At 64.0% G+C, this 54,537-nt stretch carries 57 protein-coding genes and 1 other RNA gene (2 of these 58 running past the window's edge); 39 read left to right on the plus strand and 19 right to left on the minus strand.

Annotation, left to right across the window (positions count from 1 at the left end; genetic code table 11):
* Nucleotides 1-606, minus strand: the 5' portion of a protein-coding gene (locus AC0L3U_RS03295; protein WP_473360670.1) for an isocitrate lyase/PEP mutase family protein. Its footprint begins 198 nt before the window's first position; the window shows 606 of its 804 coding nt (coding positions 1-606); the start codon lies at nt 604-606; its stop codon lies off the left edge, out of view.
* 57 nt (nt 607-663) lie between these two features.
* Nucleotides 664-1,842 (minus strand): alpha/beta fold hydrolase, encoded by a 1,179-nt coding sequence (locus AC0L3U_RS03300; protein WP_473360671.1) that lies wholly within the window; start codon nt 1,840-1,842, stop codon nt 664-666.
* On the opposite strand from AC0L3U_RS03300, the gene AC0L3U_RS03305 reads away from it, so the two are divergent.
* The 3 genes from AC0L3U_RS03305 to AC0L3U_RS03315 all read left to right on the plus strand — a co-directional run bounded on the left by AC0L3U_RS03305 (nt 1,801) and on the right by AC0L3U_RS03315 (nt 4,257).
* Nucleotides 1,801-2,172, plus strand: a complete 372-nt coding sequence (locus AC0L3U_RS03305) for a MarR family winged helix-turn-helix transcriptional regulator (protein ID WP_456768466.1) — start codon at nt 1,801-1,803, stop codon at nt 2,170-2,172. The genes AC0L3U_RS03300 and AC0L3U_RS03305 overlap by 42 nt on opposite strands.
* 120 nt (nt 2,173-2,292) lie before the next feature.
* Nucleotides 2,293-3,666 (plus strand): HD-GYP domain-containing protein, encoded by a 1,374-nt coding sequence (locus AC0L3U_RS03310; protein WP_473360672.1) that lies wholly within the window; start codon nt 2,293-2,295, stop codon nt 3,664-3,666.
* Nucleotides 3,667-3,801: 135 nt separating this feature from the next.
* Nucleotides 3,802-4,257 (plus strand): hypothetical protein, encoded by a 456-nt coding sequence (locus AC0L3U_RS03315; RefSeq protein ID WP_473360673.1) that lies wholly within the window; start codon nt 3,802-3,804, stop codon nt 4,255-4,257.
* A gap of 76 nt (nt 4,258-4,333) precedes the next feature.
* On the opposite strand, the gene AC0L3U_RS03320 is transcribed toward AC0L3U_RS03315, so the two are convergent.
* The 4 genes from AC0L3U_RS03320 to AC0L3U_RS03335 all read right to left on the minus strand — a co-directional run bounded on the left by AC0L3U_RS03320 (nt 4,334) and on the right by AC0L3U_RS03335 (nt 6,529).
* The gene (locus tag AC0L3U_RS03320) at nt 4,334-4,756 is read right to left on the minus strand and encodes a hypothetical protein (protein WP_018454312.1); all 423 of its coding nucleotides are present in this window, start codon (nt 4,754-4,756) and stop codon (nt 4,334-4,336) included.
* A 22-nt stretch (nt 4,757-4,778) separates the two neighbouring features.
* Nucleotides 4,779-5,132, minus strand: a complete 354-nt coding sequence (locus AC0L3U_RS03325; RefSeq protein WP_473347862.1) for a hypothetical protein — start codon at nt 5,130-5,132, stop codon at nt 4,779-4,781.
* 60 nt (nt 5,133-5,192) lie between these two features.
* Nucleotides 5,193-5,735, minus strand: a complete 543-nt coding sequence (locus tag AC0L3U_RS03330; protein ID WP_473347861.1) for a hypothetical protein — start codon at nt 5,733-5,735, stop codon at nt 5,193-5,195.
* A 182-nt stretch (nt 5,736-5,917) separates the two neighbouring features.
* Nucleotides 5,918-6,529 (minus strand): TetR/AcrR family transcriptional regulator, encoded by a 612-nt coding sequence (locus AC0L3U_RS03335; RefSeq protein ID WP_473360674.1) that lies wholly within the window; start codon nt 6,527-6,529, stop codon nt 5,918-5,920.
* 117 nt (nt 6,530-6,646) lie between these two features.
* On the opposite strand from AC0L3U_RS03335, the gene AC0L3U_RS03340 reads away from it, so the two are divergent.
* The 5 genes from AC0L3U_RS03340 to AC0L3U_RS03360 all read left to right on the plus strand — a co-directional run bounded on the left by AC0L3U_RS03340 (nt 6,647) and on the right by AC0L3U_RS03360 (nt 14,267).
* Nucleotides 6,647-7,876, plus strand: coding sequence for a cytochrome P450 (locus AC0L3U_RS03340; RefSeq protein ID WP_473360675.1), 1,230 nt, complete (start codon nt 6,647-6,649; stop codon nt 7,874-7,876).
* A gap of 139 nt (nt 7,877-8,015) precedes the next feature.
* Nucleotides 8,016-11,675 (plus strand): AsmA family protein, encoded by a 3,660-nt coding sequence (locus AC0L3U_RS03345; protein WP_473360676.1) that lies wholly within the window; start codon nt 8,016-8,018, stop codon nt 11,673-11,675.
* A gap of 325 nt (nt 11,676-12,000) precedes the next feature.
* Nucleotides 12,001-13,119: a DUF2336 domain-containing protein gene (locus AC0L3U_RS03350; RefSeq protein ID WP_473360677.1), complete on the plus strand. Its 1,119-nt coding sequence runs from the start codon at nt 12,001-12,003 to the stop codon at nt 13,117-13,119.
* Nucleotides 13,120-13,177: 58 nt separating this feature from the next.
* A complete protein-coding gene (locus AC0L3U_RS03355; protein WP_473360678.1) occupies nt 13,178-13,441 on the plus strand; it encodes a hypothetical protein in 264 nt (87 codons plus the stop codon).
* 340 nt (nt 13,442-13,781) lie between these two features.
* Nucleotides 13,782-14,267, plus strand: a complete 486-nt coding sequence (locus AC0L3U_RS03360; protein WP_247358779.1) for a YkgB family protein — start codon at nt 13,782-13,784, stop codon at nt 14,265-14,267.
* Between the two features lie 14 nt (nt 14,268-14,281).
* On the opposite strand, the gene AC0L3U_RS03365 is transcribed toward AC0L3U_RS03360, so the two are convergent.
* Nucleotides 14,282-14,779, minus strand: a complete 498-nt coding sequence (locus tag AC0L3U_RS03365; protein WP_473360679.1) for a GNAT family N-acetyltransferase — start codon at nt 14,777-14,779, stop codon at nt 14,282-14,284.
* 163 nt (nt 14,780-14,942) lie between these two features.
* Between AC0L3U_RS03365 and soxC the strand changes: the two genes are divergently transcribed.
* The 4 genes from soxC to AC0L3U_RS03385 are packed head-to-tail and all read left to right on the plus strand — an operon-like array spanning nt 14,943 to nt 17,622.
* Nucleotides 14,943-16,211, plus strand: coding sequence for a sulfite dehydrogenase (soxC, locus tag AC0L3U_RS03370; RefSeq protein ID WP_473360680.1), 1,269 nt, complete (start codon nt 14,943-14,945; stop codon nt 16,209-16,211).
* Nucleotides 16,198-16,746 (plus strand): c-type cytochrome, encoded by a 549-nt coding sequence (locus AC0L3U_RS03375; RefSeq protein ID WP_473360681.1) that lies wholly within the window; start codon nt 16,198-16,200, stop codon nt 16,744-16,746. Before soxC ends, AC0L3U_RS03375 begins: the two co-directional genes overlap by 14 nt.
* 10 nt (nt 16,747-16,756) lie before the next feature.
* Nucleotides 16,757-17,227 (plus strand): DUF302 domain-containing protein, encoded by a 471-nt coding sequence (locus AC0L3U_RS03380; RefSeq protein WP_473360682.1) that lies wholly within the window; start codon nt 16,757-16,759, stop codon nt 17,225-17,227.
* Between the two features lie 44 nt (nt 17,228-17,271).
* Nucleotides 17,272-17,622: a hypothetical protein gene (locus tag AC0L3U_RS03385; protein ID WP_473360683.1), complete on the plus strand. Its 351-nt coding sequence runs from the start codon at nt 17,272-17,274 to the stop codon at nt 17,620-17,622.
* 80 nt (nt 17,623-17,702) lie between these two features.
* Here the strand turns inward: AC0L3U_RS03385 and AC0L3U_RS03390 are convergent, their stop codons facing one another.
* Entirely contained in the window at nt 17,703-18,692 is a 990-nt protein-coding gene (locus AC0L3U_RS03390) for an alpha/beta fold hydrolase (protein WP_473360684.1), read from the minus strand.
* A 257-nt stretch (nt 18,693-18,949) separates the two neighbouring features.
* On the opposite strand from AC0L3U_RS03390, the gene AC0L3U_RS03395 reads away from it, so the two are divergent.
* Together AC0L3U_RS03395 and AC0L3U_RS03400 are read left to right on the plus strand one after the other, a co-directional pair.
* On the plus strand, nt 18,950-19,564 hold the full coding sequence (locus tag AC0L3U_RS03395; protein ID WP_473360685.1) for a TetR/AcrR family transcriptional regulator: 615 nt from the start codon (nt 18,950-18,952) through the stop codon (nt 19,562-19,564).
* Nucleotides 19,565-19,743: 179 nt separating this feature from the next.
* Nucleotides 19,744-20,919: a GAF domain-containing sensor histidine kinase gene (locus AC0L3U_RS03400; protein WP_473360686.1), complete on the plus strand. Its 1,176-nt coding sequence runs from the start codon at nt 19,744-19,746 to the stop codon at nt 20,917-20,919.
* Between the two features lie 227 nt (nt 20,920-21,146).
* On the opposite strand, the gene feoB is transcribed toward AC0L3U_RS03400, so the two are convergent.
* From feoB to ssrA, 7 genes are all read right to left on the minus strand, one after another.
* Nucleotides 21,147-23,018, minus strand: coding sequence for a ferrous iron transporter B (gene feoB / locus AC0L3U_RS03405; RefSeq protein WP_473360687.1), 1,872 nt, complete (start codon nt 23,016-23,018; stop codon nt 21,147-21,149).
* Nucleotides 23,019-23,038: 20 nt separating this feature from the next.
* A complete protein-coding gene (locus AC0L3U_RS03410; RefSeq protein WP_007600961.1) occupies nt 23,039-23,314 on the minus strand; it encodes a FeoA family protein in 276 nt (91 codons plus the stop codon).
* A gap of 128 nt (nt 23,315-23,442) precedes the next feature.
* Nucleotides 23,443-23,697: a ribbon-helix-helix domain-containing protein gene (locus AC0L3U_RS03415; RefSeq protein ID WP_007600962.1), complete on the minus strand. Its 255-nt coding sequence runs from the start codon at nt 23,695-23,697 to the stop codon at nt 23,443-23,445.
* Nucleotides 23,694-23,882 (minus strand): DUF4169 family protein, encoded by a 189-nt coding sequence (locus tag AC0L3U_RS03420; protein ID WP_027570789.1) that lies wholly within the window; start codon nt 23,880-23,882, stop codon nt 23,694-23,696. Before AC0L3U_RS03420 ends, AC0L3U_RS03415 begins: the two co-directional genes overlap by 4 nt.
* A 276-nt stretch (nt 23,883-24,158) precedes the next feature.
* Nucleotides 24,159-25,631: a class II fumarate hydratase gene (gene fumC / locus AC0L3U_RS03425; protein ID WP_473360825.1), complete on the minus strand. Its 1,473-nt coding sequence runs from the start codon at nt 25,629-25,631 to the stop codon at nt 24,159-24,161.
* An 87-nt stretch (nt 25,632-25,718) separates the two neighbouring features.
* Nucleotides 25,719-26,234 carry an SspB family protein gene (locus AC0L3U_RS03430; protein WP_456768479.1) on the minus strand — a complete coding sequence of 172 codons (516 nt, stop codon included), beginning with the start codon at nt 26,232-26,234 and terminating at the stop codon, nt 25,719-25,721.
* 114 nt (nt 26,235-26,348) lie between these two features.
* Nucleotides 26,349-26,714: a transfer-messenger RNA gene (gene ssrA / locus AC0L3U_RS03435) on the minus strand.
* 84 nt (nt 26,715-26,798) lie between these two features.
* On the opposite strand from ssrA, the gene AC0L3U_RS03440 reads away from it, so the two are divergent.
* The 11 genes from AC0L3U_RS03440 to AC0L3U_RS03490 all read left to right on the plus strand — a co-directional run bounded on the left by AC0L3U_RS03440 (nt 26,799) and on the right by AC0L3U_RS03490 (nt 36,503).
* Complete coding sequence (locus tag AC0L3U_RS03440) at nt 26,799-27,416, plus strand: chromate transporter (RefSeq protein ID WP_473360688.1); 618 nt, start codon at nt 26,799-26,801, stop codon at nt 27,414-27,416.
* On the plus strand, nt 27,413-27,943 hold the full coding sequence (locus tag AC0L3U_RS03445) for a chromate transporter (protein ID WP_027519544.1): 531 nt from the start codon (nt 27,413-27,415) through the stop codon (nt 27,941-27,943). The genes AC0L3U_RS03440 and AC0L3U_RS03445 overlap by 4 nt, the downstream gene beginning before the upstream one ends.
* Nucleotides 27,944-28,038: 95 nt before the next feature.
* Entirely contained in the window at nt 28,039-28,800 is a 762-nt protein-coding gene (locus tag AC0L3U_RS03450; RefSeq protein WP_456768481.1) for a tripartite tricarboxylate transporter TctB family protein, read from the plus strand.
* A 7-nt stretch (nt 28,801-28,807) separates the two neighbouring features.
* The gene (locus AC0L3U_RS03455) at nt 28,808-30,373 is read left to right on the plus strand and encodes a tripartite tricarboxylate transporter permease (protein WP_007600973.1); all 1,566 of its coding nucleotides are present in this window, start codon (nt 28,808-28,810) and stop codon (nt 30,371-30,373) included.
* Nucleotides 30,374-30,596: 223 nt separating this feature from the next.
* Nucleotides 30,597-31,391, plus strand: coding sequence for a thymidylate synthase (locus AC0L3U_RS03460; RefSeq protein ID WP_007613362.1), 795 nt, complete (start codon nt 30,597-30,599; stop codon nt 31,389-31,391).
* A 5-nt stretch (nt 31,392-31,396) separates the two neighbouring features.
* Entirely contained in the window at nt 31,397-31,882 is a 486-nt protein-coding gene (locus AC0L3U_RS03465; protein WP_473360689.1) for a GNAT family N-acetyltransferase, read from the plus strand.
* Nucleotides 31,882-32,391 carry a dihydrofolate reductase gene (locus AC0L3U_RS03470; protein ID WP_473288666.1) on the plus strand — a complete coding sequence of 170 codons (510 nt, stop codon included), beginning with the start codon at nt 31,882-31,884 and terminating at the stop codon, nt 32,389-32,391. Before AC0L3U_RS03465 ends, AC0L3U_RS03470 begins: the two co-directional genes overlap by 1 nt.
* Before the next feature lie 154 nt (nt 32,392-32,545).
* Nucleotides 32,546-33,682 (plus strand): FtsH protease activity modulator HflK, encoded by a 1,137-nt coding sequence (gene hflK, locus AC0L3U_RS03475; protein ID WP_007600977.1) that lies wholly within the window; start codon nt 32,546-32,548, stop codon nt 33,680-33,682.
* On the plus strand, nt 33,679-34,575 hold the full coding sequence (hflC, locus tag AC0L3U_RS03480) for a protease modulator HflC (RefSeq protein WP_456768483.1): 897 nt from the start codon (nt 33,679-33,681) through the stop codon (nt 34,573-34,575). The genes hflK and hflC overlap by 4 nt, the downstream gene beginning before the upstream one ends.
* A gap of 83 nt (nt 34,576-34,658) precedes the next feature.
* Nucleotides 34,659-34,865, plus strand: coding sequence for a DUF2065 domain-containing protein (locus AC0L3U_RS03485; RefSeq protein ID WP_007600979.1), 207 nt, complete (start codon nt 34,659-34,661; stop codon nt 34,863-34,865).
* A 144-nt stretch (nt 34,866-35,009) separates the two neighbouring features.
* Nucleotides 35,010-36,503 (plus strand): Do family serine endopeptidase, encoded by a 1,494-nt coding sequence (locus AC0L3U_RS03490; protein WP_473360690.1) that lies wholly within the window; start codon nt 35,010-35,012, stop codon nt 36,501-36,503.
* Between the two features lie 139 nt (nt 36,504-36,642).
* Here the strand turns inward: AC0L3U_RS03490 and serB are convergent, their stop codons facing one another.
* Nucleotides 36,643-37,548 carry a phosphoserine phosphatase SerB gene (serB, locus tag AC0L3U_RS03495; RefSeq protein WP_473360691.1) on the minus strand — a complete coding sequence of 302 codons (906 nt, stop codon included), beginning with the start codon at nt 37,546-37,548 and terminating at the stop codon, nt 36,643-36,645.
* 11 nt (nt 37,549-37,559) lie between these two features.
* Here serB and miaA point away from each other — a divergent pair, with 11 nt between their 5' ends.
* From miaA to AC0L3U_RS03550, 11 genes are all read left to right on the plus strand, one after another.
* Nucleotides 37,560-38,516 (plus strand): tRNA (adenosine(37)-N6)-dimethylallyltransferase MiaA, encoded by a 957-nt coding sequence (gene miaA, locus AC0L3U_RS03500; RefSeq protein ID WP_473360692.1) that lies wholly within the window; start codon nt 37,560-37,562, stop codon nt 38,514-38,516.
* A 330-nt stretch (nt 38,517-38,846) separates the two neighbouring features.
* The gene (locus tag AC0L3U_RS03505; RefSeq protein WP_007600983.1) at nt 38,847-40,622 is read left to right on the plus strand and encodes an acetolactate synthase 3 large subunit; all 1,776 of its coding nucleotides are present in this window, start codon (nt 38,847-38,849) and stop codon (nt 40,620-40,622) included.
* A 5-nt stretch (nt 40,623-40,627) separates the two neighbouring features.
* A complete protein-coding gene (locus AC0L3U_RS03510) occupies nt 40,628-41,611 on the plus strand; it encodes a threonine dehydratase (protein ID WP_473360693.1) in 984 nt (327 codons plus the stop codon).
* 23 nt (nt 41,612-41,634) lie between these two features.
* Nucleotides 41,635-42,177 carry an acetolactate synthase small subunit gene (gene ilvN / locus AC0L3U_RS03515; protein ID WP_027519532.1) on the plus strand — a complete coding sequence of 181 codons (543 nt, stop codon included), beginning with the start codon at nt 41,635-41,637 and terminating at the stop codon, nt 42,175-42,177.
* A gap of 3 nt (nt 42,178-42,180) precedes the next feature.
* The gene (locus tag AC0L3U_RS03520) at nt 42,181-42,870 is read left to right on the plus strand and encodes a class I SAM-dependent methyltransferase (protein WP_456768489.1); all 690 of its coding nucleotides are present in this window, start codon (nt 42,181-42,183) and stop codon (nt 42,868-42,870) included.
* Between the two features lie 69 nt (nt 42,871-42,939).
* The gene (locus AC0L3U_RS03525; RefSeq protein ID WP_473360694.1) at nt 42,940-43,815 is read left to right on the plus strand and encodes an EamA family transporter; all 876 of its coding nucleotides are present in this window, start codon (nt 42,940-42,942) and stop codon (nt 43,813-43,815) included.
* A 7-nt stretch (nt 43,816-43,822) separates the two neighbouring features.
* Nucleotides 43,823-44,425, plus strand: coding sequence for a LysE family translocator (locus AC0L3U_RS03530; RefSeq protein ID WP_456768491.1), 603 nt, complete (start codon nt 43,823-43,825; stop codon nt 44,423-44,425).
* 132 nt (nt 44,426-44,557) lie between these two features.
* Entirely contained in the window at nt 44,558-45,577 is a 1,020-nt protein-coding gene (gene ilvC, locus AC0L3U_RS03535; RefSeq protein ID WP_456768492.1) for a ketol-acid reductoisomerase, read from the plus strand.
* Between the two features lie 478 nt (nt 45,578-46,055).
* On the plus strand, nt 46,056-46,907 hold the full coding sequence (locus AC0L3U_RS03540; RefSeq protein WP_473360695.1) for an SDR family oxidoreductase: 852 nt from the start codon (nt 46,056-46,058) through the stop codon (nt 46,905-46,907).
* A gap of 59 nt (nt 46,908-46,966) precedes the next feature.
* Nucleotides 46,967-47,257, plus strand: a complete 291-nt coding sequence (locus tag AC0L3U_RS03545) for a DUF1330 domain-containing protein (RefSeq protein WP_473360696.1) — start codon at nt 46,967-46,969, stop codon at nt 47,255-47,257.
* 233 nt (nt 47,258-47,490) lie between these two features.
* Nucleotides 47,491-49,203, plus strand: a complete 1,713-nt coding sequence (locus AC0L3U_RS03550; RefSeq protein WP_473360697.1) for a sulfatase-like hydrolase/transferase — start codon at nt 47,491-47,493, stop codon at nt 49,201-49,203.
* A 5-nt stretch (nt 49,204-49,208) separates the two neighbouring features.
* Here the strand turns inward: AC0L3U_RS03550 and AC0L3U_RS03555 are convergent, their stop codons facing one another.
* Both AC0L3U_RS03555 and AC0L3U_RS03560 read right to left on the minus strand, forming a co-directional pair.
* The gene (locus AC0L3U_RS03555; RefSeq protein WP_473360698.1) at nt 49,209-50,768 is read right to left on the minus strand and encodes a glycine betaine ABC transporter substrate-binding protein; all 1,560 of its coding nucleotides are present in this window, start codon (nt 50,766-50,768) and stop codon (nt 49,209-49,211) included.
* Entirely contained in the window at nt 50,765-51,547 is a 783-nt protein-coding gene (locus AC0L3U_RS03560) for an ATP-binding cassette domain-containing protein (RefSeq protein ID WP_473360699.1), read from the minus strand. Before AC0L3U_RS03560 ends, AC0L3U_RS03555 begins: the two co-directional genes overlap by 4 nt.
* 146 nt (nt 51,548-51,693) lie before the next feature.
* Between AC0L3U_RS03560 and AC0L3U_RS03565 the strand changes: the two genes are divergently transcribed.
* Nucleotides 51,694-52,512: an ABC transporter ATP-binding protein gene (locus tag AC0L3U_RS03565; protein ID WP_473360700.1), complete on the plus strand. Its 819-nt coding sequence runs from the start codon at nt 51,694-51,696 to the stop codon at nt 52,510-52,512.
* Nucleotides 52,512-53,297: an ABC transporter permease gene (locus AC0L3U_RS03570; RefSeq protein WP_007613304.1), complete on the plus strand. Its 786-nt coding sequence runs from the start codon at nt 52,512-52,514 to the stop codon at nt 53,295-53,297. The genes AC0L3U_RS03565 and AC0L3U_RS03570 overlap by 1 nt, the downstream gene beginning before the upstream one ends.
* A 39-nt stretch (nt 53,298-53,336) precedes the next feature.
* Here the strand turns inward: AC0L3U_RS03570 and AC0L3U_RS03575 are convergent, their stop codons facing one another.
* Nucleotides 53,337-53,786 (minus strand): cupin domain-containing protein, encoded by a 450-nt coding sequence (locus tag AC0L3U_RS03575; RefSeq protein WP_247288096.1) that lies wholly within the window; start codon nt 53,784-53,786, stop codon nt 53,337-53,339.
* A 137-nt stretch (nt 53,787-53,923) separates the two neighbouring features.
* On the opposite strand from AC0L3U_RS03575, the gene AC0L3U_RS03580 reads away from it, so the two are divergent.
* Nucleotides 53,924-54,537 carry the 5' portion of an ABC transporter substrate-binding protein gene (locus AC0L3U_RS03580; protein WP_473349401.1) on the plus strand. Its footprint extends 412 nt past the window's final position, so the window shows 614 of its 1,026 coding nt (coding positions 1-614); it begins with the start codon at nt 53,924-53,926; its stop codon lies off the right edge, out of view.

Here is a 54,537-nt window from a genome sequence, read left to right on the forward strand (position 1 = left end):
GAACTTCTCAATGAGCGCGAGGTCGGTGAGGCCGGGCACGAAAATTCCGTCGGCCCCCGCCTCGGCATAGACCTTCGCCCGGCTTGCCGCTTCATTCATGCACTCGTCCGGCGATCCGAATTTGAGCAGAAACGGATCCGTTCTCGCATTGATGAACAGCTGAAGTCCCAGATCTTTCGCGGCATCCCGCACGGCCTTGATCTTGGCGGCATGGCGTTCGGGATTGACGAGCTGCCGCTTTCCCCCTGATAGCCCATCCTCGATATTGATGCCGACGGCGCCGGCTTTCAAAATCTCGGTGGCCGATCTGGCGGCGGCCTCCGGGGTGTCGCCATATCCGGCCTCCAGATCGATTGAGACTGGAACAGACACGGCCGCGCTCATCCGCGACACCAGGCCGGTCACAATGTCGAGCGGGACATTTTCTCCGTCGGCGTATCCAAGTGCAGAGGCGACCGCACCGCTGCTGGTCGCGATGGCCGGAGAGGTCTTCGCGATAGCTTTGGCAGTGGCGGCGTCCCAGGCGTTGAACAGGATGAGCGGATCGCCCTTCCTGTGAAGGGCATGAAACGTCTCGGAATATTGCTGTTGTGTCTTGGCGTCCATTGCGCGCACTCCGGATTAGAAAACTCAAAGGATGTTGTGGGCCACCGCCCCCTGCGTTCAGTCAGGCGCGTGCGTCTTGAACCAGTCCATGATCAGGCCGGTGACTTCTTCCTCACGCTCGAGGTGCGGGAAGTGCCCGACATCGGGCAGGACAATCCGCTTGTGCGGCCCCTTGAACAGCGGCTCCTCCTTGACCGAGTACCTCGCTGTCGGATCGTTGCTGCCATAGATCGTCAGCGTCGGCGTGTGCATGTCATTGATCGGCAGCCGGCGCGCGAGCCCCGCATCGGTCAGGCCTCCGTAATATTTAAGCGCCGCGGCCATCGTGCCGGGCGAGCTGAGCGTCTCCTTGATCGAACGGATGTGCTCGGCATTGTTGAATGTCGGCGACCACAGCTTCCAGAGATAGTCGACGAAGGGAAGTCCCTCGGTACTGACCGCGGATACGGCGCCGGGAAGCTGGAAGAAATAGACATGGAAGACGGCTCGAACGAGCTCCGGATCCCGTCTGATGCTCGAAATTGTAATCGGATGTGCGGTGTTCATGACCACGGCGGCCTTGATTGCAGATGGGGCCGTGGCCAGCGCCTGAAAGGTCGAGGTGCCGCCCCAATCCATGCCGACGACGCGCGCCTGTCCGTCGTCGCTCAGCGCCGCGATAAGGGCTTCAAGATCCTTGCCCAGTGCGATCGGATCGAAAACGCCGTCCGCCGGAATCTCGGTCGGCGCATAGCCGCGCAGGAAGGGCGCGACCGCACGATATCCTGCATCCGCGAAGACCTGCAGCTGCTTTCGATAGGACCAGGCATTATCGGGAAAGCCGTGCAGGAACATGACCAGGGGGCCGTCGCCCTGTTCGAGATAGGCGAAGCGCACGCCGTTGGCCTGCACGTATTTCAAGGCGGGTTCAATGCCTCTCGTATTCGCTAGTCGTGCCGCGCTCCCAGTATTCATCGTCATTCTCCATGTCATCGTAGCCTGCCAGTAGAAAATATGTGCGGAGCGCACATATTCGTCAAGTTGTTTTTTGTGCGCTACGCACATATTGTCCGGCGCATGGAAAACGGAATCGCAAATTTGCTGGGGGCGCTCTCGCTCGCCGTCATGGATCGGATCGAGCAGGGTGCGCGCGAGGTCATCGGCCGCGGCGGCGAGACGCCTGCTGCCCTGGTCGTCATCGGCTATGGCCAGGGCATGACCAACGACAAGCTGCGGCGGATCCTCGGCTTGTCGCATTCGGGAACGGTCCGGCTGGTGGACCGTCTGGTGTCGGATCGGCTGGTCGAACGTCGGCCCGGACAGGACGGCCGCGAGGTTGCTCTGCACCTGACGGCGAAGGGCGCCGCAACCCGCAACGATTTGATGAATTCGCGAATTTCGGCCGTCGCGTCGCTTCTGGATGTGCTGTCGCCGGCTGAAACGAAACGACTCGAAACGCTGCTCCATGAGTTGTTGGCCCGGCAGGATACGTCCGAGATGGATCGCTTCACGATCTGCCGCATGTGCGACGACAGCGTTTGCACGAATTGCCCGTTGCCCACGGACAAGGGCAAGCGCGCTCGCTAGCGGGCGGGCTCGCGATTCGCTCGCAAACAACCTCCTGTTAATGCTCTGGTGATCAGTTGATTGACTGGTGATGTGATCCGCCCTGTTCACTGGCCGCACCCAGCCCCGGAGCCCCCGTCAATGGACCCCATCCCGCACGCCCTCAAGCCGCTCGATCGGATCACGCTTTCCGAACTGCTGGGTGCGCTGAGCCACGCGCTCGATCTCTCGGAGGGGCAACCGGCCGGACATTGCGTGAGGTGCAGCCGCATCGGCGTCTTGATCGGCAGGGAGATCGGCCTCGGCGAGGACGAGATAGTCGAACTTTACTACGCACTGTTGCTGAAGGATCTTGGCTGCAGCAGCAACGCCGCGCGCATCTGCGAGCTGTATCTGACCGATGATCTCTCCTTCAAGCAGGACTTCAAGCTCATTGACGGCAGCCTGCCTCAGGCGCTGCGCTTCGTGCTGGGCCATACCGGGCTGAAAGCCGGCCTGGCCGAACGGTTTCGCGCCATCGTCAACATCTTCCAGAACGGCGGCGAGATCGCTCGCGAACTGATCGAGACGCGATGCCATCGCGGTGCCGACATCGCCCGCAAAATGCGCTTCTCCGAACCGGTCGCGGAGGGCATCAAGAATCTCGATGAGCATTGGGATGGCGGCGGCAAGCCGCTCGGTCTTCGCGGCGCGGCCATCCCGCTTTATTCTCGCCTCGCGTTGTTGGCCCAGGTGGTCGATGTGTTCTACATCGCGAACGGTCCCGAAGCCGCCCTTCGTGAGGCCCGGAATCGAGCCGGCACCTGGTTCGATCCAGACCTGGTCGCCGCATTTGAGCGCATCGCGTCGCAGCCTGGATTCTGGGACATGCTTGGCACTGAAGATGGGACCGAAACTGTGCCTCTGCAGCCGCAGCAGGCGAGCGTGCCGGTGGATGAGGATTATCTGGATGACATCGCAGCTGCCTTTGCCCAGGTGGTTGATTCCAAAAGCCCCTACACCAGCGGCCACAGCGAGCGCGTCACGCTCTTTACCGACATGATCGCGGAGCAGCTGGAGTTCGCTGCTGAGCGGCGACGCTGGCTCAAGCGTGCCGCGCTGTTGCACGACATTGGGAAGCTCGGCGTCAGCAACGCAATCCTGGACAAGCCGGGTAAGCTTGACGACCACGAATGGGAGATCATGCGCAAGCATTCAGCGCATTCGGAAGCGATCCTGTCGCGCATCGGCGCGTTTGGCGATCTCGCTCCGATCGCCGGGGCGCATCACGAGCGGCTGGACGGCAAAGGCTATCCTCGTGGGCTCGCGGGAGACCAGATCTGCCTGGACACCCGTATCATCACGACCGCGGATATCTTCGATGCGCTGACCGCGGAGCGGCCGTATCGGGCCGCGATGCCAGTGACGAAAGCCCTTGCGATCATGTCGGGGATGATCGGCACCCAGATCGACGCGGACTGCTTTGCGGCTCTTCGTCGGGCCCTTGGACGGGTCGACGAGACGCTGGCGGCGTGACGAGGGTCCGACGCCGTCATCCGGCTTGCAACGTCTGGTGCGCCGACACCGGGCGCAATGCGCGTTCGCGTTGCGGAAAGGAACGTCCGGCGTTTCTCCACGTTGTTGGTCGTTCAGCACAACCCGGGCCATACGATGAAGAAGATCGCCACCATCCTTGTGATGCTCTGTAGCTTGCCGGCTGCCGCCGGTGCGGAGAGCTGGAGTGGCTATCGTATTCCGGAGACCGGGACCAACGTCGACATTCCCTCGTCGATCTTCACCGAGCAAGCCGGTCGGCCCGACGGCTATGGCATGCAGTACCGGACCAGCGACGGCCGGGCGGATTTGACGGTGCAGGCCGTTCCCAACGACGGCAGCTCACCGGCCGCTTTCCTGGCGCGGAAGAATCCGCCGTCCGGCATCACCTACAAGCGCATCACGCCGCGCTTCTTCGTGGTCTCCAGCACCCGGGGCGGCAAGATCTGGTACGACCGCTGCAATTTTGGCCGCCGCTACGTGCATTGCGTGCTGATCAACTATCCGGCCGCCGAAAAGCGGCAGTGGGATGCAGTCGTGACCCGCGTCAGTCGCACACTGAGCGGCGGTTGATCCGTTCACAAGGAGAAACCTGCTCACAAAGAAAAAACTGCCCGCAAATCGCGGGCAGCAGTCTCGTGAGGATGGTTCAGCGAACGTTGGTCGATGTCGTCGACATGGTCGGCTTGGAGCCCGGCACGTGCGACATGGTCTTGGTGGTCGACCCGACCTCTTCGCCCGCCTTCACCTTGGTGCGGGTGTGGGAGCGGCTGAACGTGCCCCCCTCATGCGCCTGCGCGCGCGCATTGGAATTGAGCACCGGACCGTTGCCCTTGTTCATGCTGGTGCCGGACTGCGCCTTGCCGTTGGCGGACGCGGCGCTGCCGCCGGCTGCAATCGACGAGCCGGTCTGTCCGGAGCCCGACGTCGACGTGCCGCCGGTGCCGAGCGTGCTGGCCGAGGTGCCGCCGGCGGCAGCCGAGCCGCCGGTGCCACCGGTCATGCTGGTTTGCGCCGACAACGGCGAGGCGGCGGCGAGCAAGAGTGCGACCGACGAGGTCGCGATCAACATTCTCATCTGTGAAATCCTTTTGCTATGGCGACGATGTCGAGATGGTGCAGCCGTTCACCGTGACGGTGCTCGCGCTGGTCGAACCCGGGCCGCCGGCCGTCGAGGACGAGCTCGACACGTTGCCGCCACCGGCCTGGACGTGCACCGACGATCCGCCGGCCGAGCTCGAGCTCGACAGCGAGCCGCTCGACGAGGTCGAGCCGGTTGTCCCCGAACCCGATGACCCCAGCGCGGTGATGCTGCCGTCGGGATGTTTTTCGACCGTGACCCGGCAGGTTTCGCCGGATGCGGTCTTGCCGGTTTTCTGCATGGTTTCCCCCACAGCGGCGCTGCTCATCAAAGTCAAAACTGCGATCGCAACGATTGGTCTGTTCATGCCAGTCCTCCTCAGGAAGGACGAAGGAGCGGCATTGCTGCCGCTCCGCCGGCCGGGATGTCAGTCCTTGTCCTTCTTCATCTCGTCCTTGTGGTGGCCTTTGCCCTTTTCCATGCCCATGTCGCTGGAATGTCCCGCGGAGGAGCCGGCCGCTCCCACGGTCGAGCCGCTCTTGCCGCCGCCGGCCGACGAGCCGCCGGTGCCGAGCGTCGATGCCGAGTTGGAGCCGGAGCCGGAGCCTGCCGCAGATCCGCCGGTGCCGACGCTGGACGAGCTCTTGCCGCCGCCGGCCGACGAACCGCCGGTGCCGAGCGTCGAGGCCGAGCCTGAGCCGCTGCCGGAGCCCGCGGCGGAGCCGCCGGTGCCGATCGACGAACTGCTGGTCCCGCCGCCGGCCGACGAGCCGCCGGTGCCAAGCGTCGAGGCCGAACCCGAGCCGCTGCCCGAACCCGCCGATGAACCGCCGGTGCCGATCGTCGAGTTGCTGGTGCCACCGCCGGCTGACGAGCCGCCCGTGCCGACCGTCGAGCTCGACTGCGCCACGGCGAGCGCCGTACCGGCCAGCAGCGCAGCTGCGGCCGCAGTCAATTTCAGAATCCTCATCGTTGTCTCCTCCAATGATCAAATTGCCAAAACAGGCTCGGGATAAAGTGGTAAGCCGCACAAACGTTCCTTGGATGGGTGCGACGAAGTGGAAAATGCACGCGCATGATTGCGGCCAGGTTCCAGCTGCCAAGCGCAGCGAACCAATGTCGAGCGGGAACAGCGAGGTTCTGAAAAAAGCGCTAGTCCGACGACAATCCCGTCCTGCGCCGCAGATCCGTGATCGCGCGCAGAAAGCTGTCGGCCGGCGTCGTCTCCGGATCGATCAGGCGGTGCAGGCGAAAGCCGTCTTCCAGCGCCAGCACGACGGAGGCCATCCATGGCGGATTGAGCGTATCGCCCTTCGCGTTGCCCTTCAGCGTGGCCTCGACGATGTCGGCGACCAGCTTGCGCCGCGCGCGCAGGCGCTTTGCAAGCTCCGGGCGGCGCTTCTCGGCGCGCGCGACAAACAGGATCATCTCCATGTGCAGCAGCGGCGAGCGGCCGAGCGGATCCTGCCTTGTGCGATCCATCGCCTTCAGCGCCGCGATGAAGTCGTCGAGATTGTCGTGCTGCGCCAGGATGTCCATGTTGCGCCGGATCGACTGCGCGACATGATCCTCGATCATGGCGATGATCAGCTCGTCCTTGCTCTTGAAGTTGGAATAGAACGCACCGCGGCTGAACCCGGCCGCCGCCGCAATCGCCTCGATGCTGGCGCCGCCGATGCCGTCCTCCTCGAACACGCGCGCAGCCGCCTCGAACAGCTTGTCGCGCGTGTCGTCCCTGGTCGGCCTGGTTCTCACCCTTGACATCGGAGCAGGTTAGGGCAGAATGCAATTCGATACAACAATGTATCGAGTTGATAATTCAGGATGGTTACGCTGCGCAACAGGGGCTGCGATTCATGCGGCAACCGACATGAGGTCACCATGAACGAGCATGTGCAAGGCGCCGGCGCTCCGCTGTTCAACCCGCTGTCGCCGGACTTCATCCGCGATCCCTATCCGCATTATGACCGGCTCCGCGCGATCTATCCGATTCACGTGACGCCGTTCGGCCAGTTCGTCACGAGCCGCCATGCCGATGTCAGCCTCGTGATGCGCGACAAGCGCTTCGGCAAGGATTTCGTCGAGCGTTCCAAGCGCCGCTATAGCGAGAAGATCATGGAGGAGCCGGTCTTCCGCAGCATGAGTCATTGGATGCTGCAGGCCGATCCGCCCGACCACAGCCGCCTGCGCGGCCTCGTCGTGAAGGCCTTCACCGCCCGCCGCGTCGAGGACATGCGGCCGCGGATCCAGGAGATCGTCGACCAGACCATCGATGCCGTGATCGACCGCGGCCACATGGACCTGATCGAGGATTTCGCCTTCCGCCTGCCTGTGACCATCATCTGCGACATGCTCGGCATCCCCGAGGACCACCGCGAGACATTCTATAACAGCTCGCGCGACGGCGGACGGCTGCTCGACCCCGTGCCGCTCTCGCCGGAGGAGATCGCCAAGGGCAACGCCGGCAACATGATGGCGCAGATGTATTTCCAGCAGCTGTTTGAGCTGCGTCGCAAAAATCCCGGCGACGATCTCATCACTCAGCTGGTGCAGGCCGAGGAAGACGGCAACAAGCTGACCAACGAGGAGCTGACTGCCAACATCATCCTGTTGTTCGGCGCCGGCCACGAGACCACGGTCAATCTGATCGGCAACGGCCTGCTTGCGCTGCATCGCAATCCGGACCAGCTCGCGCTTCTGAAGGCACGGCCGGAGCTGATGGTGGGCGCGATCGAGGAATTTCTGCGCTACGATTCCTCGGTGCAGATGACCGGGCGGGTCGCGCTGGAGGATATCGACGATCTCGGCGGCGCCAAGATCCCGAAGGGCGAGACCGTGCTCTGCCTGCTGGGGTCGGCCAACCGCGACCCGGCGGTCTATCCTGACCGCCCCGACCGGCTCGACGTCACCCGCCAGAATGTGAGGCCACTGTCGTTCGGCGGCGGCATCCATTTCTGCCTGGGGGCCCAATTGGCCCGCCTCGAGGCCGAGATCGCCATCGCCACGCTGTTGCGGCGGTTGCCCGATCTGCGCATCGACGACCTCGAAAACCCGGAATGGCGGCCGACCTTCGTGCTGCGCGGCCTGAAGCGGCTGCCGGCGAGCTGGTGATGGCTCGCCGGCGTTAACCTCCGCGCGCAACAGTCGCTGTGACTTCGCCACACTTCCCCCTATATAAGGGGCTGTTCCGGTACGTCTGAGGCCCTGCGGCTCAGGCAGGCCCGCATCCGGTTTGGCCGAGGGGAGACCCGTGCAGACGACGCTGCTCGGATTGGCGATTGCCTTTATCTTAGCGCTGCTGGCCGCTCTGATCGGGCCTTACTTCGTCGACTGGAACCAGTTCAGGCCCCAGTTCGAAGCGGAGGCCGGCAGGATCATCGGCGTGCCGGTGCGGGTGGCGGGCGAGCTCGACGCGCGGCTGTTGCCGGCGCCGACGCTGCGGCTGCGCGGGGTCACCTTCGGCGGCAACAACGATCTCGGCCGCCTGCGCGCCGACAAGCTCGACGTCGAGTTCAGCCTGAGCTCGCTGATGCGCGGCGAATGGCGGGCCACCGAGCTTTCGGTCAACGGCATGGCGGTCGATCTCGGCCTCGACGCGCGCGGGCGGGTCGATCTGCCGTCCACCGCGAGCGGCAGCTTCAATCTGGCATCGCTGGCGATCGAGCGGCTGAACCTCACCGGCCGCATCGCCCTGCACGATGCCGCCAGCCGATCGACACTGGAGCTCAACGACATCGCCTTCTCCGGCGACGTGCGCTCGCTGGCCGGCTCGGTCCGGGGCGACGGCAGTTTCACCGCCAGCGGCGTGCGCTATCCGTTCCGCGTCTCCTCCGGCCCGAGCGCCGACGGCAACGCCACCCGCCTCCACCTCAACATCGACCCCGGCGAGCGCGCCATCCTGGCCGATCTCGAAGGCGTGCTCGCCTTCGACAACCGCCTGCCGAAATTCGAGGGCGCGCTGACGCTCGCGGTGCCGGCGCCGAAGAAGGCCGGCGAGGCGGGGCCGATGCCCTGGAAGCTCACCACGAAACTCAAGGCCGATCCGGCCGGCGCCAAGTTCGAGCAGGTCGATGCCAGCTTCGGGCCCGAAGACTCCGCGCTGAAGCTCGGCGGAGTCGGCGATATCAGGTTCGGCGCTTCGCCGCTGCTGCGCGCGGTGCTGTCGGCGCGCCAGGTCGATGCCGACAAGCTGACGGCCAAGAACGATGCCGAGCCGCAGCGCATCCTGCCGTCGCTCCGCGCGGGCCTGGCCGCAATCCCGCAGGCGCCGATCCCGGCGCAGATCGAGTTCAACTCCGACCAGATCATGCTCGGCGGCCGGCCGCTCCAGAACATCACGGCCGAGCTTGCGACCGACGGACGATCCTGGACCTTTCAGCGGCTCGAGCTGCGCGCGCCAGGCCAGACGCAGCTCTCGCTCAACGGCGCGACGCCCGGCGCCGATAGCTTCAGCGGCCGTCTCAGCGTCGATTCCTCCGATCCCGATACGCTGGTGGCCTGGCTCCAGGGCCGCAGCGAGGTCAACCGCCGCAGCACGCGGCCGCTGCGCCTTGCCGGCGACGTGACCATCGCCGCCAACCATTTCGCCATCGATAGGCTGAAGGCCGAGATCGAGGGCGGCGCGGTCGAAGGCCGCATCGCTTTCGTCCAGACCGGCGCGAGCAAGGGCTCGCGGATCGACGCCGAGCTCAAGGCCGACCGCCTGGACCTCGATGCCGCCGCAAGTTTTGTCCGGGCGCTTTCGGGGCCGCAGGGCGAATGGCCGGAGGAAGCGAAGCTGTCGCTCGATATCGGCCGCGCGATCTCGGCGGGCCAAGAGCTGCGGCCGTTCACCGCGAAACTCGGCTACGGCCCGGTGTCGCTCTCGCTGGAGCAATTGCGGTTCGGCCAGGCCAGTGGCGTGACCACGGAAGCGAGCGGCAGCTTCGACCGCGCCAAGGCAACGGGCAAGCTCGCGCTGAAATCCTCCGCCAATTCGCTGCGCGATCTCACCGCGCTGCTCGAGCCGTTTGCGCCGTCGGTGCGCGCGCGCTTCGACGCCATCCCGTCGCTGCCGGGTGCGACCCGCCTCAAGCTCGACCTCAGCCTCGACAAGAACGCCGAGCACGCCGATCGCAACGACGCGCGCGCGGTGATCGAGCTCGACGCGCCGCAGCTCAAGGCGACCGCGACGCTGGCCGCGCAGACGCCGGTGGCCGCCATCAACGGCATCGACATCGACCGGGTGCGCAACAACGACTTCACACTGGATTCGAAAGTCTCGACACCACAGGGAAGTGCGCTGCTGGCGTTGCTCGGGCTCGATCGCGTGGTGGCTGCAGGCGAGGGCGCTTCACAGTTCGAAGGCCATCTGAGCGGCGCGTGGCGCCATCAACTGCAATTGACTGCAAAGCTTAGCGGCGGCGGGCTGGACGCGGACGCACAAGGCACCGTCGAACTGCCGGAGCCGAAAGGCAGCGTGAATTTGCGCGTGCGCAACGCCAATCTGGCCCCCCTGTTCGGGACCAGCCCGGCCGATAAATCGGTACAGAGCGTCAATCTGTCCTCGCGCGTCAGCCTTTCCGGCAACCGCCTGACCTTCAACGATCTCGACAGCACCCTGGCCGGCTCGCATCTGCGCGGTCATCTGGCGGTGACGCTCGATCAGGAGAAGACCGTCGACGGCGAAGTCGGCCTCGATTCGCTCGACCTCGTGCCGGCGCTCGCGATGGCCATCGGAGCGGCCGGACACGATGCCAATGCGCCGTTGAGTGTCGGGCTTCTCGGTGGCTGGCGCGGCCGCGTCGCCTTTCAGGCATTGCACGGCACCTTGCCCGGCGGCATCGAGCTGCGCCCCTTCGGCGGCACGATCCGGAGCGACGGTCAGTCGCTCGCGCTCGACGCAATGAAGGGCGGCGTCGGCGGCGGCGAGATGTCGGCGAGCCTCGATGCGCGCAATGGCGCCAATGGCCTGACGCTCAACGCGCGTATCGAGCTCGGCAATGTCGACGCGGCGGCGCTGCGCTATCGCGACCTCGCGCTGCCGAAGGGACGCGCCTCGGCGCAGATGGCGCTGACCAGCCAGGGCCGCAGCGTCGCGGCGCTCACCGGCGCGCTCGCCGGCAACGGCACGGTGACGCTTGATTCCGCTGAAATCTCCGGCCTCAATCCGCGCGCCTTCGAGATCGCCATCCGCGCCAGTGACGGCGGCCAAATTGCCGACGACAACCGGCTGCGGCAACTGGTCGAGCCCGCGCTGTCGGCGGGTCCGATTGCAGTGGCCTCGGCGCAGATCCCGTTCACGATCCGCGACGGGCGCCTGCGCGTCGGCGCAACGTCGTTGGAGGCGAAGAACGCGCGCGCCATCGTCTCCGGCGGCTACGACATCCCCGCCGACCAGGCTGACATCCGCGCCAGCCTGACGCCGATCATGACCGGGCTCTCCGGCGCACCGCCGGAGATCCAGCTGTTCGCGGCCGGTCCCCCCGACAGGCTCAACCGCACCGTCGATCTGGGGCCGCTGTCGTCCTGGCTTGCAGTGCGCACGATTGATCGCGAGACGCGCCGGCTGGACGCCATCGAGCGCGGCGAGCCGCCGCCGGCGACCGCCGCGTTACCGACTCTGGTCTCGCCCGAACCGACGCTGGAGCCGTCGCTCACGGATGTGCCGATGCCCGGCCGCGATCCGCGCCGTGCGCCGCCGCCGAAGCCCAAGGCCGATATCAGGGTCGCGCCGACGCCGAAGGCGCCGCAAGCCGCTCCCGCAGCGCCAAGCCCGCCACTTACAAGCCCTCAACTCACAAGCCCGCCGCTTGCGAGCCACCAGATCGCGCCGCTGCCTCCGCCGATCGACGTGAGGCCGGCCCCCGGCCCGCCGCCCGCAAAGCCCAAGCCAAAGCCGCCGCTGGTGCTGACACCGCAGAATCCGTAGGCGATAGTCCGTCATGCCCGGGCTTGTCCCGGGCATCCACGTTCTTCGTCCCAGGCGGTGAGACGTGGATGGCCGGGACAAGCCCGGCCATGACGCCGGAGAGACACCCTCTCCCCAACCCTCTCCCGCAAGCGGGAGAGGGAGCGCAGCTTCCTCGTGACGCACCGGTAAACCCATTCCCACGCATTTTAACGAATTTTGCCCGGCAAAACTGATCTGCCGACTTTACCGGATTCTCGCGTTTGTTCCCTAGTCTCTGTTCCCAGAGGAACTCGGCGTCCTGCGGCACAAGCAGGATGGCTAGCCAAGAACTGGGGTCATCGGGATGAACGGCGCGACAACACTTCTGCAGGATCTGGACGACGCCATCGCACGCGGCACCGACGAAAGCCGGAACAAGGCGTTGTGGCACGCGACCGACATTCTGATCACCGGCCGCTACAGCGACGACGAGATCAGCACGTTCGGCGAAGTCATCGGCCGGCTCGCCGACGAGATCGAGGTTGCCGCGCGCGTGCAGCTCTCCGAGGTCATGGCGGCCTGCGATCACGCTCCGCTCAATGTCATTGCGCAACTCGCGGTCGCCGACGAAATCGAGGTCGCCGGTCCCGTGCTGCGCGACTCCAATCGTATCGACGAGAGGCTGCTGGTCGAAAGCGCCATGACCAAGAGCCAGTCGCATCTGCTCGCGATCGCCCAGCGCAAGTCGATCGGCGAGGCCGTCACCGACGTGCTCGTCAAGCGCGGCGACCAGGAGGTCGTGACGTCGGTTGCCCGGAACGAGGGCGCACGCTTCTCCGGCTCGGGCCTTTTGCACATGGTCCGCCGCGCCGAGGGTGACTCGATTCTTGCCGAACAGCTTGGCCTGCGCAAGGACGTGCCGCGTCACATCTTCCAGCAGCTGATCTCGAAGGCGTCGGAGGACGTCCGCCGCCGGCTCGAGCACGAGCGCCCGGAAATGATGGCGCAGATCCAGAGCTCGGTCAGCGACGTCACCGGCGACCTGCAGTCCAAGTTTGGCCCGTCTTCGCGCAGCTATTTCGTCGCCAAGCGCGTGGTGACGACGCAGTACCGGCAGGGCAATCTCAACCAGGACTCGATCTCGAACTATGCGCGCCAGCACCGCTTCGACGAGGTGCAGATCGGCCTGTCGCTGTTGTCGTCGCTGCCGGTCGACGTGATCGAGCGTGCGATGATGGACCGCAATCGCGAGATGATCCTGGTGTTGTGCAAGGCGCTCGACTTCTCCTGGGACACCACGATGTCGCTGCTGTTCCTCGGCGCCAAGGATCATCTGATCACGGCGCGCGAGCTCCACGACAACGAACGCGATTTCGGCAAGCTCAAGATCGAGACCTCGCGCAGCGTCTTGAAGTTCTACCAGTCGCGCAAGACCGGCTCCGATCCCGTCACGGGTCGTCAGCCCGAGCTGCAGGTGCACTGAGCGGTACACCGAACAGGTACACCGAGCATCATCCGGGAATTGACAGGGAGTATTTGCAATGTTGCCTCAATTCGGCACCGCCGTTCGCAAGAATCCAAACAAGAATCGAAACAAGAACCTCGACAAGGCCGCAGCCGGCGAGATCGGCGGCGGAGCAGCGGACCAGGCCTCGGTCGATGCCGCCTGGCTCGTGCTGGAAGCCGCCAACGATCTCGGTGACCATGCCGCGATCGAGGCTTGCCGCCGCGTCATCGACGCCGAGCTGAACGGCACGGTAGCCGGCAGCGCGGATGTCGATCTCGTGCTGGGGTATTTCAGATAGGGCACCTGAGGCGTCCGCTCTATCCGCGTTACGTGGCTGTTTCCACATCGTCATTGCGAGCGCAGCGAAGCAATCCAGAATTTTCCCGCGGCGGCAGTCTGGATTGCTTCGCTGCGCTCGCAATGACGCAGCGCAGGGCACCGTCGTCGCTCCTTCAATGGCACATTAACGCGCCGACAGCCCCAGACCGCGCGGCGATGACGTGGACACGCGCATCGCACGCAGCTGTGATCTCCGGAACCTGCTGACGCGGGTAACGACGGAAGCTCCTCTTCGTACAGCCTTCAGCGAGCGTAGTCTCGCAGAGCTGATGGATGTGAAACCGGGGAGACATGGTCGGATGAAAGAGTTCAACGTCGCTGAGGTCGGGGGCGGTTCCTATCGTCCTCTCGCCATTCTGCGCTGGGTCATGGTGATCATATTCGTATCGTTTGGAATGCAGAAATTCACGCCGCAATCCGCGCAGGGCATCGCGCAGTTCATCAGCAACAGCCCGTTCATCTCCTGGCTGTCAGTATTCGGCCTGAGGGGAGAGGCCTATGTCCTCGGTGTCGCTGAATTCGTGATCGCGGCGCTGCTCGCGGCAGGCAGCTTCAGCCCGGTTTCGTCCGCCCTCGGTTCATTCATGGGCATGGTGACCTTTGCGATCACCTGGTCGTTCTTCTTCACGACGCCCGGCGTGGTCAAATGGAGCCTTTCATCCGATCCGATGGCCTGGAATCTGACCGGCGAATTTCTGTTCAAGGACATCGTCCTACTCTGCGTTTGCGCGGTGTTGTTTCTGGCCTCGCTGCCGCAATCGGTTGTTCGCCTGCGCACCGAGTGATCGCCAGCCGTCTCTCACCGCTGGCTGCGGTAGATGACGACGTCTTCGCCATGACGGATCGTGCGTCGCTCGAGGAGATAGTTGGACTTCTCCAGCACGCGGCGCGATGCGCTATTGTCGACATAGACCAGGCCGATCAGAGACGGCAGCTCGTGGTGTAACAGTCCGATATCCGTCAGCGCCGTGGCGATCTCGCTTGCAAGTCCCTGGCCCCAGACGTCGCGCTTGAACGCGTAGGCAATCTCGATCTCGTCGATATCGTCCACCAGAATGTGCCGGATGCCCGCTCGCCCCGCGAATGCCCCGTCTTTCGTTCGCAGCACCCACAGCCCGAAGCCATGCTGGTCCCAATGCGCTATATTGGCGTCGAGATAGGTCTTCGTCCTCTCCGCCGAACGGACGCCGCCGAGATAGCGCGACACCTCCGCATCGAGATGCAACGCGACGAGGTCGGCGAGATGATTTTCGTTCAGCCTCTCGGCGGTCAGGTTCTCGGTGCTGAAATGATCCATGGACCCGGATAGCCGCTTTCGGAGCAGGGCAAGATGACGCGCCTTCGCCGCCCCTCATGATTTCTAACACATCCTAACGGGCAATTTCGGCGGCATCCGGCCAATGTTCCGATCGAAAAGCGGGCGGCACTACCAAATCAGCACGGTTATCGACGGAGATCGCATGACGTCCAAATTGCAAATCGAATCACCGCCACGGCCCGCGAGCGTCTCGCGCCGTGGTTTTGTGGGAGGCCTGTCGGCGGGCGTTCTGGGGGTTGCGACCGAAGCGGCGGCCGCGCAAACGCTGGCCGAAATCCCTGATCGCGGACCCGGCGCCGATCTCGGTGCGCACAGCGAACGATCGCGCTTCGTCAAGATCGATCGCATTCCCGAGGCAGGACCAGGCAAGCGCAACGTCGACACCGGTGATGCCATCAACTCCAAGACGCCGCATCAGAAGCTGGTGGGCAACATCACGCCCACCGATCTGCACTACGAGCGCAGCCATTCCGGGGTGCCGGACATCGATCCCGCGCAGCACCGTCTGCTCATCCATGGCCTGGTTCAGAAGCCGCTGGTGTTCAGCGTCGACGATCTCAAGCGGATGCCCTCCGTAACGCGCGTGGTCTTCATGGAATGCACGGGAAACGGTTGGGAAAACTGGAAGAAGGCAGACCCTGACCTGACGGTGCAGAATACGCACGGCCTCGTCAGCACCAATGAGTGGACCGGCGTTCCGCTGAAGTTCCTGATTGGTCTCGCGGGCAAGGAAAAGAACTCGAACTGGATGCTCGCTGAAGGAGGCGACGGCGCCGGCGTCGACCGCAGCATTCCGCTAACCGACGAAATCGTGAACGAGGCCTTTGTCGCCTACGGTCAGAACGGCGAACCACTGCGCCCCGCGCACGGTTTTCCAATGCGGCTGGTGATGCCGGGCTTCGAGGGCAACCTCAACATCAAATGGCTGCGCCGTCTCAAGTTCGGCACGGAGCCCTGGATGACCCGCTGGGAAACTGCGCGTTACACGCAACTGCTTGCCAACGGCAAGGCCCGCCAATTCCAACTGAGGATGGAAACCAACTCCGTCATTACGCAGCCCTCGGGCACGATGCAAATTCAGCCCGGCTACAACATTATCTCCGGTCTCGCCTGGAGCGGCCATGGCAAGATCGCCAAGGTCGAGATATCGACCGACGGCGCGAAAACCTGGAAACAGGCGCGACTGAATCAGCCGGTGCTGTCCAAGGCGCAGATTCGATTCCAGATGGATTGGGTCTGGGACGGCAAGCCGACACGAATCGTGAGCCGCTCGACCGACGAGCAAGGCAATGTTCAGCCGGACCGGCAGTCCTTCATCGCCGCGATGGGGAGGAATGCGCTGTTTCACTACAACGCCCAGCAGACCTGGAGCATCGACGAAGCCGGAAGGGTCCGCAATGTCCTCGCATAACAATCGGCTTGTCGCAGCGGCTCTCACACTCGGCCTGCTCGCGGCGCCCGCATTTGCATTCGATTTCGGCCGTCCCGCGACTCCGGAGGAGATCAAGCTGTGGGACATCGACGTCACACCCGATGGCAAGGGGCTGCCTGTCGGCGGCGGCACGGTTGCGCAGGGGAAGCAGGTCTTCGCCGTCAATTGCGCGGCCTGTCATGGCGACAACGGCCAGGGCGGGATCAAGGATCGTCTGGCCGGTGGGCAGGGCACACTCGCCTCCAGCGCGCCAGTCAAGACCGTCGGCAGCTTCTGGCCCTATGCGACGACCTTGTACGACTACATTCACCGCGCGATGCCATATCCCACACCGGGCTCGCTCAGTACCGACGACACCTATGCCGTCACCGCCTACATCCTGAGTCTGAACGGCATCGTTCCCCCCGACGGCAAGGTCGACAAGGACAGCTTGCCGAAGATCAAGATGCCCAATCGCGACGGCTTCATTCCGGAGCCGGAATTCGATCCGGCAAAACTGTTCCACAAGAAATGAGCGTGTGACCATGAGGGTTTCCGCGCTGGTCAAGATCCTCGCTTTGGTTGCTGCGACATGTTTATGGGAGACCCATGCAATGGCCGTCGACGGACTTATCACGATGAGGAGCAGTTTAGGACCTGAAGAGACGATGAAGCGGCTGGAAGCGGAAGTGACGGCCAAGGGCCTCACAATATTCGCCCAGGTCGATCATGCCGCGGGCGCCGCTGCTGCCGGCCTGCCGCTGCGCCCGACCAATCTCATCATCTTCGGGAACGCCAGGGGTGGTACGCCATTGATGCAGCAGGCGCAGACCAGCGGCATCGATCTGCCGCTGAAGGCGCTGGTCTGGCAGGACGAGCAAGGCGCGACCTGGTTGTCCTACAACGATCCGGCGTATGTTGCCGGGCGTCACGGCATCGGCGAGCCGGCCAAGGCCGCAATTGTCGCCATGACGGCGGCTCTGCAGGCGATTGCGACCAAGGTCACCGCACCCTAGCGCATGGGGCGGCCGTGCGACGTGTGCGCCATGAGGAGAGATCCATGAACAGCACAGACGGGCAACCGGAATCACCCGCTCCCGGTGACGGCAAGATCGCCAGATGGGCGGTCATTGCGGTGTTATGCGCCTTCCTCGTCGGTGCCGGCGCGCTCGGCTATCTCGGCTGGTTCAGCACGACGACGGAGGTGCCAGCATCGGGTTATGTCGCACTGGTGCTCGGGGTCGTGTTCTCACTGGTCGTCGGCATCGGCTTGATGGCGCTGGTGTTCTACAGCAGCCGCAAGGGTTACGACGAACCGGCGGTGCTGATCCAGCCCGAGAGCGATTCAGACGAAAACGGCGCCAACTCGGGCTCCGGTACATCGACCGAGCCCACCGAGAGAGTACGCTGAACCGGATACTCTGCATCGAGATGCAATCCGACCGGGTCGACGGGGCGACGCCTCTCGGCGCCTGACCTCGCAAGATCGGCTCAGCTTCCTGAATCTTTCAACCAGGAGGCAATCGTCTGATTAAGGTAATCCGGCACTTCATGCTGAATGAAGTGGCCAACGCCAGGCACGATTTTGACCGTGAGATTGTCGGGATTTTCAATCCATGACTTTTCCAGATCAAGAGTGCTTAGCAAGGCGTGGCTCTCCTCGATTCCGTGCACGTGCAAGACCGGGCATTTGATCACGGCACCGGTGAGTTGCTTCATGGTTGGATCGAAAAGATCGAGCACAAGCTGAGAAAACGCATAGTTGGCTTTGTAATAATTCATCATGGACGAGATGGAAGATTTCGCAAAAGCCTGGATGTATCGACTCTTCACCTGTGGATCGACGACCCAGTATGCCAGATCCTGCGCAGTCAAATTGTCGCCTTTGCCTTGAGCGAAGAACCGTGTGGCGTAGGCGCTGGCCTTGGCCTGCGCGATAGGATGATTCCAAGGGAACAATTCTTTCGTGATGGCGCCGGGATGAGGAACGCTGAGGACGACAAGTCTTTCGATCAGATCCGGATTTTGCCCGGTGAATAGCCACGATAAAGCGGCGCCCCAGTCGTGCCCGATCAGGATGGCCTTGCGACCGTTTCTCTCTGCATTGATCACGGCACGGATGTCGTCAAGGAGAACCGGAAACTTGTAGTTCTCGACACCTTCCGGCCGATCGCTCAAATCGTACCCGCGCAGATCGAGAGCGACCACCTGATAATTTGCCGAAAATACCTGGATCTGATTGCGCCAGGAATACCAAAAATCGGGAAATCCGTGCACGAACACCATCAGCGGTTTTTGACTGGATCCCATCGTGACATAGTGGATCCTCGTTCCCGCATTCTCCGTATATTTGTGCAGAAGGCTCGGATCCTTATCGATATCAGCGGCAGGCTCACTCAAGCCGGCAGGGATTTTATTGTGCCAGATGGCATCGCTTGAAGTCTCTCCGGAAACGACGCGAGTGGACATCGCAGTGAACATGGCAGCTCCTAAAAGCATCATCGCGCAGGATCTAGAGGCCATCTCAGTGATCCCGTTCGCTGGAACAGTTGCCGAAGTCGAACTTGCTTGAGCTCATTTGAGTATTTCCTGCGCAGCAATCTTTGAGTGTAATTCACGTTCTAGCAACTTCTGAGAGTGAATTTGATTGCGGGTCATACGGCGGGTGTATACTATGGTGATCGCCATAGTATGGCGATCACCATAGCCGTGTCAAGCCGGGCGTGTTATGCTGACGGATGCCCCGTAAGACTGACGCCCGCGATCGCGCGATTGCCACTGCCGAGCGACTGTTTCGCATCCAAGGCTACACTGCGACGGGATTGAACCAGATCATCGAAGAAAGCGGCTCGCCCAAAGGATCGTTCTATTTTCATTTTCCGCGCGGCAAGGCACAGCTCGCAGAAGAAGCAATCGATCGTTACGTTGCGAGTAGAATTGCTGTGTTGCGGGCTATCTCCGCGAATACGACCGGTGATGCCCTGAGTTTTTCTCGTCAGATTTTCAGCGCGTTCGCGGCCGAAATGGTTGCCTCTGATTTCCAGTATGGATGTCTCATGCAAAATCTTGCGAACGAGCTTCCTGCACTCGACGCTGATCTGACCAAACGGGTCGCGCGCGGATTTGCTGATTCAACCGAGATCGTTGTGGAGCATTTCAGGGGGTGCGGTTTCACGTCCGCGCGCGCTTCCTCGACCGCTTCCGCATTGGTCGCGGCCGTCGAAGGCGCACGTACGATCGCCCGCCTTGAACGCACAACGGCTATATTCGACGCGCTGGCGGATGTGAGTGTCCAGGGTTGGGCGGCCTCCGAGGGGAGATCCGAGGTTAGCTCTCGGCGGCGCCGAGGGTAGCTGCAACGGCGGATTTCCTTGCCGTTGCTATTAGCATGAAACCGTGTTCACCGCGCCGTCCCCCACGAGAGGCGTCGAATGACATTGACGCGGAATAACTGGCAGTGCTTTTTACCATTGCAGGGACGCGCTTTCGTGGGGGTGACGGTCGTCCAGCGTAGTTCCGACGCGGAGTGGCAATGGATTTCGAGCGCGACATAGCCAAGGTCAGCGGAATCGCTGCGGTGTCGACCATCCTGGACGTGGTCAGCCGGACCACCGGCATGGGGTTTACCGCCGTTGCCCGCGTCACCGAGGACAGGTGGATCACCTGTGCCTCGCGTGACGAACTTGCGTTCGGGCTGAAGCCCGGTGACGAGCTCAAGGTCGAGACCACGATCTGCCATGAGATCCGGCAGAGCCGCGAGGCGGTCGTCATCGAGAATGTCAGTGAAGACGCCGCGTACTGCACGCATCACACGCCTGCGCAATATGGCCTCCAAAGCTACATCTCCGTGCCGATCATTCTTCCCGACGGTTCATTCTTTGGAACTCTTTGCGCGATCGATCCGAAGCCGCGCAAGCTTCGGACCCCCGAGATCATCGGCATGTTCAAGCTGTTTGCGGAGCTGATCGCGTCTCACCTCGACGCGGCCGACCGTGTCGAACTGATCGAGAACAGGCTCGCGCTGGAACAACGCAATGCTGAACTGCGCGAGCAGTTCATTGCCGTGCTCGGTCACGACCTCAGAAACCCTCTCGCCTCGATCCAGGGCGGGCTGCGGCTTCTGAACAAGAAGGTCGATGACGAGGGCAAGAACTGGATCAACCTGCTGCAGGGAAGCGTGGCCCGGATGGCGGGCCTGATCGACAATGTCATGGACTTCGCCCGCGCGCGGCTCGGCGCCGGCATGCAGCTCAAGCTGAAAGAACAGCCGCTCGAGCCTGTCATCAAGCAGATTGTCGCGGAGTTCGAGAACGTGCATCCGGATCGCGTCATCGAAACGGTCGTCAACGTTCCTGGACCTGTGAGAATCGACGCCGGCCGCATAGGTCAGATGCTGTCCAATCTTCTCGGCAACGCGATTTCCTATGGCGCCGCCGACAAGCCGATCAGGGTGCTGGCGCAGACGACCGGCGCTGGCTTTGATCTCAGCGTTGCCAACAAAGGCGCGCCAATTCCGGCTGATACGATCCCGCGCCTTTTCACGGCGTTCGATCGCGGCGACGTTCTGCCGAACCAGAAAGGGCTTGGGCTCGGACTGTACATCGCCCAGGAGATCGCGCGCGCCCATGGCGGGCTGATCGTCGCGTCGTCGATGCGGGATGAAACGGTGTTCACTGCGTCGTTCCCGGCAACACAGGCCAGCGGCTGAGAAGGCGTGCCAGGCTCCGGTATCTTGCCGTCACCGAGCGTCTCGCCGATTCTCTGACACTACCATCATGCGCCTGTTTTGCCCGACGGCGCAACCGGCCTTGTGTGCCGGCGTTGGTTCTGGCCAGCGACGGTCAGCTGATTTTAGCACACGCGTAAGCCATTGATTTCACAACCCCCGTCTACTGTGCATGGGGTTGTTTTCGCGCTTTTTAATTTTTAGAGGGGCTACCCCGCCCCGAACGCGAGCGCGACATTGTAGGTTAGAAGGCTCGCGGCATAGGCCAGCACCAGCATGTAGAAGAAGGTGACCGCCATCCAGGTCCAGCTTCCGGTCTCGCGCCGGATCACGGCCAGCGTGGACGCGCATTGCGGGGCGAAGATGTACCAGGCCAGCATCGACAGCGCGGTCGCGAGCGACCATTTCGTCGCCAGCACCTGGCCGATCTGCTCGGCCGCTTCCTTGCCGCCTTCGATCGCATAGACGGTGCCGAGTGCTGCGACCGCGACCTCGCGCGCCGCCATGCCCGGGATCAGCGCGACCGCGATCTGCCAGTTGAAGCCGACCGGCGCCAGCAGCGGCTCGAGCGCCTTGCCGATGATCGCGGCCAGGCTGAAATCGATCGCCGGTTCGGTTGCGCCCGCGGGCGGCTGCGGGAACGAGGCCAGGAACCAGATCAGCACCATCATCGAGAAGATCGTGGTGCCGGCGCGGTGCAGGAACATCTTGGCCCGCGTATAGACGCCGATCGCGATCGATTTCAGCCGCGGCATCTTGTAGTCCGGCAGCTCCAGCATGAACGGCGCCGGCGCATAGTCGCGCAGCATGAAGAATTTGATCAGGAACGAGACGGCAAGCGCGCTGATGATGCCGGCCGCGTAGAGGCCGAACATCACGAGGCCCTGAAGGTTGATGAAGCCCCAGACGTCCTTTGCCGGAATGAAGGCGGAGATGATCAGCGTGTAGACGGGAATGCGCGCCGAGCAGGTCATCAGTGGCGCGATCAGGATCGTGGTCAGCCGGTCGCGCTTGTTGTCGATCACGCGCGTCGCCATGATGCCGGGGATGGCGCAGGCAAAGCTCGAGAGCAGCGGGATGAAGGCGCGGCCGTGCAGGCCGGCGCCGCCCATGATGCGGTCCATCAGGAACGCGGCGCGCGCCATGTAGCCGAAATCTTCCAGCAGCAGGATGAACAGGAAGATGATGATGATCTGCGGCAGGAACACGATGACGCTGCCGACGCCTGAGATCACGCCGTTCTGAAGGAAGCTCTGCAGCAAGCCGGCGGGCAGGGTGGCGTGCACGAACTCGCCGAGCGAGTCGAAGCCCGAGTTGAGCAGCTCCATCAGCGGCTGCGCCCAGGCGAACACCGCCTGGAACATCACGAACAGAATAGCCGCGAGCACGATCAGCCCGCCGACGGGATGCAGCACGATCGCGTCGATCCGCGCGGTCCAGGTGTCGGGCCGGCTGGGCAGGCTGACGCAATCGGCGATGATGCGGTCGGCCTCGCGCTGGGTGGCGCGCAGATCGGCCACGCTGAGCGCCCGCCAATTGTTCTCGCCCGGCTCGGCGGCGAGCTTTGCCGAAATCTCGTCGGTCAGCGACAGCAGGTCGGCCGTGCCGCCCTTGCGCACCGCGATCGAGGTGACCACGGGCACGCCGAGCTCCTTGGCGAGCCGCGCGACGTCGACAGTGATGCCGCGGCGGGTCGCGATGTCGAACATGTTGAGCACGAGGATCATCGGCCGGCCGGTGCGCTTGAGCTCCAGCAGCAGGCGGATGGTCAGGCGCAGATTGGTGGAATCGGCCACGCATAGCACGAGGTCGGGCAGGGTCTCGCCGGAAGCCTTGCCGAGCACGAAGTCGCGGGTGATTTCCTCGTCCGGGCTGCGGCCGCGCAGGGAATAGGTGCCGGGCAGGTCGACCACGGAGACCTGGCGGCCCATGGGCGTGACGAAGAATCCTTCCTTGCGCTCGACGGTGACGCCGGGATAGTTCGCGACCTTCTGCCGGCTGCCGGTCAGCGCATTGAACAGCGAGGTCTTGCCGCTGTTTGGCGTGCCCACCAGGGCCAGATGAAGTAGGGGCAATTCCATGGAGTTGGGGTCCGGTCGCTTCAGGCGACGATGATGGCCATGGCTTCGCGACGGCGGACCGCGATGGTGATGCTGTCGACCCGCACGGCGATCGGGTCGCGGCCGACCAGTCCCTCGTGCAGGACCTCGACCCGGGCGCCCTCGACGAAGCCGAGCTCGATCAGCCGGCTCTCGAGCTCGATGTCCGAGAGCGCCGAGCCTGCGTCCTTGGGGGAAAGATGCTGGATGACGCCGGTATAGCCGCGCTGGGCCAGGCCCAGCGGCATCTGCGGACGCGTATCATGGATGTCGGTCATGCCCTGTATTTTCAACGCAGGGCATCGAGGTCAAGCGCGCTCGGTCGCTGAAACTGCACCTTAGAGTGATTTTAAAGTACCAGCTTCGTGACGGAGGTGATTGGCGCCAAGATCGGGCACCAAGACGGCTACTGGGCCGGGACCTTTTCCGCCTGGATGGCGGCCATGGCGCGGCTCTTGAAGTAGTCGAGCACGAACAGACGGATCGCCGAGGACAGATTGCCCTGCTGGCGGTTGCCGTCGATCTCGCCGACCAGCTCGGACAGCGTCATGTTGCGCAGGCCCGAGATCTCCTTCATGCCGTTCCAGAACGCCTCTTCCAGGCTGACGCTGGTCTTGTGACCGGCGACGACGATCGACCGTTTCACGACGGGCGACTTCATGGCTGCTCCTCGCGATCGATCTGGTGCTGGTCCAGGTGCGCCTTCGCCTGGTCCGCGCGCGTCTCCTCCGCCGACCGCTCCGCCTTCGTGCGGCCGAACTTCGTTCGGTTGGCGTCCGCCTGCTTCGCCGTGGCTTGCCGCTCGGCGCGCTTCCGGAAACGATTCAGGTTGATGACGTTCCCCATGTCGCGTCTCCATCATCCGATCCTCCGTGGGCAGGATGAAACATTCAGAAACTGTGCGCCGCACTGCGCCCAATGAGATTTGATCGCCATTCGCTTGTCCTCGTCAATCGACCCTTGGGCCATCAAACGATGAATTCCGCCCCGTGGGGACGGAGGGGCTGCGTAACACGCAATCCCGCCGCGACATTGACGGTAATCAAATCCCGTCCGTTAAGCCCTACATTTAATGGAGCTTGGGGCTCCGTATCATTACGGATGGCTATCGGAATTCGGAATTTATCCCGGGCTGGTCATCTTCTCGGGGCGCACCAGACGGTCGAACTCGTCCGCCGAGACGAAGCCGAGCCGGAGCGCCTCTTCCTTCAGGGTGGTGCCGTTGGCATGCGCCGTCTTAGCCACCTTGGCCGCGTTGTCGTAGCCGATCTTGGGGGCGAGCGCCGTCACCAGCATCAGCGAACGCTGCATCAGTTCCTTGATGCGCTTCTCGTCGGCGCGGATGCCGCTGACGCAATGCTCGGTGAAGGAGCGCGCGGCGTCCGCCATCAGCCGGATCGAGTGCAGCATGTTGTAGGCCAGCACGGGCTTGTAGACGTTGAGCTCGAAATGGCCCTGGCTGCCGGCAAGCGTGATCGCGGTGTGATTGCCGAACACCTGGCAGCACACCATGGTCATCGCCTCGCACTGTGTCGGATTGACCTTGCCGGGCATGATCGAGGAGCCCGGCTCGTTCTCCGGCAGCATCAGTTCGCCGAGGCCCGACCGCGGACCCGATCCGAGCAGGCGGATGTCGTTGGCGATCTTGAACAGGCCTGTCGCGACCGAGTTGATGGCGCCGTGCGCCAGCACATAGGCGTCGTTCGAGGCCAGCGCCTCGAATTTGTTGGCCGCGCTGGTGAAGGGCAGCTTGGTAATCCCGGCAACGTGCTTTGCGAACAGTTTTGCAAAGCGCGGCTTCGAATTGAGGCCGGTGCCGACGGCGGTGCCGCCCTGCGCCAGCGGATAGAGCTCCTTCACCGCGACCTTGAGCCGGGCGATGCCGCTCTCGACCTGGGCGGCATAGCCGGAGAATTCCTGGCCGAGCGTCAGCGGCGTCGCGTCCTGGGTGTGGGTGCGGCCGATCTTGACGATCTTTGCGAACTCCTTCTCCTTCTTGCGCAGTGCACGCAGCAATTCGCCGAGGGCAGGGACGAGATCGGCGGTGATGCGGCTTGCCGCCGCGATATGCATCGCGGTCGGGAACGAGTCATTCGACGACTGGCTCATGTTGACGTGATCGTTGGGATGCACCGGCTTCTTGGCGCCGAGCTCGCCGCCGAGCATCTCATTGGCGCGGTTGGCGATGACCTCGTTGAGATTCATGTTGCTCTGCGTGCCCGAGCCGGTCTGCCACACCACCAGCGGGAAATGATCGTCCAGCTTGCCCTCGATCACCTCGCGGGCGGCGCGGATGATGGCGTTGGCGCGGCGCTGGTCGAGCAGGCCGAGCTCCTGGTTGGATTGCGCCGCGGCGAGCTTGACGATGCCGAGCGCATGCACGAGCGCGATCGGCATGCGATCGATGCCGATGCGAAAATTCTGCCGAGAGCGTTCGGTCTGCGCGCCCCAATAGCGGTCGGCGAGGACCTCGATGGGGCCGAAGCTGTCGGTCTCGGTGCGGGTCGCCGGGCGCGAGGAACGGTCGGTCTTCGCGCGGGCAGCCGTCGAGCGGGAAGTCTTCGAGAGGGAAGTTTTGGCCATGAGCACATCCATTCCGCCGCGCGAAATGCCACGCGGCCTCTTCATGTGCCTCTATATAGGGAGTTTGGCCGCCTGCGACGGGCGCCAGTCCGATCTAGATCATTTCTTGCGGAAACGATCCAATCGCACGACTTCGGCGCCGCCCTGGTTCGGAGCCGCCGGCTCCTCAGTGCCTTCCGCCGGTTCAGTGGCAGGGGGCACCGCGACCGCGGATGGGGCGGGAGCGGCCGGCAATGTCTCGGCCGAAACGTCGGCGACATCGGAGGTGTCGAACTGGAGGCCGAATTTCACGGACGGATCGAGGAAGCTCTTGATGGCGCTGAACGGCACGATCAGCCGCTCCGGAATGCCCCCGAAGGACAGGCCGACCTCGAAGCGGTCCTCGAGCACGGTCAGATCCCAGAACTGGTGCTGCAGGATGATCGTCATCTCTTCCGGATACTGGGCCAGCAGCCGCGACGACAATTTCACGCCGTCGGCCTTCGACACGAAGGTGATGAAGAAATGATGCTCGCCGGGCAGTCCCTGGGACGCGGCGTCGGTCAGCACCTTGCGCAACACGCCGCGCAGCGCGTCGCGGGCCAGCACATCGTATCGGATATGATCGGTCGCCATGGTCGTCCTGTTGCATTCCAGGAGCTGGGCCCTGCCGGCCCGACTCGCCAAGCCGCAATAGTACCGCGCCTGACGGGTCAACAGGAGTCCCCGCGGGGTAGGAAATAAGAGGTAAGTGGAGGCTTCTGTTGCCAGGTGCCTCCGAACCCCGCCTAACGGAGCTTAACCCGTTAGGACTTCAGAATGGTCTTTCAAACTGCGTTACGCAGCCTGAGCAACCGGAGCAAAGTTGTCGTTGGCAACTATTGCATAGCCCGATAACGGCGGAACAATACCGAGAAAAAGAACGCCCTTTACGCCCTCGTCGATCCTATTTCGCCCCCGCCAAAGCCCGCCTCAGGGCTAGCCCACTGGTGGGCTTTGGTGGAGGCGCCGGGTACCGCCCCCGGGTCCGAATGGTTTATTGCGACGACCGTTTATTTCCATAGCCGGCGAACCGGCACTCCCAATATAGGGGGCAAAGGTTTCAAATAACAGGTGTTTCGAGCGACCATTCCGAGGTTCCCTTTGGATAGGTTCCCGGCAGGCTTGGCCGCGCGCCGGCCGGCGTTCTAAGCTCCTGACATGTCCGAGGATTCCGCACCGGCCGCCCAACAACCAGTTCAAGAGCCGGACCGTCCCGCCACCAGCGCCGTTCCGCCGGGCTTGCTCGCGCTGTTCCTGGCCTTCGCCCGGATGTCGCTGGCGGGCTTCGGCGGGGTTTTGGTGTTCGCCCGGCAGGCCATCGTCGAGCGGCACCGCTGGATGACGGCGGACGAGTTCAACGAGACATTTGCGCTCTGCCATTTCCTGCCCGGGCCCAACATCGTCAATCTGTCGATGGTGTTCGGCGCGCGGCTGCGCGGGATCGCCGGCGGCATTGCCGCGTTTGCGGGGCTGTTGCTGCCGCCCACGCTGATCATGACGGTGCTCGCGATCGTCTATGCCCGGTTCGGCGATGTGGAGGTGTTGCGCCGCATTCTCGCGGGCATCTCCTGTGCGGCCGTCGGCCTCTTGATCGCGGTGGTCTTTCGGATGATGACGCCGCTGCTCAAGCGGCTGGACGCCGTCGCGCTCATCCTGATGCTGGCTGTCTTCCTTGCCATCGGCGTCCTTCGCCTGCCGCTCCAGGCGGTGCTCTTGGTCGCGATCCCCGTCAGTATCGGCGCCACCTCCCTGATGCGGCGGAAGGTAGCAGCATGAACGCGGAGAACCCGATCTGGGCGCTGATCTCGACCTTCGGTCTGATGTCGCTGTTCGCAGTCGGCGGCGCCGCGGCGGCCGTGCCCGAGATGCACCGCATCGCGGTCGATGTGCATCACTGGATGACCGACAAGCAGTTCGCCGACGCCTATGCGATCGCGCAGCTCTCACCAGGTCCGAACGTACTTATCGTCACGTTAATCGGCTATGCCGTCGCCGGCATCCCCGGCGCTCTGGCGGCGACCTTGGCCATGTGCCTGCCCACCGCGCTGCTTGCCTATTATGTCAGCCGGCTCCTCAATCGGCCGAGCCAATCGCGCTGGCCCGGGCTGATCCAGGCTGCACTGGTTCCGCTCTCGATCGGCTTGATGGCGGCGAGCGCCCTGATCCTCGCCGAGTCGACCGATCGCACGCTTGCTGCGCTGCTCCTGACCGCGACGGTTGCAGTGGTCGCATCCGTCTCGCGCATCAATCCACTATGGATTTTGCTGGTCGGGGGCTTGTTGGGTTTTGCTGGCATTGTGTAATGAAAATGGCTAGGCAGGGATCCGGGCGGGGGCATCGATTTCCAGCCGATTAGAACAACATTGCTCGTGGCTTACGGGTCGCGGAGGAGACATGCATGGCCGATACGATGGGCCACTCGGCGACAGCCAACCGAAACACCTCGGTGGTGATCAGCTTTTGTCTGCTGGCCATAGCGCCGCAGATTTTCGAATTCATCTGGTCGTTCGGGACGATCTTTGGCTGGGGCGCCGGACGCGGGCCGGCCGCCGTGGTGATCAGCCATGCTACGGCGCTGCTCGCGGGGGCGCCCGGCGCGTTGCTCGGGGCGGTCGGCGGTGACACCAAGAAGGCGTCATCCGATGTGCTGCTGGCGCTGATCTATTCCTATCCGGTCTTTGCGGTGGCGATTCTCACGTTCTTCATGACGATCAGGTCGGCGCAGGACTATGTCGGCGGAATTGTGCTGATGGCGCTCGCCTTGTTCGCACTGTGGGCCTCCAGCGATTTGCAGGGCATGCGGGGCTTCTCCTTCGGCGCCGGCACGGCGCCGCGGATGTTTGGCGGGCTCCTGGTTGCACTTGGCGCCGGCATTGCGTTGACGGGACTGCTGACCGACGGGCCGGCGATGGCGCACTATGCCTGGCGCGGGCCGCTCTTCGTGATGATCTCGATCGTCTTCTTCGCCCTGGCGATTCGTCCGCTTGGCGTGGTGGTGACGGCGTTCACGAGCTTCCTGATCTCGGCGATGGGCACGCATGAAACGCGCTGGGTCGAAGCGATCATCGTCGGCGCCTGCCTGACGCTCGGTTGCGCGCTGCTCTTCCCCTATGTGCTGGGGCTGCCGATGCCGATGTTCCCGCGCTTCCTGGTTCAGTGAGGGTGTGATGTTCGATCTCTTCCACAATCTGGGCCTTGGTTTCGGTGTGGTGTTTCAGATCTCCTGGTGGTCACCCTGGTGGCTCTACGGTCTGTCGCTGCCGATCTCGATCAACATTCTCATGTGCCTGATTGGCGCATTGGTCGGCACGCTGGTTGGCGTGCTGCCCGGTATCGGCACCGTCGCAACCGTGGCGATGCTCCTGCCGATCACGTTCGGATTGCCGCCGGTCGGCGCGCTGATCATGCTCGCCGGCATCTATTACGGCGCCCAGTATGGCGGCTCGACCACCTCGATCCTGGTCAACATTCCCGGTGAGGCGACGTCGGTCGTCACCGCCATCGATGGTCACCAGATGGCGAAGCAGGGCCGTGCCGGCCCGGCGCTGGCGATCGCGGCGATCGGCTCGTTCTTCGCCGGCTGCGTCGCGACCGTGCTCATCGCCGTGCTCGGCGCGCCGCTGACCAAGCTCGCGCTGGCGTTCGGTCCGGCCGAATATTTCTCGCTGATGGTGCTCGGCCTGATCTTCGCGGTGGTGCTGGCCAAGGGCTCGGTGCTGAAGGCGATCGCGATGATCGTGTTCGGCCTGATGCTGTCGATGGTCGGCTCCGACATCGAGACCGGCGCCTCGCGCATGGCTTTCAACATTCCGGAGCTTGCCGACGGTCTCGGCTTCGCGACGGTGGCGATGGGCGTGTTCGGCTTCGCCGAGATCATCCGTAATCTCGACGCCGGCGCCGAGATGAATCGCGACCTGGTGCAGCAGAAGATCACAGGCCTGATGCCGACCAGGAAAGACCTGATCGACTCGGCGCCTGCGATCCTGCGCGGCACTGTGCTCGGCTCGATCCTCGGCATCCTGCCGGGCGGCGGCGCGGTCATCGCGTCCTTTGCGTCCTACACGCTCGAGAAGAAGATCGCCAAGAACCCGTCGCGGTTCGGCCGCGGTGCGATCGAGGGTGTGGCGGCGCCGGAAAGCGCCAACAATGCTGCGGCGCAGACCTCCTTCATCCCGCTGCTGACACTCGGCATCCCGCCCAACGCCGTGATGGCGCTGATGGTGGGCGCGATGACCATCCACGGCATCGTGCCGGGTCCGCAAGTGATGCAGAAGCAGCCGGAGCTGGTCTGGGGCATGATCGCCTCGATGTGGATCGGCAATCTGATGCTGATCATCATCAACCTGCCGCTGGTCGGAATCTGGGTGCGACTGTTGCGCGTTCCCTACCGGCTGATGTTCCCCTCGATCGTGATCTTCTGCGCGATCGGCATCTACTCGGTGAACAACGCGCCGGTCGACGTCATCCTGGCAGGCGTGTTCGGTCTGGTCGGCTACTGGCTGATCAAGCACGATTTCGAGCCGGCGCCGTTGCTGCTCGGCATGGTGCTCGGACCGCTGATGGAAGAGAATCTGCGCCGCGCGCTGCTGATCTCGCGCGGCGACTGGAGCGTGTTCCTGACGCGTCCGCTGTCGGCCGTGCTGCTCGCGATCGCCGCTTTCCTGCTGGTGCTCACGGTGCTGCCCGCGTTGCGTGCCAAGCGCGACGAGGTGTTCACGGAATCCGAAAACTAAGGGCGCCGCGCCAGCGTCGGCGCGCCGTGGCTCGAACCCAAGCCGGCAAGTTGGCCAGCAGGATCAATCTGATAGACGAGGGGCGGGACGCTAAGTTCCGCCCCTTGTCGTTTGCCCCGGGAACGCTCACTTTTCCGGGTATAATGCCAATGGATGGCGAATCGCCGCTGTCGCAGCGTGGGGGCGGCCGCTAAATTCGCCGCCTCCCCAAAGGCTCACGCACATGCACCAGTATCAGGACCTGCTCGAGCGGATTCTTTCAGACGGCGCCGAAAAGACCGACCGGACCGGCACCGGCACGCTGTCGGTGTTCGGCCATCAGATGCGCTTCAACCTGTCGGCCGGCTTCCCGATGCTGACCACCAAGCGCCTGCCGCTGAAGGCGATCGTGCACGAGCTGTTGTGGTTCCTGAAGGGCGATACCAACATCAAATATCTGCGCGACAACGGCGTCACCATCTGGGACGAGTGGGCCGACGCCAATGGCGATCTCGGCCCCGTCTACGGCCATCAGTGGCGCTCCTGGCCCGCGCCGGACGGACGCAGTATCGATCAGATCGCGAACGTCATCGACATGATCAAGCGCAACCCGGACTCGCGCCGCCTGATCGTCTCGGCCTGGAATCCGGCCGAGGTCGACAAGATGGCGCTGCCGCCGTGCCACTGCCTGTTCCAGTTCTACGTCGCCAACGGCAAGCTGTCGTGCCAGCTCTATCAGCGCTCGGCTGACGTGTTCCTCGGCGTGCCCTTCAACATCGCCTCCTACGCGCTGCTCACCATGATGGTGGCGCAGGTCACGGGCTTGAAGCCGGGCGACTTCGTGCACTCGTTCGGTGACACCCATCTCTATTCCAACCATCTGGAGCAGGCGAAGCTCCAGCTCACGCGCGCGCCGCGCGCGCTGCCGGTGATGCGGATCAACCCCGACGTGAAGGACATCTTCTCCTTCCGTTACGAGGACTTTGAGCTCGTCGGCTACGACCCGCATCCGCACATCAAGGCCGCGGTCGCGGTCTGAAGTCGATGTCGCTCAACATCCGCCGTGTGCGTCCCGGCGAAGCCGGGCTTGTTCTCGCGTTTATCCGCGAGCTCGCCGAGTACGAAAAGCTCTCGCACGAGGTCGAGGCGACCGAGGCTGACATCGCCGACGCACTGTTCGGCGAGCGACCGCAAGTCCATTGCGCCCTCGCCGAGTGGAACGGCGAGCCGGTCGGCTTCGCGGTGTGGTTTGCGAATTTCTCGACGTTCAGCGGCCGCCACGGCATCTATCTCGAAGATTTGTATGTGCGGCCGTCGCATCGCGGCAGGGGCCTCGGAAAGGCTCTGCTCGTGCACCTTGCCAGGGAATGCGTCGAGAACGGCTGGTCGCGGCTGCAATGGGCGGTGCTCGACTGGAACGCGCCGTCGATCGCCTTCTACAAATCGCTCGGTGCCGTCATGCTGGAGGACTGGACGCTGTGCCGCGTCACCGGGCCTGCGCTGACGCGGCTTGCCGGGAGCGCGACCTGATGGAGATCGTCTTCGTGGTGGCGATCGCGGAGAACGGCGTCATCGGCGCCGGCAACGCGATGCCGTGGCGAATGAAATCCGACATGGCGCGCTTCAAGGCGCTCACGATCGGCAAGCCCGTGATCATGGGCCGCAGGACCTTCGAATCCCTGCCCCGGCCGCTTCCGGGCCGCACCAACATCGTCGTCACGCGCGATGCGGATTATCGCGCCATCGGCGCCATTGTCACGACATCGACCGCCGCCGCAGACGCCATCGCGCGCGGCGATGCCCTGCGGCGTTCGGTCACCGAGATCGCCGTGATTGGCGGCGCCGAAATCTTCCGGCAATGGCTCGATCGCGCCGATCGCCTCGAAATCACGGAAGTGCATGCCCGCCCCGAGGGCGACACGCATTTCGGCATCGACAGGGCCGAGTGGGATGAGGTTGAACGCATCCGTCATCCTGCCGGTCCCAACGACAGCGCCGACTACTCCTATGTGACATATCGTCGGCGGGCGGGCCATTAACCGCATTTGCCAATGTTAACATTGACTTTTCTGCCCCCGAGCTTAGCTCGGAGGGCGGCGATGGCTGCGTTGTAAGGGACCTGCCTGTCCCCTATAAAGCCGGACCGGACAAAGCGGGCGGGGGGCAATTTCACCCTGCCGAGGAGAGCGTCGAATGCCGTGGAAGAATCAGGGCGGTGGCCCATGGGGCTCGGGTCCGAAGGGACCATGGGGCAACGGCCCGCAACCGGTCGGGCCAAGGCCGCCGGATCTGGAAGACCTTCTGCGGCGCGGCCAGGATCGCCTCCAGCAGATCATGCCGGGTGGCTATTTCTCCGGCATCGGCATCACGCTGATCGTGCTGCTCATCGTCGCGTTCTGGCTGCTGTCGGGCTTCTTCCGGGTGCAGTCCGAAGAGCTCGGCGTCGTGCTGCGCTTCGGCAAGCATGTCCGCACGGTAGAGCCCGGCCTGAACTACCATCTGCCCTATCCGATCGAGACCGTGCTGCTGCCAAAGGCATTGCGCGTGTCCACCATCTCCATCGGAATGACGCTGATCGACGATCCGGCGCGGCGCGGCCGCTCCATTCGTGACGTGCCGGAAGAGAGCCTGATGCTGACCGGCGACGAGAACATCGTCGACGTCGATTTCACCGTGCTCTGGCGCATCAAGCCCAACGGCGTCGGCGATTTCCTCTTCAACATCCAGAATCCCGAAGGCACCGTGAAGGCGGTCGCCGAGAGCGCGATGCGCGAGGTGATCGGCCGCTCGCAGATCCAGCCGATCCTGACCGGTGCGCGCAACGTCACCGAACAGGGCGTGCAGGAACTGATCCAGAAGACCCTGGACAGCTACGGCGCCGGCATTCAGATCAGCCAGGTGCAGATGCAGAAGGTCGACCCGCCGGCGCAGGTGATCGACGCCTTCCGCGACGTCCAGGCGGCGCGCGCCAATCTCGAGCAGCTGCAGAACGAGGCGCAGACCTATGCCAACCAGGTCGTGCCGCAGGCACGCGGACGTGCAGCGCAGATCATGCAGGCCGCCGAAGGCTATAGGGAGCAGACGGTCGCCGAGGCCAAGGGCCAGAGCTCGCGCTTCCTGAAGGTTTACGAGGAATACAAGAAGGCGCCCGACGTGACGCGTGAACGGATTTATCTGGAGACGATGGAGCGCGTGCTCGGCGGCTCGGAAAAGCTGATCTATGACGGCGGCCAGTCGGGCCAGGGCGTCGTGCCCTATCTGCCGCTCAGCGAATTGACAGCCAAGCGGCCGCCTGCAACCGGCCAGCAGACGACCGGAGGCAACCGATGAGATCTCCGGTCACAGGCATCGTCACGCTGCTCGGCCTCCTGCTCGTCGTGATCGTGGGCTACATGTCCCTGTTCACGGTGGCGCAGACCGAGCAGACCATCGTGCTGCAATTCGGCAAGCCCGTCGACGTCGTCACCGCTCCCGGCCTGCACTTCAAGGCGCCGTGGAATTCGGTGATCAACATCGACAAGCGCATCCTCGATCTGGAGAACCCGTCGCAGGAAGCGATCGCGTCCGACCAGAAGCGACTCGTGGTCGACGCCTTCGCGCGTTACCGCATCAAGGACGCGCTCCGCTTCTATCAGAGCATCGGCTCGATCCAGGCCGCCAATATCCAGCTCACCACGCTCTTGAACGCGGCGCTGCGCCGCGTGCTCGGCGAGGTGACCTTCATCAACGTGGTCCGGGACGACCGCGAGAAGCTGATGCAGCGCATCCGCGATCAGCTCGACCACGAGGCGGACGGCTACGGCATCCAGGTCGTCGACGTCCGGATCCGCCGTGCCGATCTGCCCGAGCAGAACAGCCAGGCGGTCTATCAGCGCATGAAGACGGAACGCGAGCGCGAAGCCGCCGAGTTCCGCGCGCAGGGCGGCCAGAAGGCACAGGAGATCCGCTCCAAGGCCGACCGCGAGGCGACCGTGATCGAGGCGGATGCAAGGTCGCTGGCCGAGCAGACGCGCGGCGTCGGCGATGCCGAGCGCAACCGTCTGTTCGCCGAAGCCTACGGCAAGGATGCGGATTTCTTCGCCTTCTACCGCTCGATGGCGGCCTATGAAACCGGGCTGCGCGCGAACGACACCCGCTTCCTGCTGCGGCCGGACTCGGATTTCTTCCGGTTCTTTGGTAACCCGTCCGGCAAGACGGCGACCACGACGCCAGCGAAGCCGTAAGTGAGACAAGGGCGGCAAGTCGGGCGGCAAGTCTGGCCGCTCTTCGTCCAGACAAGAACAGCACAACGGGAGGTTCCAATCCGATGAGGTCCATTGCGTTCACCGACTTCCTCATCGGTTTGGGCATCCTGTTCGTGCTGGAAGGCTTGATGTTCGCGGCAAGCCCGGCCTGGATGCGCAAGGCCATGAAAAGCGCGATGGCCACGCCGGACAACGTTCTGCGGGCGGTCGGCATCGGTTCGGCCGTGGCCGGCCTGGTCCTGATCTGGGTTATGCGACGTCCAATTTAGCCGTCGCACCAACGCCAAAGTGAAGGCGAGGGACCGGTTTTCGCCTTATTATCCGGGTCTTGAGGCCCGTTAAGGTCCGCGCTTGCGCCGTCCCCCCGTTCGAGCGCAGTCTTGACCTCGAATCCTTGTTTCCTGGAGATCACAATGACCGCTGCCACCATTGCCCCGACCCGTTTGCGCTTAGGGCTGGCCGCGCTCGCCGTTGGCGCTTTCAGCGCACTCGGTACACCGGCCTATGCGCGCGGGCCGGACGGCATCGCCGACGTCGCCGAGAAGGTGATCGACGCGGTCGTCAACATCTCGACCTCGCAAACCGTCGAAGCCAAGGGCGGCGGCAATGCCATGCCGCAACTGCCACCCGGCTCGCCCTTCGAGGAGTTCTTCGACGACTTCTTCAAGAATCGCAAGGGTCCCGGCGGCGGCAGCAAGGGCGGCGAGAACAGCCCGGCGCCGCGCAAGACCAACTCGCTCGGAAGCGGCTTCATCATCGACACATCAGGCGTCGTCGTCACCAACAACCACGTCATTGCGGACGCCGACGAGATCAACGTCATCCTCAACGACGGCACCAAGATCAAGGCCGACCTGGTCGGCGTCGACAAGAAGACCGACCTTGCCGTGCTGAAGTTCAAGCCGCCGAAGCCGCTGGTGTCGGTGAAGTTCGGCGATTCCGACAAGCTGCGCCTCGGCGACTGGGTCGTCGCAATCGGCAATCCTTTCAGCCTCGGCGGCACCGTGACGGCCGGTATCGTCTCGGCGAAGAACCGTGACATCTCCTCAGGTCCCTACGACAGCTACATTCAGACCGACGCCTCCATCAACCGCGGCAATTCCGGCGGTCCGCTGTTCAACCTCGATGGCGACGTCATCGGCGTCAACACGCTGATCATCTCGCCCTCCGGCGGCTCGATCGGCATCGGCTTCGCCGTACCGTCGAAGACGGTGGCGGGTGTCGTCGACCAGCTCCGCCAGTTCGGCGAATTGCGCCGCGGCTGGCTGGGCGTGCGCATCCAGAGCGTCACCGACGAGATCGCCGAGAGCCTCAACATCAAGCCGCCGCGCGGCGCGCTGGTTGCCGGCGTCGACGACAAGGGCCCGGCCAAACCGGCCGGCATCGAGCCCGGCGACGTCGTCGTCAAGTTCGACGGCAAGGACGTCAAGGACCCCAAGGATCTCTCTCGCGTGGTCGCCGACACCGCGGTCGGCAAGGAGGTCGACGTCGTCATCATCCGCAAGGGGCAGGAGGAGACCAAGAAGGTCATGCTCGGCCGGCTGCAGGATCCCGACAAGGTGCAGGCCGCAGTGAAGACCGACGAGCCCGCGCCTGAAAAGACCGTGACACAGAAGGCGCTCGGCCTCGATCTCGCGGCGCTGAGCAAGGATCTGCGTACGCGCTACAAGATCAAGGACACCGTCAAGGGCGTGGTCGTCACCAATGTCGACTCCAATTCGGATGCCGCCGAGAAGCGCCTCTCCGCCGGCGACGTCATCGTCGAGGTGGCGCAGGAGAGCGTCTCCAGCGGCGCCGACATCCAGAAACGAGTCGACCAGCTCAAGAAGGACGGTAAGAAGTCGGTGCTGCTGCTGGTCTCGAACGCCGAAGGCGAGCTGCGCTTCGTGGCGTTGAGCGTGCAGTAGGCGCACGAGCAGCCACACATTCACTGTCATGCTCCGCGAAAGCGGGGCATCCGGTACGCCGCGGCTTTTACGTATCCTCGCTCTGTCTCTGGAATACTGTCATCACTCGCTTTCGCGGGTGATGACAGCGGAGAGGAGGCTACGCCTCCACGAACTCCTCACGTCGATACCCCTGCGCATACAGCAGCGCGGTGAGATCGCCATGATCGATCCGGGCTGCCGCAGCGGCGGCCACCGCAGGCTTCGCATGATACGCCACGCCCAGCCCCGCCGCCTGGATCATCGCGAGATCATTGGCGCCGTCGCCGACCGCCAGCGAGTCGACGTCGTCGAGATCGAACGACTCCATCAGATCCACCAGCGTCGCGAGCTTTGCCGCGCGCCCCAAGATCGGCTCCTTCACCTCGCCGGTGAACTTGCCGTCGCGGACGACGAGCTCGTTGGCGCGGTTCTCCTGGAAACCTATCCTGGTGGCGACCGCGCTGGTGAACAGCGTGAAGCCGCCGGAGACGAGGCAGGCATAGGCGCCATGGGCGCGCATGGTCGCGACCAGTTCGCGGCCGCCCGGCGTCAGCGTAATGCGCTTGGCCAGCACCTCGTCGACGGCACTGGCGGGGAGGTCCTTGAGCAGCGCAACGCGCTCGCGCAGCGCTGGCTCGAACTCGACCTCGCCGCGCATCGCACGTTCGGTAATGGCTGCCACATGGGCCTTCACCCCGACCAGATCGGCGAGCTCGTCGATGCATTCCTGGCCGATCATGGTGGAATCCATGTCGGCGAGAAAAAGCTTCTTGCGCCGGAAGCCGACTGGCTGCACGACGATGTCGATGGGCAGGTCGCCTCGTATCTCGCGGAGTCGCTGCTCGATGGCGTGACGGTCGCCTTCGAGGTTACTGTCGGCACCGAAGGGGATATCGACTGCCACCCCGTCGAACAGCCAGTGCGCGGGAGCCGCCTGTGGCAGCACCGCGCGGGCGCCGTCGACGATGGTCGAGTCGAGCGCGGGATTATTCGGGTTGCAGATCAGCGTGGCGACGAGGGACATTTGAGGTTTTCGTGAGCGAGGGACAAGTCGGCAGAAGGCATGTTGGCAAGGCGGTGCTTATCGCAGGCCCGACCGCCAGCGGCAAGTCGGCGCTGGCGCTCGAGCTTGCGCTCGCTGCGGGCGGGGTCGTGATCAATGCCGATTCCATGCAGGTCTACCGCGACCTCCGCATCATCACTGCGCGCCCCACAGATGACGACGAGGCGCGGGTGCCTCATCGCCTCTACGGCCATGTCGATGCGGCCGTGAATTTTTCGGCTGGTGCCTGGGTGAGTGACGCGGCGAGGGCGCTCGAAGAGGCGCAAGCGGAGGACCGCCTGCCGATCTTCATCGGCGGGACCGGGCTGTACTTCAAGGCGCTGACGGCGGGCCTTTCCGTGGTGCCGCCGATCCCTGTCGAGGTGCGCGAGGACGTTCGCGCGCGGCTGGAGCGGAACGGCGTCGAGGCGCTGCATGCGGAACTCGCAGCCTCCGATCCGCGAGCCGCCGAGCGATTGAACCTGCGTGATCGCACGCGCATTGCGCGCGCGCTCGAAGTGGTCGAAGCCACCGGCCGTTCGCTGCTGGACTGGCATCATGAGGGCCAGCCGCCGCTGCTGCCGAAGGACAGTTTTCGCGCCGTGTTCCTCGCGCCCGAGCGCGACGAGCTCTATGCGCGTATCGACGCCCGCTTCGACGCCATGTTGGAGGCCGGCGCGCTGGAGGAGGTCGAGCGTCTCGCCGCCCGAGACCTCGATCCGCTGCTGCCGGCGATGAAGGCTCATGGCGTGCCGGCGCTAATCCGGCATCTGCGCGGTGAGCTCAGCCTGGAGCAGGCGGCTACCATCGGCCGCGCCGACACCCGCCACTACGCCAAGCGGCAGTTCACCTGGTTCCGGCACCAATTGCCCGAGTTCGAGTGGCTGAAGCCCGGGGAGACGCGGGGCTGGCTGGCGGCGATCGTGAACGCGGCCCGGGACCCCGGTTGACACGCTTTTGTGCCTCGGTCGCCGAATTTACCTCTCGCCCAACCCCGGGAACACCGCTACACTGCCAAAATCGCGCGGGAACGGCCGCATTGCCTTGACATCGGGGCGCCGGCCGTTATGTTTCGCGCAACCTTTGGGAAGCCGAGCCGCCACCATGCGTAATATTATTACCAAACTCCTTATCGCCGTCGTACCCAGGCACACCGCCGGGGGTGGCTAGCTGCCATCCACATGACAGGCGGTGTGCATGGGCCCTCTTCGGGGCCTTTTTTATTTCCGAAAACCCGACACGAACGAAGCCGCTGACAACAGCGCATCCGGAGCAAGCCAATGAGCGACAAGAGCCACGATCCGAACCAGATGACCGGCGCCGCGATGATCGTCCGCGCGCTCATCGATCATGGCGTGACCGACATTTTCGGCTACCCCGGCGGCGCGGTGCTCCCGATCTACGACGAGATCTTCCAGCAGAGCGAAGTCCAGCACATCCTGGTCCGCCACGAGCAGGGTGCGGGCCACGCCGCCGAGGGCTATGCGCGTTCGACCGGCCGGCCCGGCGTTGCACTGGTGACCTCCGGTCCCGGCGCCACCAACATGGTGACGCCACTCACCGACGCGCTGATGGACTCGATCCCGCTGGTCTGCATCTCCGGCCAGGTGCCGACGCATCTGATCGGCAACGACGCCTTCCAGGAATGCGACACCGTCGGCATCACGCGCCCCTGCACCAAACACAATTGGCTGGTGCGCGACGTCAACGATCTCGCAAAGGTGCTGCACGAGGCGTTTTACGTTGCGACCACGGGTCGACCGGGCCCGGTGCTCGTCGACGTGCCCAAGGACGTGCAGTTCGCGACCGGCACCTATCATCCGCCGCGCAAGTCCGACGTGCATCGCTCCTACGCGCCGCGGGTGAAGGGCGATGCGACGCAGATCCGCAAGGCCGTGGCGCTGCTCGCAGGCGCCAAGCGGCCCGTGATCTACAGCGGCGGCGGCGTGATCAATTCCGGTCCTGAAGCCACCAGGCTGCTGCGCGAGCTGGTCGAGGTCACTGGCTTTCCGATCACCTCCACGCTGATGGGCCTCGGCGCATATCCCGCGTCGGGCAAGAGCTGGCTCGGCATGCTCGGCATGCACGGCACCTACGAAGCCAACATGACCATGCATGATTGCGACGTCATGCTGTGCGTCGGTGCGCGCTTCGACGACCGCATCACCGGCCGCGTCGATGCGTTCTCGCCGGGCTCGAAGAAGATCCACATCGACATCGACCCGTCCTCGATCAACAAGAACATCCGCGTCGACGTGCCGATCATCGGCGACTGCGGCAACATCCTCGGCGACATTCTCCAGGTGTTCAAGGCGGAGGCGAAGAAGCCCGACATCAAGGCCTGGTGGCAGCAGATCGCGCAGTGGCGCGCCCGCAACTCGCTCTATTACAGGAAGAGCAACGACGTCATCCTGCCGCAGCACGCGATCCAGAGCCTGTTCGAGGCGACGCGCGGCAGGGACACCTACATCACCACCGAGGTCGGCCAGCATCAGATGTGGGCCGCGCAGTTCTACGGCTTCGAGGAGCCGCATCGCTGGATGACCTCGGGCGGTCTCGGCACCATGGGCTACGGCTTGCCGGCCGCGGTCGGCGTGCAGGTTGCCCATCCCGACAGCCTCGTCATCGACATCGCGGGCGATGCCTCGGTGCAGATGACGATGCAGGAGATGTCGACGGCGGTGCAGTACGAGCTGCCGATCAAGATCTTCATCCTGAACAACCAGTACATGGGCATGGTGCGGCAGTGGCAACAGCTGCTCCATGGCAATCGCCTGTCGCATTCCTACTCGGAGGCGATGCCGGACTTCGTCAAGCTCGCGGAAGCCTATGGCGGGGTCGGCATCCAGGTGCACAAGCCCGGCGATCTCGACGGCGCCATCCAGGAGATGATCTCGGTCAAGCGCCCGGTGCTGTTCGACTGCCGCGTCGCGTCGCTGGAAAACTGCTTCCCGATGATCCCCTCCGGCAAGGCGCACAACGAGATGCTGTTGCCGGAGCAGGCGAACGACGAAGCCACCGCAAAGGCGTTCGCCGGCGGCAAGGCGCTGGTGTGAGCGTGATGGTCGACCTGAACGAGCTCGAACGCGCGCATGCGATCGTGGAGCAGGCGGTGCCGCCGACGCCGGCGCACGCCTGGCCGCTGCTCAGCCAGCGGCTCGGCACGCAGGTCGTGGTCAAGCACGAGAATCACACGCCGACCGGCGCCTTCAAGGTGCGCGGCGGGTTGGTCTATCTCGATCGGCTGAAGCGCGAACGGCCGAACATTCCGGGCATCATCTCGGCGACGCGCGGCAATCATGGCCAGAGCCTCGCCTTTGCGGCGAGCCGCCATGGCGTGCCTGCCGTGATCTATGTGCCGCGCGGCAATTCGATCGAGAAGAACCGCGCGATGAAGGCGTTTGGCGCCGAACTCGTTGAGCACGGCGAGGACTTTCAGGCCGCACGCGAGGAAGCCGGGCGCCACGCGCAGTTCGCCGGGCTGCACATGGTGCCGTCGTTCCATACGGACCTAGTGCTGGGCGTGGCGACCTATGCGCTCGAATTGCTCCGGGCCGCGGCCGATCTCGACATCCTCTATGTGCCGATCGGGCAGGGCTCGGGGATCTGCGGCTGCATCATGGCGCGCGATCTGCTCGGCCTGAAGACCGAGATCGTCGGCGTGCAATCGACGGAGGCGCCGTCCTACGCGCTGTCGTTCGCGGCGGGCCGCGTCGTGACCACCGAGACCAGCAACACGCTCGCGGACGGCATGGCGACGCGGATTCCCGATCCGGAAGCGCTCGCGGTCATCCTCAGGGGCGCCTCGCGTATCGTCCAGGTGACGGACGATGAGATCGCGCTTGCGATCCATGCGCTCTGGACTGACACGCACAATCTCGCCGAAGGCGCCGGTGCCGCCGCGCTCGCCGCAGCGCTTCAGGAAAAGACCAAGTTACAGGGCAAGCGCGTCGGTCTCGTGCTGTCCGGCGGCAATATCGATTTCGATCTGTTCCGCGGTTGGGTCGGGACGGAAGCGCCGGTCGCTCATCGGGCGACGGCGTGACGACGAAAATAAAGGGGACGACAATGAACCAGCCCGCATCCGCCTATTTCATCGAGGAACGCCACGACCCGAACGAGACGCACACGCTTTCGGTGCTCGTGCAGAACGAGCCCGGCGTGCTCGCGCGCGTCATCGGCCTGTTCTCGGGGCGCGGCTACAACATCGAGAGCCTCACGGTCTCCGAGACCGAGAGCCAGAAGCATCTCTCGCGCATCACCATCGTCACCACGGGTACGCCGATGGTGATCGAGCAGATCAAGCATCAGCTCGATCGCATGATCCCGGTCTATCGCGTCGTCGATATGACGTTGACGAAACGCTCGATCGAGCGCGAGCTTGCAATGGTCAAGGTGCGCGGAGAGGGCGAGCATCGCGTCGAGGCGCTGCGGCTGGCTGACGCGTTCCGTGCCCGCGTGATCGACGCCACCACCGAAAGCTTTGTGTTCGAGATCACAGGCAATACCGACAAGATCAATCAGTTTATCGACCTGATGCGTCCGCTTGGCCTCGTCGAAGTGTCGCGCACCGGTGTTGCCGCGATCGGTCGCGGGCCTGAAGGAATGTGAGCCATGCTGGCGCGCGACTGGTACTACAACGAGCGGAATCGGATGGGGATCGGGCCCGCTGTGGCGTCGATCTACGACAGTCACGACGATGCCGATCTACGGGCGCGCGCCGCGCTGAAAATGCTCGGCGTCCAGCGCGGCTGGCGCATCGCCGACATCGGTTGCGGCAACGGCGTGCTTGCGACCGAGGCGGCGCTGATGGGCGCCGAAGTCGACGCCATCGACATCTCGCCCGCGATGCTGGCGCTCGCCGAGATCTATGCGCGCGACCGCAAGGCGCCCGTCCGCACGCAGTCCGCCGGCCTGCTCAGCTTCGCCTACCGGCCGGAATCCTATGACCTGATCGTCAGCGAGTTCACGCTGCACCATCTGCCGGATTTCTGGAAGGCGGTGGCGATGTCGCGGATCTATCGCGCGCTCAAGCCCGGCGCCACGTTCTATTTGCGCGACATCGTCTACGCGTCGATGCCCGATGCGCTCGAGCGCGACGTCGAGCAATGGGCCGACTTCGAGATCAAGAACCATGATGTCCCGCGTGAAAGCGTCGTCACTCACATGCGCGACGAATATTCCACTTTTGGCTGGGTCATGGAGCGGATGCTGACCGACGTCGGCTTCACGCTGGTCTCGGCCGATTACCACGCTCCGATGCACGGCACTTATCTGCTGCGGAAACCCAACTCTTCCACGTAAAGGCCGGCAAGCAAGGCTCGACCAGAACAACAAACAGGGCTGCACGACAGGGCAGAACCGGGAACGACAATGAAGCCGGCCGACATCCTCATCGCCATCCTGGTGGCGATCATCTGGGGGCTTGCCTTCGTGGCGAGCCGGATCGCGCTCGACGAATTTTCGCCGGAGCTGATGACGGCGATGCGCTTCACCATTGCCGCGGTGCCGTGCCTGTTCATTCGCAAGCCGAAAGTCGCCTGGCCGCTCCTGATCGCGATCAGCTTCACGCTCTTTCTCGGCCAGTTTCTGAGCCAGGCCTATGGCATCGCCCATGGCGTGCCGGTGGGGCTGACCAGCGTCGTCGTGCAGAGCCAGGCGCTGTTCACGATCGGCTTTGCCGCGATCGCATTCGGCGAGCGGCCGACGCCAGTGCAGACGCTTGGTATCGTCATCGCAGCAATCGGTCTTTTGATGATCTGCGGCACGGTCGGCTATGATTTCAGCATCGGTGCCTTCGCCGTGTTGATGATCGCCCCGGTCAGCTTTGCGGTCGGCAATATCCTGCTGCGCGGGGCCCGCGGCGTGCCGATGTTCGATCTGTTCGCCTGGTTGTGCCTGGCCACCGCGGTCCCGCTGTTCGCGCTCACGCTGATCGTCAACGGACCGACGCCGACCTGGCAGTCGCTGATCCACATGTCGCTCACCGGCCTCATTTGCCTGCTGTTGATCGGCGGCATCTCCACCAGCATCGCCTATTGGCTGTGGGGCCGGCTGCTGCGTGACTATCCCACCGCGCAAGTGGTGCCGTTCGCGCTGCTGGTGCCGTTCGTCGGCTCGGCCGCATCCAGCATCGTGTTCGGGGAGCGGTTCGGCCCGCTGCGCCTCGCCGGCATGCTCACCGTGATCGGCGGTATCGCGGTGATGGTGCTGGCGAAGCGCCCGCAAATCCTGCCGAAGATCGCGTGAGGTGACTATGGCCTATTCGCTCTTCTATGCCTTCCTCGCCTTCATGGTGGTGATGTATTTCACGCCCGGGCCGAACAACATCATGCTGCTGGCGTCGGGCCTGACCTACGGCTTCCGGCGCACCATCCCCCACATCGCCGGCATCGTCATCGGTTTTGCTTTCATGATCGCCGCCGTGGGTCTCGGGCTCGGCACAGTGTTCCTGGCCTATCCGATCCTCCAGACGATCTTGAAATATGCCGGCGCGGCCTATCTGATTTACCTCGCCGCCGTGATTGCCTTGTCCGGCCCGACCACACCCGATGGTGAGACCGGCCGCGGCCCGATGACTTTCTGGGGCGCGGCGATGTTCCAGTGGATCAACGCCAAGGGCTGGGTGATCGTGATCGGCACCATCACCGCCTACGCGGCGATTGCCCAATTCCCCGTCAATATCGCAATCCAGACCCTGGTCAGCCTCCTCGTCGGCGCGGTCTCGACCGTGGTCTGGGTCCTGTTCGGCACTGCACTACGGCCGGTGCTGACGTCCGAGCGCCTGGTCCGGGCCTTCAACATCGTGATGGCAATCCTGCTGCTCGCCTCCCTCTACCCCGTTTTCATGGATGCATGATGTCCCGGATTTCCATGCAGAAACGGGTTTCCTTAAGGGGCCAAAATGCTCTAGACAGCCCCCGAAATCTGCAAATTTCGCCCTTCGGACACTGACCTTTGGCCGATTCTGGCCCTGAACGAGGAAACGACCATGCGTGTTTATTATGATCGCGACGCCGACCTGAACCTGATCAAGGGCAAGAAGGTCGTCATCGTCGGCTATGGCAGCCAGGGCCACGCCCATGCGCTGAACCTGAAGGATTCCGGCGTCAAGGACGTGGCGATTGCGCTTCGCAAGGGTTCGGCCTCGGCCAAGAAGGCGGAAGCTGCCGGCTTCAAGGTGATGGAAGTCGCCGAGGCCGCCAAATGGGCCGACCTCGTCATGATGCTGACCCCGGACGAGCTCCAGGGCGACATCTACCGCGAGCACCTGCACGACAACATGAAGAAGGGCGCAGCGCTCGTCTTCGCGCACGGTCTCAACGTCCACTTCAACCTGCTCGATCCGCGCGCCGATCTCGACGTGCTGATGATCGCGCCGAAGGGCCCCGGCCACACCGTGCGTTCGGAATACCAGCGCGGCGGCGGCGTGCCCTGCCTGATCGCGATCGCCAAGGACGTCTCGGGCAACGCCCACGACCTCGGCCTGTCCTATGCCTCCGCCGTCGGCGGCGGCCGTGCCGGCATCATCGAGACCACCTTCAAGGAAGAGTGCGAGACCGACCTGTTCGGCGAGCAGGTGGTGCTCTGCGGCGGCCTGGTCGAGCTGATCAAGGGCGGCTACGAGACCCTGGTCGAAGCCGGCTACGCCCCGGAGATGGCCTATTTCGAGTGCCTGCACGAGGTGAAGCTGATCGTCGACCTGATCTATGAAGGCGGCATCGCCAACATGAACTACTCGATCTCCAATACCGCGGAGTACGGCGAGTACGTCACCGGTCCGCGCATCGTCACCGCCGAGACCAAGGCCGAGATGAAGCGCGTGCTCAACGACATCCAGTCCGGCAAGTTCGCCCGCGACTGGATGCTCGAGAACAAGGTCAACCAGACCTCGTTCAAGGCGACCCGCGCCAAGCTCGCCGAGCACCCGATTGAGGAAGTCGGCGCCAAGCTGCGCGACATGATGCCCTGGATCAAGAAGGGCGCGCTGGTCGACAAGTCGAAGAACTAAGTCGCGGCCGTTCGGATGCGGCGTATCGGTTACGCCGCATCCGGACACGCGAGCGAAAACACAAGCTTCGCTCGCCAAACCAATTCTTAAATCTTTCGCGGCTATATTCGAGCGAGATCGCAACCAGCGGTCTCGCTCTTTTCGTCTCGCGCGAAGCATTGCTGCTTCATTCAAATTCTTCGCGAGCTGAAGTGCTCCCTGAGCACGAAGAACTGACGCTTAAACCACATTCTTGGTCTCGCGTTGATTTTCGGAATTTCTCAGAAGCTCCCGATCCTCAAAAGCCGAGCGTCTTCAGGGTCAAAGATTCGGCTCTTCATCCATATCTTCACGTTGCAATCGATCTCACGTCGCGACGTTCGCGCCTCGCTTCAACTTAAGAACTGACATCGGCGGCGTCTCCTTGAGCGGTGGACGGCATTGCGCCGCGGCACTTTTCCACTGCATGATCGCGGGAGCTCTTCGGGGGGAAAAGACCATGCGATCCGTCGTCGTCACCGGCGCGTCCACCGGCATTGGCTGGGCCATTGCGAAATTTCTGGTCGGGCGCGGCTATCGTGTTTTCGGTAGTGTCCGCAAGCAGGCCGATGCTGACCGGCTCGCGGGTGAGTTCGGTGCGAACTTCACGTCGCTGCTGTTCGATGTCACCGACGAGGCGGCGGTCCTCGCGGCTGCGCGAAAAGTCCGCGAGGCGCTGGGCGACGAGACGCTGGCCGGTCTCGTCAACAACGCCGGCGTCGCGGTCGCCGGCCCCGTGCTCGAACTGTCGGCCGACGACTTCCGCCGGCAGATGGAGATCAACGTCATTGGCCCGGTCATCGCGACGCAGGCCTTTGGGCCGCTACTCGGCGCCGATCCGTCGCTGAAGGGACCGAAGGGCCGGATCGTGATGATCAGCTCGGTCGCGGGCAAGAACGGCAATCCGTTGTTGGCGCCTTACAGCACCTCCAAGCACGCTATCGAAGGCCTGTCGGAGAGCTTGCGCCGCGAATTGATGCTGTTCGGCATCGACGTCATCATCGTCGCCCCCGGCGCAGTCAAGACGCCGATCTGGGGCAAGGCCGAGCAGATCGATCTTTCGGTCTACCAGAACTCGCCTTATCTGCCGGCGCTGAACAAGGTCATGGCGTTCATGATGAAGCTCGGCGAGACCGGGCTGCCGGCCGAGCGGATCGCCGAGGTCGTTTTCGAGGCGCTCACCGCCGAAAGGCCCAAGGTTCGCTATCAGATCACGCCGGACCGGATGCGACATTTGATGACGGCCGCGCTACCCAAGCGTGTCGTCGACCGTATCATCGCCAAGCGGCTCGGGCTGCTGCCGCAGGGCTGAGCCTCCGAGGTGAGACCATTGCCAGACGGGTGATCGATTTCCGATCGTGGGAGCTTGAGATGCCGGCTTATGTGATTTTCGACGTCGAGATCAGGGATTTTCAGCAGTACCAAAGCTTCATGTTGGGCGTGAAGCCCGCCCTGGAGGCCGCTGGAGCCAGATATCTGGCGCGAGGGGGCGCCCACAAGGTCTACGAGGGAGACTGGCAGCCCCGCAGGATCGTTCTGCTGGAATTCCCATCCGTCGCAGCCTGGGAGGCGTTCTACACGGGCGCGACCTACCAGGGACTCAAAGCGGTCCGAGACGCTTACAGTTCTGCCCGCCTGGTCAGCGTCGAGGGCCTCGACTAGGCGGCAAGTCGGTTCTGCACTGCGGGATTGCTCTGGCGGGACGAATTGGGCGCGGAGGCCGATCGGCTTCCGCTAACATTAAGCGAAGGTCGGACCGCGACGCGCGTTGCTTGTCCGTGACCGTTCAATTACAGTTTTATGACACGGTGCAGGCCTTCCGGCTGCGCCGAACGCCGCAGGCCCGGTCAGCCGGCTCGGCATCACCGTGCCGGACCAGCAGTTGCGTGTCGTCGATGGCGTCCGCGCCCAATCCAGGTCCTTCTGCCACGACCGCCGTCCTGGCGAGCGTCGCCGCGCTCGGTATCTGGCGGCTGCTCGCGGTTGCGGCGCCGCATCTCGCAGCGCTCGTCCTGATGTACGAGACCGAGACGGATTTCGGCGCACGGCTCTCCTTCGTGCTGGCCTGGGGCATCCTCAACTTCTTCTGGATCGCGCTGCTGCGGCGGCCGGCGCTCTCGGGTGCGCTGTCGCTGACCATGGTCGTGGTGCTGGTGCTGCTATCGCGGCTGAAGCACGACGTCGTGCAGATGACGGTCAACTTCATCGACCTGATGATGATCGACCGCGACACGGTCGCGTTCCTGTTCACGATTTTCCCGAATTTGCGCTGGTCGGTGATCGGAGCCGGCCTCGTCACGCTGCCGCTGATGTATGCGCTGTGGTGGCTCGATCCGTTCCGCATCCGTAGGCTACCGGCACTCGCCTGCAAGCTCGCCTGCCTCGCCGCGCTGGTCGGCTATTCGCTCTATCATCCGGACGAGGCCTGGCGCGGTTATTACGACGACGGCTATCTCTCGAAGTTCTTCCGCTCCGGCGTCAGCGCGGTCTCCGACTTCGCGCAATACGGCTTCATGGAGTCGGCCGCTTCGACCAATGAACGGCTCAACATGCCGCTGGTCGATGCCTGCCATCCCGTCGGCCGGCGGCCGAACATCATCATGGTCCATGATGAATCGAGTTTCGACATCCGCGCCGCGCAGGGCATCAAGGTGCCGGCCGGCTACGGTAGCCATTTCAAATCCTGGGACGGCAAGGAGCGCGCGTTTCTGGCCGAGAGCAATGGCGGGCCGAGCTGGTTCACCGAATACAATGTGCTCGCGGGGTTGTCGTCGCGCTCGTTCGGCCGCTTCGCCTATTTCGTGACGCGCATTGCAACAGGCCGTGTCGAGCGTGGCCTACCGCTGGCGCTGCGCCGCTGCGGCTACGACACGATGTCGCTCTACCCCGCCAATGGCGGCTTCATGGCCGCACGCAGCTTTCAGATGACGACCGGCATCGAACGCTTCCTCGACTCCAAGGATCTCGGCGCCAAGGATGTCGAGCCGGACAGCTTCTTCTACGACAAGGCGCTCCGGCTGATGGGTGAGCGAACGCCGAACAAGCCGCTGTTCACCTTCATCTATCTCGGAGCCAATCATTTCCCCTGGGAGACGCGCTTCCGCCCGGATCTGCTGCCGAACTGGCGCGCACCGGGCAATGTGCCGTCCATCGACGAATATCTGCGCCGGCAGGCGATGAGCGCCCAGCAGTACAAGGCTTTCCTCGCGGGCTTGAAGAAGAATTTTCCCGGCGAGCCTTTCGTGATCGTGCGCTATGGCGATCATCAGCCCGAGTTTGCGCCCGGTATCCTCGAGCCCGGGCTCGACGAGGGTGCAATCGGCAAGAAGCTCGACGCCTACGACCCACGTCTCTACGCGACCTACTACGCAATCGACGCCGTCAATTTCGACCCGGTGAAGAGCGAGGCCGTGATGGACACGGTCGATGGTCCGTATCTGCCGCTGGTCATCCAGGAAGCCGCCGGCATCCCGCTCGATCCGTCCTTCGCCGAGCAGAAGGAGATCATGCTCCGCTGCAAGGGCATCTTCTACGGCTGCAAGGACGGTGCCGAAGCGCGCCGGCTGAACCGGCTGCTGATCGATGCGGGGATGATCAGGGGGCTGTAGCCGGCCTACCGCCCACCCACCTTCTCCCACAACCATTTCGCCACGGCATCCGGCGACGAATTCGCATCATTGCCGGCGGCGCGTAAATTGGCTTCGCGCATCGTGGCGATGTCGATCTTGCCGAGCAGCGGTTTCAGCGCGGCCTGCAGCCGCTCGTCGCCGGCGCGCTTCGGGGCCAGCAGCAGGATGGCGTCGTAGGGCGGGATCGCGTGCCTGGGATCGTCGAGCGCAACGAGATCGTATTTTGCGATCAGCCCGTCGCTGGTGTAGCCCGCGATGACATCGACCTCGCCGCTGGCGACGGCCGCATACATGAAGTCCGGCTGCATCTGGCGCTGGGCGCGGAACTGGAGCCCATAGGCTTTTTGCAGCGCCGCCCATTCGGGTCGCGAGAAGAACTCATAGTCGCCGGCGATCGACAGGGTCGAAGCATGCGCGGCGAGATCGGCGATGGTGCGGATGCCAAGCGCCTCGGCGCGCTTCTTCGGGATCACCAGCGCATAGGCATTCTCGAAACCGAGCTCGCCGAGCAGCGTAATGTTCTCCTTCGCAAGCGTTGTCCGCAGCTCAGCCAACAGCTCCGCTCGCGGTTTGATGTCCGTGCGGTGAAGCTGATTGGCCCAGAGCGTGCCGGAATAATCGACATAGAGATCGATATCGCCGGCCTTCAACGCCTCGAAGATCACGCTCGAGCCGAGACCGGATCGCGCGACGGCGGAAAGACCGGCCGCCTGGAGCCGGTCCCGCATCAGCGCCGACAGCACATACTGTTCCGCGAAGGTCTTGGCGCCGACGACATAGCTCTGTGTCGAGCGCCCCATCGTCGGCACCAGTGTTGCGGCGACCAGTGCCGCGATCCCGGCCGCGCCAAGCCCCGCACGCACGCGGCTGCGCCGGCGCAGGCCGCTCTCGATCAGGCCGAGCAGTTGATCGACGGCGAGCGCCAGCAGGGCCGAGGCAAAGCAGCCGAACAGCACGAACACCCAGTTCTGGGTCTGCAGCCCGGCAAAGATGTAATTGCCGAGGCTGGTCTGCCCGATCGGGGTCGACAGCGTCGCGGTGCCGATCACCCACACCGCGGCGGTACGGATGCCCGCCATCATCACCGGGAGGGCCAGCGGCAGTTCGACCATCATCAACGACTGCGGTGCGGTCATTCCGACGCCTTTGGCAGCCTCGATCAGCGCGGGATCGATGCCGTTGAGGCCGGTGATGCCATTGCGCAGCACCGGCAGCATCGAATAGAGCGCCAGCGCCAGCATCGCCGGCAGGAAGCCGAAAGCGGAGAAGGAGACGCCGAACCAGGCCAGCGCCACGGAGGCCGCGAGCAGCAGGAGCGGATAGAACAGCGCGAGCAGCGCCAGCCCGGGCACTGTCTGCACGATACTGGCGAGCGCGAGCAGGACGGCGCGCGGGGTGGGGCGGTTGCGGGTCAGGATCGCCAGCGGCAGGCTGATGATCAGGCCGAGCGCAAGTGCAGCGAGACTCACCCGGACGTGGTTGCCGAGATAGTCGGGCAAATGCCCCAGCGCCTCGCCCCAGCGCGGATCGGTGAAAAGGCTCATGCCGCCCCGCCCTGTGGCAGCAGCGCGTTCAATCGCTCGACCTGGCGTCGCGGCGTCCGCAGCAGCTCCAGCACGTAGGCGTCGCTGCTTTTCGAAAGCTCCACTGGCGTGCCCTGCGCCAGCAGCTTTCCGCTGCGCATCACGGCGATGCGGTCCGCGAGCAAGATCGCTTCCGTCATGTCGTGGGTGATCATCACGGTGGTCAGGCCGAGCTTGCGGTGCAGCTCGCGAAAATCGTCGCCGAGCGCATCGCGGGTGAGGGGATCGAGCGCGCCGAATGGCTCGTCCATCAGCACGATGCGGGGCCGTGCCGCAAGCGCGCGCGCCACGCCCACGCGCTGGCGCTGGCCGCCCGAGAGCGCATCCGGCAATCGCTCGCGATGCGCGGCCCGGTCGAGTTGCACGAGTTCGAGCAATTCATCGACCCGCGTTGCGATATCCGCCGCCGGGACGCCGAGCAGTTTTGGTGTGATCCCGATATTGTCGGCGACGCTCAGATGCGGGAACAGCCCGCCGCTCTGGAAGACGTAGCCGATGCGGCGCCGCAGCGCGACCGGATCGACCGATTGCACGTCGTCACCCTCGACGGTGATCGTGCCGCCATCCGCCTCGATCAGGCGGTTGGCGAGCCGCAGCAGCGTCGTCTTGCCCGAACCCGAGCCGCCGACGACGGCCACAAACTCGCCTTCGGCGATGTCGAGTGACACATCGTCCACGGCCTTGAGCGCGCCGAAGCTCTTGGTGACCTGGGCATAGCCAATCATCGGCCTGGATGGCATCGGGCGGGGCTCACTACGCTGACCCGCCCCAAGGAGGGAGGGAGGAAGGGAGGGGATGACGAGGCCCATGCGTACCACGCTTGGCGGCTTGATTGAACTTGGCCGCGCGAGCGGCTAAGGCATCGGGCCAAGTTCGGAGGGAACACATGATAACGCCTACGGCAGTGGCGCTGGAAGATGCCAAGGTCGCGTTCCAGCTGGGGGACGGGCGGGTCTATACGGCGGTGGAGAAGGCGCATCTGACGGTGGCGCAGGGCGAGTTCGTCGCCATCGTCGGCCCAACCGGCTGCGGGAAATCGACGTTGCTCAACGTCGCGGCCGGGCTGCTGAAGCCGGCTGCCGGGAGCGTCAGGATATTCGACCAGCCGCTCGCCGGGCTGAATCGTGATGCCGGCTATCTGTTCCAAGCCGATGCGCTGTTCCCCTGGAAGACCGCGCTCGACAACGTCGCGATCGGGCTCGAAGTCAGCGGCACGCCGCGCAGCGAGGCGCTGCCGCGGGCGCAAAAGTGGCTGACCTCGGTCGGCTTGGGTGCCTTCGCCAACCGCTATCCGCACATGCTCTCGGGCGGCCAGCGCAAGCGCGTGGCGCTGGCGCAGGTGCTGATCCGCGATCCAAAGATACTGCTGATGGACGAGCCGTTCGGGCCGCTGGATGCACAGACCCGGCAGGTGATGGGCAACCTGCTGCTTGAGCTCTGGAACGCTGACCGCAAGGCCGTGCTGTTCGTCACCCATGATCTGGAAGAGGCGATCGCGCTCGCCGACCGCGTCGTGATTATGTCGGCGGGGCCGTCCTCCCGCATCATCGGCGACTGGCGCGTGAGCCTGCCGCGCCCGCGCGACATTTTCGAAGTGCGGCTGGACAAGGAGTTTCATGCGCTTCATCGCGAGATCTGGGGCGTGCTCAAGGACGAGGTCATGAAGGGCTACGCGCAATCCACGCAAGCGGCGGAGGCGGTCTGATGTCGCGCGTGACGCTGCTCTCGCTGCAAGTGCTGGTCGCGGTGGTCTGCCTCGCGCTGTGGCAATTGCTGTCGACCGTGCCCGTGTTCGGCAAGATCCTGCTGCCGCCGTTCTTCTTCTCCAACCCGGTCGATGTCTTCGCCCAGATCGTCAAATGGTTCTCGTCCGGTGTGATCTGGAAGCATCTCGGCATCACGCTGACGGAATCGATCCTGGCCTTCGTGATCGGATCGGCCGGCGGTGTGCTGATCGGCTTCTGGTTCGCGCGCCAGCCGCTGGTCGCCGCGGTGTTCGATCCCTACGTCAAGATGGTCAACGCACTGCCGCGGGTGGTGCTGGCGCCGATCTTCGCGCTGTGGCTTGGGCTGGGCATCTGGTCCAAGGTCGCGCTCGGCGTGACGCTGGTGTTCTTCATCGTGTTCTTCAACGTCTATCAAGGCGTCAAGGAGGTCAGCCGCACCGTGCTCGACAACGGCCGCATGCTCGGCATGAGCGAGCGGCAGCTGATGCAGCACGTCTATTGGCCCTCGGCGCTGTCGTGGATGTTCTCCTCGCTGCACACGTCGGTGGGCTTTGCCGTGGTCGGTGCGGTCGTCGGCGAATATCTGGGATCGGCGGCGGGGCTCGGCTATCTCATTCAGCAGGCCGAGGGCATCTTCGATGTCGCCGGCGTGTTCGCCGGCATGTTCGTGCTGTCGGCCTTCGTCATCCTGATCGATTTTGGCGTCACCTTGGTGGAGCGGAGACTGCTGGTCTGGCGCCCGACCGTGGACGGGCGCGGCTAGACTGCAAGGGGGCTCGCATCGGCGCGAGCCCCGGATTGATCAATCCAGCAGCTTGGTGTCGTCGGGGGCCTGCGGCGGGGTCTTGATTGCGATCGCCTTGACCTGTCCGCTGATCGGCTTGGTGCCGCCATGCGGCGTCCCCTTCGGGATGATGACGAGGTCGCCCGGCTTCACCGTGACTTCCTTGTCGCCGAACCAGATCGTGCCGGTGCCCTCTAAAATGTACTGGATCTCGTTGGTGTTGGGATGCATGTGCTTGGGCACGTTGCCGACCTGGATCGAGATGGTGGCGCCATCGGCGCTCGCGAACATCTTGGAACGGAAGCCGACGGCGTTCGCGTTTCCGAGCGCATCGCCCTCCATCTCGCCGGTGTGGATGATCTGCGGCGTGATGTTCTCCGCGGCCAGCGCCGGCCGCAGCAGGTGGGTTGCGCCGCATCCGGCGGCAAAAGCGGTGGCGATCGACAGTCCGATTGCAAGGCGATTCATGGATGATCCTCCCCATCAAGAATTGTTCTTGTGGGCTCATGCTATTGCGCCGAAAGGCCGATGGCCAGCGCCTTCGGTCCTGCTTCTCAAGCCAGCCCGGCTGCTCTATGGTGCCGCCAGCCGAACGGAGGAAACCAATGAAGAACACGATAGCCAGGCTCGCGGGCGCGCTGCTCGCGCTGACGCTCACCACCGGTCTTGCCGCGGCGCAAAGCAAGGTCACCATCGCGATCGGTGGCGGCTCCTGCCTGTGCTATTTGCCGACGGTGCTGGCAAAGCAGCTCGGCGAATACGACAAGGCGGGTCTCAACGTCGAGCTCGTGGACCTCAAGGGCGGCTCGGACGCGCTCAAGGCCGTGCTCGGCGGCAGCGCCGACGTGGTCTCCGGCTATTTCGACCATTGCGTCAACCTCGCAGCCAAGAAGCAGGAGCTTCAGGCGTTCGTCGTCTATGACCGCTATCCCGGCCTCGTGCTGGTGGTTTCGCCCTCGCACACCAACGAGATCAAGTCGATCAAGGATCTCGCCGGCAAGAAGGTCGGCGTCAGCGCGCCCGGCTCCTCCACGGACTTCTTCCTAAAATACATGCTCAAGAAGAATGGCGTCGATCCGGCCAGCACCGCCGTGATCGGCGTCGGCCTCGGCGCCACTGCGGTCGCTGCCATGGAGCAGGGCCAGATCGACGCGGCCGTAATGCTCGATCCCTCCGTGACCGTGCTCCAGGGCAGCCACAAGGATCTGCGCATCCTCTC

The organism is Bradyrhizobium sp. Kon69, assembly GCF_055807515.1.

What these genes read in the sequence shown, in the direction of transcription:
- AC0L3U_RS03305 (WP_456768466.1), top strand. Translation starts at nt 1,801, where the DNA reads ATGACCAACGACAAGCTGCGGCGGATCCTCGGCTTGTCGCATTCGGGA.
- AC0L3U_RS03300 (WP_473360671.1), bottom strand. Translation starts at nt 1,842, where the DNA reads ATGCGACAAGCCGAGGATCCGCCGCAGCTTGTCGTTGGTCATGCCCTG.
- AC0L3U_RS03310 (WP_473360672.1), top strand. Translation starts at nt 2,293, where the DNA reads ATGGACCCCATCCCGCACGCCCTCAAGCCGCTCGATCGGATCACGCTT.
- AC0L3U_RS03315 (WP_473360673.1), top strand. Translation starts at nt 3,802, where the DNA reads ATGAAGAAGATCGCCACCATCCTTGTGATGCTCTGTAGCTTGCCGGCT.
- AC0L3U_RS03320 (WP_018454312.1), bottom strand. Translation starts at nt 4,756, where the DNA reads ATGTTGATCGCGACCTCGTCGGTCGCACTCTTGCTCGCCGCCGCCTCG.
- AC0L3U_RS03325 (WP_473347862.1), bottom strand. Translation starts at nt 5,132, where the DNA reads ATGAACAGACCAATCGTTGCGATCGCAGTTTTGACTTTGATGAGCAGC.
- AC0L3U_RS03330 (WP_473347861.1), bottom strand. Translation starts at nt 5,735, where the DNA reads ATGAGGATTCTGAAATTGACTGCGGCCGCAGCTGCGCTGCTGGCCGGT.
- AC0L3U_RS03335 (WP_473360674.1), bottom strand. Translation starts at nt 6,529, where the DNA reads ATGTCAAGGGTGAGAACCAGGCCGACCAGGGACGACACGCGCGACAAG.
- AC0L3U_RS03340 (WP_473360675.1), top strand. Translation starts at nt 6,647, where the DNA reads ATGAACGAGCATGTGCAAGGCGCCGGCGCTCCGCTGTTCAACCCGCTG.
- AC0L3U_RS03350 (WP_473360677.1), top strand. Translation starts at nt 12,001, where the DNA reads ATGAACGGCGCGACAACACTTCTGCAGGATCTGGACGACGCCATCGCA.
- AC0L3U_RS03355 (WP_473360678.1), top strand. Translation starts at nt 13,178, where the DNA reads ATGTTGCCTCAATTCGGCACCGCCGTTCGCAAGAATCCAAACAAGAAT.
- AC0L3U_RS03360 (WP_247358779.1), top strand. Translation starts at nt 13,782, where the DNA reads ATGAAAGAGTTCAACGTCGCTGAGGTCGGGGGCGGTTCCTATCGTCCT.
- AC0L3U_RS03365 (WP_473360679.1), bottom strand. Translation starts at nt 14,779, where the DNA reads ATGGATCATTTCAGCACCGAGAACCTGACCGCCGAGAGGCTGAACGAA.
- soxC (WP_473360680.1), top strand. Translation starts at nt 14,943, where the DNA reads ATGACGTCCAAATTGCAAATCGAATCACCGCCACGGCCCGCGAGCGTC.
- AC0L3U_RS03375 (WP_473360681.1), top strand. Translation starts at nt 16,198, where the DNA reads ATGTCCTCGCATAACAATCGGCTTGTCGCAGCGGCTCTCACACTCGGC.
- AC0L3U_RS03380 (WP_473360682.1), top strand. Translation starts at nt 16,757, where the DNA reads ATGAGGGTTTCCGCGCTGGTCAAGATCCTCGCTTTGGTTGCTGCGACA.
- AC0L3U_RS03385 (WP_473360683.1), top strand. Translation starts at nt 17,272, where the DNA reads ATGAACAGCACAGACGGGCAACCGGAATCACCCGCTCCCGGTGACGGC.
- AC0L3U_RS03390 (WP_473360684.1), bottom strand. Translation starts at nt 18,692, where the DNA reads ATGTTCACTGCGATGTCCACTCGCGTCGTTTCCGGAGAGACTTCAAGC.
- AC0L3U_RS03395 (WP_473360685.1), top strand. Translation starts at nt 18,950, where the DNA reads ATGCCCCGTAAGACTGACGCCCGCGATCGCGCGATTGCCACTGCCGAG.
- AC0L3U_RS03400 (WP_473360686.1), top strand. Translation starts at nt 19,744, where the DNA reads ATGGATTTCGAGCGCGACATAGCCAAGGTCAGCGGAATCGCTGCGGTG.
- feoB (WP_473360687.1), bottom strand. Translation starts at nt 23,018, where the DNA reads ATGGAATTGCCCCTACTTCATCTGGCCCTGGTGGGCACGCCAAACAGC.
- AC0L3U_RS03410 (WP_007600961.1), bottom strand. Translation starts at nt 23,314, where the DNA reads ATGACCGACATCCATGATACGCGTCCGCAGATGCCGCTGGGCCTGGCC.
- AC0L3U_RS03415 (WP_007600962.1), bottom strand. Translation starts at nt 23,697, where the DNA reads ATGAAGTCGCCCGTCGTGAAACGGTCGATCGTCGTCGCCGGTCACAAG.
- AC0L3U_RS03420 (WP_027570789.1), bottom strand. Translation starts at nt 23,882, where the DNA reads ATGGGGAACGTCATCAACCTGAATCGTTTCCGGAAGCGCGCCGAGCGG.
- fumC (WP_473360825.1), bottom strand. Translation starts at nt 25,631, where the DNA reads ATGGATGTGCTCATGGCCAAAACTTCCCTCTCGAAGACTTCCCGCTCG.
- AC0L3U_RS03430 (WP_456768479.1), bottom strand. Translation starts at nt 26,234, where the DNA reads ATGGCGACCGATCATATCCGATACGATGTGCTGGCCCGCGACGCGCTG.
- AC0L3U_RS03440 (WP_473360688.1), top strand. Translation starts at nt 26,799, where the DNA reads ATGTCCGAGGATTCCGCACCGGCCGCCCAACAACCAGTTCAAGAGCCG.
- AC0L3U_RS03445 (WP_027519544.1), top strand. Translation starts at nt 27,413, where the DNA reads ATGAACGCGGAGAACCCGATCTGGGCGCTGATCTCGACCTTCGGTCTG.
- AC0L3U_RS03450 (WP_456768481.1), top strand. Translation starts at nt 28,039, where the DNA reads ATGGCCGATACGATGGGCCACTCGGCGACAGCCAACCGAAACACCTCG.
- AC0L3U_RS03455 (WP_007600973.1), top strand. Translation starts at nt 28,808, where the DNA reads ATGTTCGATCTCTTCCACAATCTGGGCCTTGGTTTCGGTGTGGTGTTT.
- AC0L3U_RS03460 (WP_007613362.1), top strand. Translation starts at nt 30,597, where the DNA reads ATGCACCAGTATCAGGACCTGCTCGAGCGGATTCTTTCAGACGGCGCC.
- AC0L3U_RS03465 (WP_473360689.1), top strand. Translation starts at nt 31,397, where the DNA reads ATGTCGCTCAACATCCGCCGTGTGCGTCCCGGCGAAGCCGGGCTTGTT.
- AC0L3U_RS03470 (WP_473288666.1), top strand. Translation starts at nt 31,882, where the DNA reads ATGGAGATCGTCTTCGTGGTGGCGATCGCGGAGAACGGCGTCATCGGC.
- hflK (WP_007600977.1), top strand. Translation starts at nt 32,546, where the DNA reads ATGCCGTGGAAGAATCAGGGCGGTGGCCCATGGGGCTCGGGTCCGAAG.
- hflC (WP_456768483.1), top strand. Translation starts at nt 33,679, where the DNA reads ATGAGATCTCCGGTCACAGGCATCGTCACGCTGCTCGGCCTCCTGCTC.
- AC0L3U_RS03485 (WP_007600979.1), top strand. Translation starts at nt 34,659, where the DNA reads ATGAGGTCCATTGCGTTCACCGACTTCCTCATCGGTTTGGGCATCCTG.
- AC0L3U_RS03490 (WP_473360690.1), top strand. Translation starts at nt 35,010, where the DNA reads ATGACCGCTGCCACCATTGCCCCGACCCGTTTGCGCTTAGGGCTGGCC.
- serB (WP_473360691.1), bottom strand. Translation starts at nt 37,548, where the DNA reads ATGTCCCTCGTCGCCACGCTGATCTGCAACCCGAATAATCCCGCGCTC.
- AC0L3U_RS03505 (WP_007600983.1), top strand. Translation starts at nt 38,847, where the DNA reads ATGAGCGACAAGAGCCACGATCCGAACCAGATGACCGGCGCCGCGATG.
- AC0L3U_RS03510 (WP_473360693.1), top strand. Translation starts at nt 40,628, where the DNA reads ATGGTCGACCTGAACGAGCTCGAACGCGCGCATGCGATCGTGGAGCAG.
- ilvN (WP_027519532.1), top strand. Translation starts at nt 41,635, where the DNA reads ATGAACCAGCCCGCATCCGCCTATTTCATCGAGGAACGCCACGACCCG.
- AC0L3U_RS03520 (WP_456768489.1), top strand. Translation starts at nt 42,181, where the DNA reads ATGCTGGCGCGCGACTGGTACTACAACGAGCGGAATCGGATGGGGATC.
- AC0L3U_RS03525 (WP_473360694.1), top strand. Translation starts at nt 42,940, where the DNA reads ATGAAGCCGGCCGACATCCTCATCGCCATCCTGGTGGCGATCATCTGG.
- AC0L3U_RS03530 (WP_456768491.1), top strand. Translation starts at nt 43,823, where the DNA reads ATGGCCTATTCGCTCTTCTATGCCTTCCTCGCCTTCATGGTGGTGATG.
- ilvC (WP_456768492.1), top strand. Translation starts at nt 44,558, where the DNA reads ATGCGTGTTTATTATGATCGCGACGCCGACCTGAACCTGATCAAGGGC.
- AC0L3U_RS03540 (WP_473360695.1), top strand. Translation starts at nt 46,056, where the DNA reads ATGCGATCCGTCGTCGTCACCGGCGCGTCCACCGGCATTGGCTGGGCC.
- AC0L3U_RS03545 (WP_473360696.1), top strand. Translation starts at nt 46,967, where the DNA reads ATGCCGGCTTATGTGATTTTCGACGTCGAGATCAGGGATTTTCAGCAG.
- AC0L3U_RS03550 (WP_473360697.1), top strand. Translation starts at nt 47,491, where the DNA reads ATGGCGTCCGCGCCCAATCCAGGTCCTTCTGCCACGACCGCCGTCCTG.
- AC0L3U_RS03555 (WP_473360698.1), bottom strand. Translation starts at nt 50,768, where the DNA reads ATGAGCCTTTTCACCGATCCGCGCTGGGGCGAGGCGCTGGGGCATTTG.
- AC0L3U_RS03560 (WP_473360699.1), bottom strand. Translation starts at nt 51,547, where the DNA reads ATGCCATCCAGGCCGATGATTGGCTATGCCCAGGTCACCAAGAGCTTC.
- AC0L3U_RS03565 (WP_473360700.1), top strand. Translation starts at nt 51,694, where the DNA reads ATGATAACGCCTACGGCAGTGGCGCTGGAAGATGCCAAGGTCGCGTTC.
- AC0L3U_RS03570 (WP_007613304.1), top strand. Translation starts at nt 52,512, where the DNA reads ATGTCGCGCGTGACGCTGCTCTCGCTGCAAGTGCTGGTCGCGGTGGTC.
- AC0L3U_RS03575 (WP_247288096.1), bottom strand. Translation starts at nt 53,786, where the DNA reads ATGAATCGCCTTGCAATCGGACTGTCGATCGCCACCGCTTTTGCCGCC.